Annotated in this window: 49 protein-coding genes and 1 pseudogene (2 of these 50 running past the window's edge); 29 read left to right on the top strand and 21 right to left on the bottom strand. The window is 31.9% G+C overall.

The window, feature by feature from the left end; genetic code table 11:
• The 6 genes from L2Z92_RS18585 to L2Z92_RS18610 all read right to left on the bottom strand — a co-directional run.
• Window positions 1-488: the 5' end (the start) of an ATP-binding protein gene (locus tag L2Z92_RS18585; protein ID WP_236456182.1), read on the bottom strand. It extends 2,209 nt beyond the left edge of the window; 488 of the gene's 2,697 nt are visible here — the first part of the coding sequence; its start codon is at window positions 486-488; its stop codon lies off the left edge, out of view.
• The gene (locus L2Z92_RS18590) at window positions 481-675 is read right to left on the bottom strand and encodes a hypothetical protein (RefSeq protein ID WP_236456183.1); all 195 of its coding nucleotides are present in this window, start codon (window positions 673-675) and stop codon (window positions 481-483) included. Before L2Z92_RS18590 ends, L2Z92_RS18585 begins: the two co-directional genes overlap by 8 nt.
• Before the next feature lie 245 nt (window positions 676-920).
• Window positions 921-2,675 carry a sodium:solute symporter family protein gene (locus L2Z92_RS18595; RefSeq protein WP_236456184.1) on the bottom strand — a complete coding sequence of 585 codons (1,755 nt, stop codon included), beginning with the start codon at window positions 2,673-2,675 and terminating at the stop codon, window positions 921-923.
• 26 nt (window positions 2,676-2,701) lie between these two features.
• Complete coding sequence (locus tag L2Z92_RS18600) at window positions 2,702-2,959, bottom strand: DUF4212 domain-containing protein (protein ID WP_236456185.1); 258 nt, start codon at window positions 2,957-2,959, stop codon at window positions 2,702-2,704.
• Between the two features lie 22 nt (window positions 2,960-2,981).
• Window positions 2,982-4,217 carry a hypothetical protein gene (locus L2Z92_RS18605; RefSeq protein WP_236456186.1) on the bottom strand — a complete coding sequence of 412 codons (1,236 nt, stop codon included), beginning with the start codon at window positions 4,215-4,217 and terminating at the stop codon, window positions 2,982-2,984.
• A 100-nt stretch (window positions 4,218-4,317) separates the two neighbouring features.
• Window positions 4,318-4,737 (bottom strand): IS1/IS1595 family N-terminal zinc-binding domain-containing protein, encoded by a 420-nt coding sequence (locus L2Z92_RS18610; protein WP_236456188.1) that lies wholly within the window; start codon window positions 4,735-4,737, stop codon window positions 4,318-4,320.
• 970 nt (window positions 4,738-5,707) lie between these two features.
• Here L2Z92_RS18610 and L2Z92_RS18615 point away from each other — a divergent pair.
• From L2Z92_RS18615 to L2Z92_RS18625, 3 genes are all read left to right on the top strand, one after another.
• Window positions 5,708-8,398 (top strand): T9SS type A sorting domain-containing protein, encoded by a 2,691-nt coding sequence (locus tag L2Z92_RS18615; RefSeq protein WP_236456189.1) that lies wholly within the window; start codon window positions 5,708-5,710, stop codon window positions 8,396-8,398.
• A 187-nt stretch (window positions 8,399-8,585) separates the two neighbouring features.
• Window positions 8,586-9,467 (top strand): DnaJ C-terminal domain-containing protein, encoded by an 882-nt coding sequence (locus tag L2Z92_RS18620; protein ID WP_236456190.1) that lies wholly within the window; start codon window positions 8,586-8,588, stop codon window positions 9,465-9,467.
• A 6-nt stretch (window positions 9,468-9,473) separates the two neighbouring features.
• Window positions 9,474-9,764 (top strand): chaperone modulator CbpM, encoded by a 291-nt coding sequence (locus tag L2Z92_RS18625; RefSeq protein WP_236456191.1) that lies wholly within the window; start codon window positions 9,474-9,476, stop codon window positions 9,762-9,764.
• Between the two features lie 1,454 nt (window positions 9,765-11,218).
• Here L2Z92_RS18625 and L2Z92_RS18630 read toward each other — a convergent pair.
• The gene (locus L2Z92_RS18630) at window positions 11,219-11,860 is read right to left on the bottom strand and encodes a DUF6266 family protein (RefSeq protein ID WP_236456192.1); all 642 of its coding nucleotides are present in this window, start codon (window positions 11,858-11,860) and stop codon (window positions 11,219-11,221) included.
• Window positions 11,861-12,304: 444 nt separating this feature from the next.
• Here L2Z92_RS18630 and L2Z92_RS18635 point away from each other — a divergent pair, with 444 nt between their 5' ends.
• The 12 genes from L2Z92_RS18635 (at window position 12,305) to L2Z92_RS18690 (ending at window position 27,872) form a co-directional block, all read left to right on the top strand.
• Complete coding sequence (locus L2Z92_RS18635) at window positions 12,305-12,487, top strand: hypothetical protein (protein WP_236456193.1); 183 nt, start codon at window positions 12,305-12,307, stop codon at window positions 12,485-12,487.
• A 152-nt stretch (window positions 12,488-12,639) separates the two neighbouring features.
• Window positions 12,640-13,500, top strand: coding sequence for a hypothetical protein (locus tag L2Z92_RS18640; protein ID WP_236456194.1), 861 nt, complete (start codon window positions 12,640-12,642; stop codon window positions 13,498-13,500).
• A 429-nt stretch (window positions 13,501-13,929) separates the two neighbouring features.
• Window positions 13,930-16,305 (top strand): EcoAI/FtnUII family type I restriction enzme subunit R, encoded by a 2,376-nt coding sequence (gene hsdR, locus L2Z92_RS18645; protein WP_379678297.1) that lies wholly within the window; start codon window positions 13,930-13,932, stop codon window positions 16,303-16,305.
• Window positions 16,305-17,144, top strand: a complete 840-nt coding sequence (locus L2Z92_RS18650; protein WP_236456196.1) for an HNH endonuclease — start codon at window positions 16,305-16,307, stop codon at window positions 17,142-17,144. Before hsdR ends, L2Z92_RS18650 begins: the two co-directional genes overlap by 1 nt.
• A complete protein-coding gene (locus tag L2Z92_RS18655; RefSeq protein ID WP_236456198.1) occupies window positions 17,137-18,567 on the top strand; it encodes a class I SAM-dependent DNA methyltransferase in 1,431 nt (476 codons plus the stop codon). The genes L2Z92_RS18650 and L2Z92_RS18655 overlap by 8 nt, the downstream gene beginning before the upstream one ends.
• 1 nt (window position 18,568) lies before the next feature.
• Window positions 18,569-20,281, top strand: a complete 1,713-nt coding sequence (locus tag L2Z92_RS18660; protein ID WP_236456200.1) for a restriction endonuclease subunit S — start codon at window positions 18,569-18,571, stop codon at window positions 20,279-20,281.
• A gap of 15 nt (window positions 20,282-20,296) precedes the next feature.
• Window positions 20,297-20,539 carry a hypothetical protein gene (locus tag L2Z92_RS18665; protein WP_236456202.1) on the top strand — a complete coding sequence of 81 codons (243 nt, stop codon included), beginning with the start codon at window positions 20,297-20,299 and terminating at the stop codon, window positions 20,537-20,539.
• Window positions 20,540-20,556: 17 nt separating this feature from the next.
• Window positions 20,557-22,425 carry an AAA family ATPase gene (locus tag L2Z92_RS18670; RefSeq protein ID WP_236456204.1) on the top strand — a complete coding sequence of 623 codons (1,869 nt, stop codon included), beginning with the start codon at window positions 20,557-20,559 and terminating at the stop codon, window positions 22,423-22,425.
• 49 nt (window positions 22,426-22,474) lie between these two features.
• Window positions 22,475-23,446 (top strand): hypothetical protein, encoded by a 972-nt coding sequence (locus L2Z92_RS18675; RefSeq protein WP_236456206.1) that lies wholly within the window; start codon window positions 22,475-22,477, stop codon window positions 23,444-23,446.
• Window positions 23,443-24,066 (top strand): hypothetical protein, encoded by a 624-nt coding sequence (locus L2Z92_RS18680; protein WP_236456208.1) that lies wholly within the window; start codon window positions 23,443-23,445, stop codon window positions 24,064-24,066. Before L2Z92_RS18675 ends, L2Z92_RS18680 begins: the two co-directional genes overlap by 4 nt.
• 178 nt (window positions 24,067-24,244) lie before the next feature.
• Window positions 24,245-27,391, top strand: coding sequence for a P-loop NTPase fold protein (locus L2Z92_RS18685; RefSeq protein ID WP_236456210.1), 3,147 nt, complete (start codon window positions 24,245-24,247; stop codon window positions 27,389-27,391).
• 133 nt (window positions 27,392-27,524) lie between these two features.
• Window positions 27,525-27,872: a hypothetical protein gene (locus L2Z92_RS18690; RefSeq protein ID WP_236456212.1), complete on the top strand. Its 348-nt coding sequence runs from the start codon at window positions 27,525-27,527 to the stop codon at window positions 27,870-27,872.
• Window positions 27,873-29,001: 1,129 nt separating this feature from the next.
• Here the strand turns inward: L2Z92_RS18690 and L2Z92_RS18695 are convergent.
• Window positions 29,002-29,256 carry a helix-turn-helix domain-containing protein gene (locus tag L2Z92_RS18695; RefSeq protein ID WP_236456213.1) on the bottom strand — a complete coding sequence of 85 codons (255 nt, stop codon included), beginning with the start codon at window positions 29,254-29,256 and terminating at the stop codon, window positions 29,002-29,004.
• A gap of 316 nt (window positions 29,257-29,572) precedes the next feature.
• On the opposite strand from L2Z92_RS18695, the gene L2Z92_RS18700 reads away from it, so the two are divergent.
• The 13 genes from L2Z92_RS18700 (at window position 29,573) to L2Z92_RS18760 (ending at window position 42,472) form a co-directional block, all read left to right on the top strand.
• Entirely contained in the window at window positions 29,573-30,178 is a 606-nt protein-coding gene (locus L2Z92_RS18700; RefSeq protein ID WP_236456214.1) for a flavin reductase family protein, read from the top strand.
• Window positions 30,179-30,182: 4 nt separating this feature from the next.
• Window positions 30,183-32,474, top strand: coding sequence for an oxidoreductase (locus L2Z92_RS18705; protein WP_236456215.1), 2,292 nt, complete (start codon window positions 30,183-30,185; stop codon window positions 32,472-32,474).
• Window positions 32,475-32,564: 90 nt separating this feature from the next.
• Window positions 32,565-32,918, top strand: a complete 354-nt coding sequence (locus tag L2Z92_RS18710) for a four helix bundle protein (protein ID WP_236456216.1) — start codon at window positions 32,565-32,567, stop codon at window positions 32,916-32,918.
• A 77-nt stretch (window positions 32,919-32,995) separates the two neighbouring features.
• Window positions 32,996-34,573 carry an AMP-binding protein gene (locus tag L2Z92_RS18715; protein WP_236456217.1) on the top strand — a complete coding sequence of 526 codons (1,578 nt, stop codon included), beginning with the start codon at window positions 32,996-32,998 and terminating at the stop codon, window positions 34,571-34,573.
• Window positions 34,574-34,587: 14 nt separating this feature from the next.
• A complete protein-coding gene (locus L2Z92_RS18720; RefSeq protein ID WP_236456218.1) occupies window positions 34,588-35,148 on the top strand; it encodes a hypothetical protein in 561 nt (186 codons plus the stop codon).
• A gap of 59 nt (window positions 35,149-35,207) precedes the next feature.
• On the top strand, window positions 35,208-36,788 hold the full coding sequence (locus tag L2Z92_RS18725) for an FMN-binding glutamate synthase family protein (protein ID WP_236456219.1): 1,581 nt from the start codon (window positions 35,208-35,210) through the stop codon (window positions 36,786-36,788).
• A 9-nt stretch (window positions 36,789-36,797) separates the two neighbouring features.
• Complete coding sequence (locus L2Z92_RS18730) at window positions 36,798-37,232, top strand: acyl-CoA thioesterase (protein ID WP_236456220.1); 435 nt, start codon at window positions 36,798-36,800, stop codon at window positions 37,230-37,232.
• A 55-nt stretch (window positions 37,233-37,287) separates the two neighbouring features.
• A complete protein-coding gene (locus L2Z92_RS18735; protein WP_236456222.1) occupies window positions 37,288-38,268 on the top strand; it encodes a carbon-nitrogen hydrolase family protein in 981 nt (326 codons plus the stop codon).
• 60 nt (window positions 38,269-38,328) lie between these two features.
• Window positions 38,329-38,946, top strand: coding sequence for a hypothetical protein (locus L2Z92_RS18740; protein WP_236456224.1), 618 nt, complete (start codon window positions 38,329-38,331; stop codon window positions 38,944-38,946).
• A gap of 10 nt (window positions 38,947-38,956) precedes the next feature.
• The gene (locus L2Z92_RS18745; protein ID WP_236456225.1) at window positions 38,957-40,069 is read left to right on the top strand and encodes a cupin domain-containing protein; all 1,113 of its coding nucleotides are present in this window, start codon (window positions 38,957-38,959) and stop codon (window positions 40,067-40,069) included.
• 97 nt (window positions 40,070-40,166) lie between these two features.
• Window positions 40,167-41,075 (top strand): fumarylacetoacetate hydrolase family protein, encoded by a 909-nt coding sequence (locus tag L2Z92_RS18750; protein ID WP_236456227.1) that lies wholly within the window; start codon window positions 40,167-40,169, stop codon window positions 41,073-41,075.
• Window positions 41,076-41,084: 9 nt separating this feature from the next.
• Window positions 41,085-41,720: a class I SAM-dependent methyltransferase gene (locus L2Z92_RS18755; protein ID WP_236456229.1), complete on the top strand. Its 636-nt coding sequence runs from the start codon at window positions 41,085-41,087 to the stop codon at window positions 41,718-41,720.
• Between the two features lie 2 nt (window positions 41,721-41,722).
• On the top strand, window positions 41,723-42,472 hold the full coding sequence (locus L2Z92_RS18760; protein WP_319800384.1) for a maleate cis-trans isomerase family protein: 750 nt from the start codon (window positions 41,723-41,725) through the stop codon (window positions 42,470-42,472).
• An 86-nt stretch (window positions 42,473-42,558) separates the two neighbouring features.
• Here the strand turns inward: L2Z92_RS18760 and L2Z92_RS18765 are convergent, their stop codons facing one another.
• The 11 genes from L2Z92_RS18765 to L2Z92_RS18815 all read right to left on the bottom strand — a co-directional run bounded on the left by L2Z92_RS18765 (window position 42,559) and on the right by L2Z92_RS18815 (window position 54,653).
• On the bottom strand, window positions 42,559-44,166 hold the full coding sequence (locus tag L2Z92_RS18765) for a T9SS type A sorting domain-containing protein (RefSeq protein ID WP_236456230.1): 1,608 nt from the start codon (window positions 44,164-44,166) through the stop codon (window positions 42,559-42,561).
• 321 nt (window positions 44,167-44,487) lie between these two features.
• Window positions 44,488-45,108 carry a matrixin family metalloprotease gene (locus L2Z92_RS18770; RefSeq protein WP_236456231.1) on the bottom strand — a complete coding sequence of 207 codons (621 nt, stop codon included), beginning with the start codon at window positions 45,106-45,108 and terminating at the stop codon, window positions 44,488-44,490.
• Window positions 45,109-45,155: 47 nt separating this feature from the next.
• Window positions 45,156-46,370, bottom strand: a complete 1,215-nt coding sequence (locus L2Z92_RS18775; protein WP_236456232.1) for a sensor histidine kinase — start codon at window positions 46,368-46,370, stop codon at window positions 45,156-45,158.
• A gap of 425 nt (window positions 46,371-46,795) precedes the next feature.
• Window positions 46,796-48,943, bottom strand: a complete 2,148-nt coding sequence (locus tag L2Z92_RS18780; protein WP_236456233.1) for a S46 family peptidase — start codon at window positions 48,941-48,943, stop codon at window positions 46,796-46,798.
• 192 nt (window positions 48,944-49,135) lie between these two features.
• Window positions 49,136-50,302: a hypothetical protein gene (locus tag L2Z92_RS18785; RefSeq protein WP_236456234.1), complete on the bottom strand. Its 1,167-nt coding sequence runs from the start codon at window positions 50,300-50,302 to the stop codon at window positions 49,136-49,138.
• Window positions 50,303-50,425: 123 nt separating this feature from the next.
• Window positions 50,426-51,043: a hypothetical protein gene (locus L2Z92_RS18790; protein WP_236456235.1), complete on the bottom strand. Its 618-nt coding sequence runs from the start codon at window positions 51,041-51,043 to the stop codon at window positions 50,426-50,428.
• A gap of 50 nt (window positions 51,044-51,093) precedes the next feature.
• Window positions 51,094-51,750 carry a hypothetical protein gene (locus tag L2Z92_RS18795; protein WP_236456236.1) on the bottom strand — a complete coding sequence of 219 codons (657 nt, stop codon included), beginning with the start codon at window positions 51,748-51,750 and terminating at the stop codon, window positions 51,094-51,096.
• A gap of 334 nt (window positions 51,751-52,084) precedes the next feature.
• Window positions 52,085-52,825 carry a 4'-phosphopantetheinyl transferase family protein gene (locus L2Z92_RS18800; protein ID WP_236456238.1) on the bottom strand — a complete coding sequence of 247 codons (741 nt, stop codon included), beginning with the start codon at window positions 52,823-52,825 and terminating at the stop codon, window positions 52,085-52,087.
• Window positions 52,826-52,864: 39 nt separating this feature from the next.
• A complete protein-coding gene (locus L2Z92_RS18805) occupies window positions 52,865-53,857 on the bottom strand; it encodes a fumarylacetoacetate hydrolase family protein (protein ID WP_236456239.1) in 993 nt (330 codons plus the stop codon).
• 17 nt (window positions 53,858-53,874) lie between these two features.
• Window positions 53,875-54,150 (bottom strand): hypothetical protein, encoded by a 276-nt coding sequence (locus L2Z92_RS18810; RefSeq protein ID WP_236456240.1) that lies wholly within the window; start codon window positions 54,148-54,150, stop codon window positions 53,875-53,877.
• A complete protein-coding gene (locus L2Z92_RS18815; RefSeq protein WP_236456241.1) occupies window positions 54,150-54,653 on the bottom strand; it encodes an endonuclease V in 504 nt (167 codons plus the stop codon). The genes L2Z92_RS18810 and L2Z92_RS18815 overlap by 1 nt, the downstream gene beginning before the upstream one ends.
• Window positions 54,654-54,895: 242 nt before the next feature.
• Between L2Z92_RS18815 and L2Z92_RS18820 the strand changes: the two are divergent.
• A pseudogene (locus L2Z92_RS18820) lies at window positions 54,896-55,071 on the top strand (transposase); the annotation flags it as partial.
• A gap of 118 nt (window positions 55,072-55,189) precedes the next feature.
• On the opposite strand, the gene L2Z92_RS18825 reads toward L2Z92_RS18820, so the two are convergent.
• On the bottom strand, window positions 55,190-56,065 hold the full coding sequence (locus tag L2Z92_RS18825) for a PorP/SprF family type IX secretion system membrane protein (protein WP_236456242.1): 876 nt from the start codon (window positions 56,063-56,065) through the stop codon (window positions 55,190-55,192).
• A gap of 18 nt (window positions 56,066-56,083) precedes the next feature.
• Window positions 56,084-57,671, bottom strand: the 3' end of a protein-coding gene (locus tag L2Z92_RS21420; RefSeq protein WP_319800385.1) for an HYR domain-containing protein. 2,117 nt of this gene lie beyond the right edge of the window; the window shows 1,588 of its 3,705 coding nt (coding positions 2,118-3,705); its start codon lies beyond the right edge, outside the window; the stop codon is at window positions 56,084-56,086.

A 57,671-nucleotide genomic window follows, 5' to 3' on the forward strand; every position in this document is an offset into this window, starting at 1 on the left:
GCAACTGCAACATAGGTCGTCGTATCGAAGAAAATTAATGAATTTTCTGTGGTTTTTGTAACTACATGAAATGTTTCTGATATGGCTTTCAATTGCAAGGCGATATAAGGCAGAATGGCTGCCAAACAAATAAGCGTTACTATTGCTCCTAAAAATCGGCTATTACCATAACGTAAAGAAATAAAATCGGCTATACTAGACACATTATTCAATCTAGAAATACGAATGATTTTCCTTAGGATAATAATCCAAGCAGGAATTATAATGATAGGACCAATATAAATAGTCAAATAATTCAACCCAGAGTTCGCTGCAACACCTATACTCCCATAATACGTCCATGCAGTGCAATAGACCGCCAATGAAAAAGAATACACATACGGATTATTCGCCCATTTTAAATTCTCTTTTTTTTCTGCCCAATGAGCAATGAAAAACAAGAACGTTAAATAGAGTAATAAAATTATAATTAAAAATATACTACTCATAATATCGATTGACAATTATAATGGATACTAATATTGAAAATGCCCAAATTGAAAACACATAGATATAGAGTATTGGAATTCCTAATAGGGCTTCACTCTTATCGAATAAAAGTAACAACGGAAGGTTTAACGCAAGGAAAAGAAATACAGTTAAAACCACTAATTTCTGTTGGTGTCTTTTTTTCATGTTCTTTGTTTGTCTGCTAAAAATACAATTTATCTTTTTAACCTAAAAAAAATCGCTGTATTATATCTACAGCGATTTTAGTGCTACTAATTAAAACTCGAATTAAGAATGTGAGAAGAAAACTTCTCGATACGCTTCGCACTCGAAGAAACGTGTATCAAGAACCCTTTTTGATGAAGTTTCAAGCACTTCAACTTTCACTTTTTTCAACTTTTTACTTTTTACTTTTTACTTTTTACTTTTTACTAATGATCCACTGCTTCACCCGCTCCCGAAGGAATTCGAATGTTCTCTACAATTTCTTGCACATCTGCTGGTGGTGGTGGTGTAAAACTATTCACTACAAAAGCAACTATAAAATTCACAATCATAGCAATCGTTCCAAAACCTTCTGGAGAAATTCCGAACCACCAACCGTCTTTTAAACCAGCAACCGCTTCTTTTCCTCCATCAAAAATTCCAAATTTAAATTTCAACATATAGAAAAGCATCAATAGCATACCTACAACCATACCTGCAATAGCACCTTCTTTATTCATCTTCTTATGAAAGATTCCCAAAATAATAGCAGGAAAGAAAGATGCAGCAGCCAATCCGAATGCCAATGCTACAACGGCAGCAACAAAACCAGGTGGATTGATCCCGAAGTATCCCGCAATAACTACTGCAACAGTAGCCGCTCCACGAGCTGCCCACAATTCGTTTTTCTCCGATATGTTTGGATTGATCATTTTCTTAATTAAATCGTGAGAAACAGAAGAAGAAATTACCAATAATAACCCCGCTGCTGTAGACAAAGCTGCTGCTAATGCTCCCGCTGCTACCAAAGCAATTACCCAGTTTGGTAATTTTGCAATCTCCGGATTCGCCAATACCATAATATCATTATCAATTGTCAATTCATTTCCTTTTAAACCTTTGGCTGTGGCTTGATCTAAAAAGGCTTGATCTTTTGATTTGTCATTATAATATTGAATTTTACCATCCTTATTTTTGTCTTCATATTTCAATAAACCTGTTTTTTCCCAATTGGAAAACCACTGTGGCATATCGGCATAGTTTTTATCATTTACGGTATCTATCAAATTCACTTTAGCAAATACAGAAATTGCAGGTGCAGTAGTATATAAAATAGCAATTAACAACAAAGCCCATCCTGCCGATTTACGAGCATCTTTTACTTTCTTCACTGTAAAGAAACGCACAATAACGTGTGGCAAACCAGCGGTTCCTACCATTAAGGCTAAAGTAATTGCAAAAACATCGATCATTGATTTAGATCCCGAAGTATATTCTGCAAAACCCAATTCAGTAGATAATCCATTCAATTTATCCAACAAATACATGTCCGATCCAGCCACTGTGCCTCCCATACCCAATTGCGGAATAGGATTCCCTGTCATTTGAATAGAAATGAATATAGCAGGTACCATAAACGCAAAGATCAATACACAATATTGTGCTACTTGCGTATAGGTAATCCCTTTCATTCCCCCTAATACGGCATAAAACAAAACGATAATCATTCCAATCACAACACCCGTTTCTATCTCTACTTCTAAGAATCGAGAGAACACAACACCTACTCCACGCATTTGTCCGGCTACATAGGTAAAAGAAACAATTAGCGCACAAAATACAGCTACCGAACGTGCCGTTTTAGAATAGTAACGTTCCCCTATAAAATCGGGTACAGTAAACTTTCCAAATTTTCTTAAATACGGTGCTAATAATAGTGCTAATAATACATAACCTCCTGTCCATCCCATTAAATAGACCGCTCCATCATATCCTGCAAAGGAAATAATTCCTGCCATAGAGATAAACGATGCTGCCGACATCCAATCGGCTGCTGTTGCCATACCATTTGCTAATGGAGAAACACCACCACCAGCAACATAAAATTCTTTTGTTGATCCTGCTCTAGACCAAATTGCAATTCCGATATATAAAGCAAATGTAACGCCTACAATAATATAGGTCCAATTTTGTACATCCATGATTTTTATTTTTTTATTATTACTAATTAATCGTCATAACCGTATTTCTTGTCTAGTTTGTTCATTAATCGAACATAAACAAAAATCAGTATTACAAACACATATATCGATCCTTGTTGGGCAAACCAAAATCCTAACGGAAACCCACCAATTTTAATCGCATTCAAAGCATCTTTAAACAGTATTCCTGCCCCATAGGAAACAGCAAACCAAATACTTAATAGTATTAGAAGGTAACGAAGATTCTCCTTCCAATAGGCGGTTGCCTTTTTTTGATCTCTCATAATTTATTGTTTTAGTTGTTTTTTATAGGTATATCATTGCCTGAAGCGTAATGGTGTTTACCGCATCATTCTGTGCATATTTTAATGTTTGATATTCTAGTGTTATTTTAGAATTATGACCGCTGAAGTATAGATTAGTACCTATACCCAATTGTGAAGCAGTATCATTTATAGCATCTATCTTTCTACTATCATACGATAGGTATGGCTGAAACTTTGTCTTTGTTGCTACAGGTAGAACATAGCCCAAGTGCGCATGAAGCATAGACCCCGTTTCATAGGTAGTGCCTAATCTAAAATCTTTACCATAGTCGGTATTTTGATACAAAGCATAAGCTGTTAAAGCTCCTCCATTATTCCCAATTGGAGCATCATAGAAAGCATCTACTGCAAAAATACTTACATCCTCTCCAGATAAATTGCCTGTTGCATCTGCAATTACCGATCCTTTAGGGTGCATAAAAAAACCAGCACCAACATTTAATACTTTTTTAGTCCCCACATAGGAACCTACTTTATAAGGCAAGAAATTACTCTCTGCGTCAAAGAACGCATAATCAAAATAGCCCGAATAAGCTTTACCTGCTGCTTTAGAACCTAACAAACGACGTCCTGTATAGGTTGCCGCACCACCATTTAAAGGCACAGTAGTAGCTTGGAGATTATTAGTTTCTGCTTCATTCACAGCTACTCTATATTGCAATTTACCAAATGATCCTTTCAAGTATATACCTAAATGTCTTGCAAATTGATCGGACAGTCCAAGTGTTGCCCAAGACTGTCTTTGGTTATCGAGTGTCATGATGTTTAAGGTGCTCTGATTGTTCAAACGAGAAATTCCATTCCAGTAATGCAAACCACCTCCAACAGCATGCTTTTCTCCTAAACTATATTGCGCCCATACATCATGAAAAAACAATTGAGAAGCATCGCCTGTACCAGTAGGACTCATCGTATCGGCATTCAAACTATTCAGTCCAAAATGAGTTAGTATTAAAAAGTCTTTATTAATTTGTGCATACATCAAAACACGAGCTCTACGCAAACTAAAGCTTAAGTCCGCTTGTTCGTTTCCGTTACTATCTAAAGGTCTATCGGAATTGTGTTGTGCCCAAAATTGTGCCCAAGAAATGATTCTAAAATAGCTAGAACCGTCTTCATTAATGTTTACTTTTAAACCACTTCCATAATCGGGTGAACCTTGCGAAAAAGCAAAACTAGATATTAAAAGTCCTGCTAAAATCAATACTCTTTTCATAGGTATAAAATTTAATTGTATCACGTTATTTGTTGTATCAAATTTTATAAATAAATCTAGGACTGTAAAAAAGTATATATATAATTGTAAAGTACTATAGCTAATCCTTAAAACGTTCCCATTTAATAAGCATAAACTTATCGCCCAGTTCAGTAATAATCATTCCTGCACCAGACAATTGTTCTTTATTTTTTAGGTATTCCACCAATTCGGCGTGCTTGAATACCTTATAGCTAGGATGATAACTTGGATGTGGTGGTTTTTTAATTTTATACTCTTTCACCCAATTACTAATAGAGACATGAGAAACGCCAATAATGCGTTCTATTTCTCTATAGCTCAAGCCTTCTAAATAGAGCTGTAAAGCTTTTGTAACATAATAATCGTCTATCTTTTTACCTATTTTATTTACCGTAAAATAATAGGTACACGATTTGCACAAATACCGTTGTCTTTCTTTAATAATTCCGCTTTTCACAATAGTATTTCCACCACACTTTGGGCAAGTAATAACGTCCATATATATATATTTTGCATAAATATATTAAATTAGCAACTATATATAAATGAATTTGACATTTTTTTAATTAAAAAAATACACATATTATAAATTTATCGTATTATTATTGATTAATTTTTAATTAAAAAGACTTTAGTCAAAAATACACAATCCAATTATTAAACTACAGATTACAATCATTTCCACCTATTTTAAGATAACATAGAAACTAAACTTCTCGATACGCTTCGCATTCAAAGAGACGTGCATCGAGAACCTTTTTTGATGACGATTTTCTTGTTCTCAATACGATTTCCTATCGAAAATCACTAGAACTGACGAAAAACCTCATCAAAACTATTGCCATTAAAACTGTTCTCTCTTCTTTTCTTTCCTCTTTAACCAACCACTAAAAACATGAAGAAGCTGTATTGCCACAAGGGTATACAACTTCTTCAATAACCAAACAAAAAATCAAATCGATTCAAAAAAATCAAAAAAGTACCGATTTGTTTTTACTATTATTTTACAACTTGTTTGTATTTTTATTAATTGTTTGCATAATTTAACAACCTATTTGTACCAACAAAACTAAACTTATAAACAACAACAAATTGATAGTATATTATTCATTTTCTGTACTATTTTACCCTTTTTTACTATAAATACTATGGTTATAAAAAAAGCTATGAATGAATACCTAAACAAAAAATGCCATTCATCTGTATTTATTTTCTTAAATAAACACACTATATTATTTACAACTTGTTTGCAATTAAACATTATACACGAGTTGCCAATTGCTCCTCATTATACACAGTAACAAATAATACATGAATTGCCATACCTTCTTTACTAGAAAACAAAAGAAAACTAGAAAATAATACTAAACTTCTTCTGTTTTTTACTATTTTTATCCTTTATTCACATATAAAACAAGTACTTACACTATCAATAAACATTATTAATAAACAATAAACATTACAAAAACATGAAAAAAAGAGTACTATTCGCACTGTTTGTTTTATTTACTTCCTTGTCTATAAAAGCACAATGTGGAGCTGCTGCAAACATAACGGTCACTAATATCGTTAACAATTCAATGACAGTTAGTTGGACAGATCCGGCTAGCAATGCCGTTAGTTGGTCTATTGGTGTTTTTTATGATGGTGTTTTAGCAACTACTATCAGCGTTCAATCGAGTCCTTATGTAATTACAGGTTTACCTTGTAACAAAAACATTACAAACATTACTGTAAACAAAGACTGTGGTCCAGGCAATGGAGGCTCTTCTGCTTCTACTACTGTTGGCTATGTGACCAATTGTAATTTTGGTAGTCCAGAGAACATAGCAATATGTAGCGATACGCCAACGGTTTGTTTCGATTTAACGTCAAATAATGCTACTATTCTAGGAAACTATGCTCCGTCTAATTATACTATTAATTACTTTTCAACACAAACAGACGCTTTAGATAATATCAATCCTGTTGCTAGTCCTTATTGTGTCGATCAAAACACGGTTTTATTTTCTAGAATTACAGACAATTCAGATCCAACAATTTATCAAATCAATTCATTTACTCTTTTACCATCAACCTACATAAATATGAATGCTTTAAGCCATCTTGTACAATGTGATGATGATAATGATGGTAGCATTACGTATGATTTAACAACTTCTCAAGCGCTTATTGCTACAACAAATACGCTAACTTATTATCTTAGTTTTCAAGATGCTACAAACGAAGTGAATAGTATTTCTAATCCAGCTACTTTTGCACAAACAAATAGTGGTGCTTCTTTAGTTTATATTAGAGAATCTATTGTTAATGATTGCGATAAGATATACAGGCGCAATCTTATTTTTATAGCCAATTGTAATTCTGCATCCGTTTGTGACAATGCCAATTCTTTGTGCGGTTCATTAGACACTCCTTTTAATAACACAACAGGAGTACAATCAATAGGAAATCATGGTTGTTTAACCACGACACCTAATCCTACTTGGTTTTATTTCCCTGTAAGTCAATCGGGTACACTTAATTTCGAAATAAAACAAGGAGATAATGCTCCAGACTACAACAATCAAGATGTCGATTATATTGTATACGGACCTTTTACCAATCAATCAGAGGGTTGCACACTGTATAACGATACAAATATAGTAGCTTGTAGTTATTCTACTGCTTCTACCGAATATCCAATTATTCCAAATGCGCTAGCTGGTGAATATTATCTATTAATGGTTACTAATTTCTCTAACGATGTTGGATTTATTTCTATCGATTTATTACCAACTTCTACAGGAATTATAGATTGTACAGGACTTTCTTTTGTTTCCTTTTTAGACACCAATTCGAATGGTGTTCAAGACATAGGAGAAGTTAACTTTCCTTTAGGGAATTTTGATTATGAAAAAAACAACGATGGTACAATTCATACTATATTTGCTCCAAATGGCACGTTTAACATTTATGATAATGATATAGCAAATGCCTATGATGTTAATTTTACTATTCTGTCAAATTATGCGAGTTATTATAATGTAACAATAGCACCCTATACAGGACTGAACCCAACTTCGGGAATGATGACTTATTACTTCCCTGTTACACCCCTTCAAAACTATGAAGATGTTAGCGTTGTTGTTATTCCAACCAACCAACCAAGACCTGGTTTTAATTATACCAATAAAGTTGTCTACACGAATTTAGGAAACCAGACGGTTAGTGCAGGAACAATAACATTTAATACTCCAAGTGCTGTAACCATAAACAACACCAATCCTGCTACTGTACCAAATGCAAATGGATTTACATATGATTATACCAATTTATTACCTTTCGAGATTCGATCTATCGATGTAGCAATGGATGTGCCAACGGTACCAACCGTAAATGGAGGCGATTATCTAACGAGTACTGCCGCTATTTTACCAATTGTTAATGATGTTGCACCAAGCAATAACGACCATACCCTAACAGAACTTGTTGTTAATGCCTATGACCCGAACGACAAAACAGAATCGCATGGGCCAGAAATTTTACAGTCTAGTTTTACAGCAGAAGATTATTTAATATATACCATTCGTTTTGAAAACACAGGTAATGCAGCAGCTATTAATGTGAGCATTGAAGATGTATTAAATAGCCAACTCGACACCAATACTTTAGAAATGGTGAGTGCAAGTCATGCTTATGAAATGGATCGAATAGAAAAAACGATTACATGGAAATTTAACGGTATCATGTTGCCAGTTTCTCAAGCCAACAGCACTGTTGGTAAAGGATATGTAACTTTCAAAATTAAACCTTTAGCGGGTTATGCAGTGGGCGATATAATCCCTAACACAGCAGCTATCTATTTTGATTTTAACCCTGCAATTGTTACCAACACTTTCACAACTGAATTTGTATCTACCCTATCAAACGGCAGTTTTAATACCGAAAACATACACATTTATCCAAACCCTACTCAGGGAATACTAACAGTTAATTCTGGAAACAATGCCATACAATCCATCGTTTTATACGATATGCTTGGCAATCGATTATTCACAGAACTACCTTTACAAACTGAAACAAGTTTAGACATTAGCAACCTACAAACAGGGATCTATATTCTTGAACTTAGGTCGAATGATAACGAAAGACTAATTCAGAAGATTATTAAAAAATAATTAACCAAAATCAGAAACCCTATAAGGATTATTAGTTGCGACTAATAATCCTTATTTTTTTTATACTACAAGCCTTTATCAAAAGTTTAATACAAATCATGATATATATCATAGCTTTATTCGTCTATTTCTTTGTAAATTTACTTGTGGAATAAAACAAACTTATTTTATAAAATTAAATAACCCAATGGAATTTATTGATTACTACAAAATTCTTGAGATTGATAAAAGTGCAACAGCAGATGCTATCAAAAAAGCCTATCGAAAACTAGCGCGTAAATGGCATCCCGATGTGAACCCTAATGATGCTGCAGCAAAAGTAAAGTTTCAACAACTCAACGAAGCCAATGAGGTTTTAAGCCATCCTGAAAAAAGAAAAAAATACGATAAATACGGTAAAGATTGGGAACGCGGAGAAGAATATGAACAACAACGTCAGTATTCGAATAGCGGAAACCAACAAAATGCAGGTAATTTTAATGAGGGCGATTTCTCCGATTTCTTCTCTTCGATGTTCGGACAACAAAGAGGTGGAGGCAATAGGCGTAGTAATGCCAAATTTAGAGGACAGGATTTTAACGCTCAATTGCAAATAGACATTAAAGAAGCCGCTAAAACGCATAAAAAAGAACTTACTATTAATGGGAAGAGCCTACGCATTACCATTCCTGCTGGTATTGAAGACGAACAAACCATAAAAATTAACGGCTATGGTGGTGAAGGAGCCAACAAAGGCCCTAATGGCGATTTGTATATTACTTTTTCAATCGTAAACACAACCCCATTTAAACGCGTTGGTAATGATTTGTATGTGAATCATGATTTAGATTTATACACCGCTGTGCTAGGAGGAGAAATAATGCTAACCGCTTTCGATGCTTCCAAACTAAAACTTAAAGTTGCAGCAGGAACGCAAAACGGAACAAAAATACGTTTGAAAGGAAAAGGCTTTCCTGTGTATAAAAAAGAAGACACATTTGGCGATTTATATGTTACCTATACAGTGACTATACCGACTCAACTTTCCGAAAAAGAAAAAGAACTATTTCAGCAGTTAGCCCAAAAATAAACAACTATGGACACACAAGAATTAATAATAATCGAAGTATTCTGCAAAGAATACCAAATAGAAAAGCACCTTGTTGACGATTTAGAAGCATTTGGATTACTACAAACCATACAACACAATCAAGCTACCTACATACACAAAAACCAATTAGTCAACATTGAAAAAATAATACGACTGCACAACGATTTAAACATAAACAAAGAAGGTATAGCAGTCATACTAGACCTACTAGAAAAAGTAAATCAATTGCAAACAGAAGTCAAGCACCTAAACGACCGATTGGGATTGTATGAGTAATACCATGCCTCCTTTGAATGCACTGTTCAGCAACCAGTATAAGAATAAATTATAGCTACAACCCAACCAAAAAAAGAACACCCAATAAGGATTATTAGTTGCCACTAGTAATCCTTATTTTTTTATACTCTTCGTAGCACCACAAATAACATCATTTATCATTTTACCATTAAAAACAAAAGAGCCATCGGCTCGATATATGTGTAAGGCAGGGTTTTAACCCTGTCATTACAACCTACCACAAGAAAAAGAGCCGTAGGTTCGATATATTATAAACACAAACAAAATCCACAAACTTGTCTTCCTGAAAGGATCCCATTTGTTGCGCTACAAACAACATCATTTATTTTTTACCATTAAAAACAACGGATTAAAATCACGTTGCTACAATATGAATCATTTATATATCAACGGATTGAAATCCATTGCTACAAAATGAGTCGTTCCTATGGAACTAGCACGTTTATAAAATCTGCGTAAATCAGCAAAATCTGCGTGCTATTTAACCACAAACCATTCTCAACCATCAAAAAGAGCCATCGGCTCGATATATCTGTAAGGCAGGGTTTCAACCCTGTCATTACAACCTAACACGAAGAAAAAGAGCCGTAGGTTCGGTATATTATAAACACAAACAACATCATTAATAATTAACCATCAACCATTAACAATTACCCCAGTCTAATGAGACCTTTACAAGGTGACAATATTGTGGTTAGAAAATCTGCGTAAATCAGCAAAATCTGCGTGCTATTTAACCACAAACCGTTCTCAATCATCAAAAAGAGCCATCGGCTCGATATATGTGTAAGGCAGGGTTTCAACCCTGTCATTACAACCTAACACGAAGAAAAAGAGCCGTAGGTTCGATATATTATAAACACAAACAAAATCCACAAACTTGTCATCCTGAAAGGATCCCATTTGTTGCGCTACAAACAACATCATTTATTATTTACCATTAAAAAACAACGGATTAAAATCACGTTGCTACAATATGAATCGTTCCTATGGAACTAGCACGTTTATAAAATCTGCGTAAATCAGCAAAATCTGCGTGCATTTAACCACAATTAATAATTAACCATCAATAATTAAAAATCACCCCAAACTAATGAGACCTTTACAAGGTGACAATATTGTGGTTAGAAAATCTGTGAAAATCTGCAAAATCTGCGTGCTATTTAACCACAAAACATTCTCAATCATCAAAAAGAGCCATCGGCTCGATATATGTGTAAGGCAGGGTTTCAACCCTGCCATTACAACCTAACACAAGAAAAAAGAGCCGTAGGTTCGATATTTTATAAACACAAACAACATCATTAATAATTAATAATTAACAATCAATCATTAACAATCAAACCATTAATAATCAATAAAAAAAGACACAAAGCCAAAGCCTTGTGCCTTTCCGTTCCCATGATTAACAATCAAACCTAAAAAACGAAACATTAACCCACAACTACATTACCCAAATAAGTACTCGTAGCATATCGTTTCTCATCTGCCGAAGCAAAAGTAGCCCATACCTCTACTGTCGATCCCGATAAAGTAACCGGTAATAAAAGTCCACCCGTTGTAGCACTTCTTTCAGCCACAGCCAACGAATAAATCCAGTTCTTAGTAGCAGCATCATATACCCCAACAACCAACCTGTCTGTAGCTAACGCCTCTCCTTGACCTGTATTATTATTCCAAGTAAAATCGATCGTATTTGCCGTGTTAGAAACAATAGCACCCCCTTCAATACCAACCAAATAGCCTTTCGCAATTTGCACCTTGTTGTAGGCAAAAGTAAAGTCAGGGTCTGTAAACACTATTGCTTCCTTCATGTGATAGGACATTGCCCGATTTACTCGCGATTTCTCACCCTGATTGGCTCCATAATACCGACTTAAAATAGGATAAATTGGCCCTAGAAAAGCAATTACAGACGAAAACTTTAACCGATGCTGCGCTTGTAATGGTGTTGCAGCTTTGTTACTCCTTCTTGGTAAACTACGCATTACTTCTTTACCTCTCCAGTTAGCACCAACTACTGGCCCAACTTTTCCCGAAAATGCACCCATGATGCCCTTGTTATACGTTCCCATACTTCAAATAATTAAATATTAAACATTCTTTTTTTAGTGCTCAATAACTTGCGATTGTTAATTAGCATAATGACAACTTTTAACTAACAAATCTCTCACTACTAACCACTTACTACTCACTACCAACAACTTTGCCAAAAGCATTAAAAATGACTCAGCTGAACGGTTGTGACTGGTTCTGACTTGGTTTGACTGGTTTTGACGTATACTGATGTATAAGACCCCCTTTAAAGCTGTTAAATAAGGGTTTTGTTCGGAGATTGTTCGGAAGCGCTGCGGGCGAGTAGCACTAAACAGGCACTTTTTCGCTACAACGCCCGAACGAAACTGCTACTTGACTGCTACTAAACCTAAAAAAATTACGAATTAGGAATTAGAGATTGAGAATTACGGATTAGTAAAAATTATGAATTAGAAATTATGAATTAGGGATTAGTAAAAATTATGAATTATGAATTAGGGATTACGGATTACGGATTACGGATTGGGGATTGGGGATTCAGAATTATGAATTATGGGTTAGGGATTGGGGGGTTAGGGGTTAGTGAAAATTTGGAAAAAACAATAGCACCTAATTATTTTTTTGGTACAAAATTTGATAATTTGTTTCTAACTAAAGAGCTATAATAACCCGATGTATTGTAATTGTTTTTTTAACGAACTTATTTCTTGTTTTCGACGTACTGTTCTTCGAGTACTCAGATAGCTATCGGTAGGTGTCGAGAAGTTGTGTTTCATTATATAAAAACAGTCAAACAAAGAAAATTAAATGGTGTGCCATGAGAAAAAAAATACTTTTATTTATCCTATTGCTATCCGTAAAAATCGATGCGCAGGAAATAAAAAATTATCCAAGACAATTTGTTTTTAGCAGTTGCGATTCTGTTTCTGTAGCCATAAAAGAGCTAAATAAATGCACCAATGATAAATTTATAAAATACTTCAGAAAAAAATACGACTGGTTCAAAATTATTGGAATTGCCCCTTATACCATAAGATTTTATCTTTTTTATGAAATTGACACAAAAGGGAATATTCGTTTTACAACAGTAAAAAACAGACAGCATCCCTATGACTCCATAACGAATAGATTGGCTTTACAATTAAGCAAAGGAGTTGCAACCGATTTAAATGAGTCCCAAAGTATAAAACCTGCATTAAACGAAGAAGGAAAACCTGTTCGCTATAGAAATTCTATATACTGTAGTTTCTTGGGAGGTAATTATCTAGAAGATGAATTAAAAAATAAAATTCCCGAATTAGAAAAAAAATTCACCTACAAAGCCATTTATGCACACCCGCATGAAAAGGATTATTTACTATATTATCAAGCAACACAATCCAAAGAAATTGCAGTTTATAAATTAAATGCTACAACTAAAAAAGAAGTTTTTATAGCAAAATATAAAGACATACAAGAAGCCAATCAAAAATATTATTACCTCAGAAATCTAAAGATAAGATCTGACTATCCATTAAGCTTTCTTTTTAAAAATGATGAATTAATAGAAATACGAAAAACAGACAACACCTATAAAACCTATTATTGTAATGAAAAAGAGAAAATAAAATCAGAAGAATTCGAAAATATTTTATCATTATACTATTCAATATATCAACCAGTCCTTTTAAAGAATTAGGTTGCCAAACATAAATTTATTTTTCTCCTTACAGCTATTCGAATAGTTCCTTTTCTTTTACAGTAAATTCAAATCATAACTGGTACAAGTCCACAAAATGAGCTATTTATTTAAATAAAAACGGAACACCAAACACTTTTAACTTCCCCTTTCGACTTTTAACTTTTAACTTTCGATTATAAAAAAAACACTCAATTACGTTTTCCCGCAAGGATGCTATTTTTTGCTGTACTACCTTTGGCTTGTGATACAAAACAACCGCTTAAACTTTAACAATTACTACAGAAAAAGTGTATTCTTGTTTTTAGGAATTGGTTTACATTGCAATTACAAGAAATCGCATTAAAAACAGGTAGAAATACCTGAACCCCTCTTGCCGAAATGGTTTATTTTTGGTAGGTTTGGTAAATACTAAAATCATTGTGAATGATTAATAAGAAAACATTGTCTGAAAGAGATATCTGTTCTAAGTACATAAACCCTAGTCTTGAAAAAGCGGGTTGGGATATGAAACGACAAGTACGTGAAGAAGTGTCTTTTACAGATGGACGCATTATTGTTCAAGGAAAATTATATACTAGAGGTCAAAGTAAAAGAGCTGATTATATTCTTTATTATAAATCAAATATACCTATTGCAATAATTGAAGCTAAAGACAATAAAAAGCCAGTAGGGTCTGGCATGCAACAAGCTTTAGAATATTCAGAGATTTTGCAAATTCCATTTGTTTTTACTTCCAATGGTGATTCTTTTGTTTTTCATGATAAAACAAATACATCAAATAATTTAGAAACCGAATTATCATTAGATGCTTTTCCTTCTCCTGAAACTTTATGGAACAAATATTTAAAACACAATAACCTTGAAGAACCCAAAGCTAAAGAAATAGTTGAAAAAGATTATTTTGTAGATGTTAGTGGAATGAATCCAAGGTATTATCAACAAAATGCAGTAAATAGAACAATTGAAGCAGTAGCAAAGGGACAAAATAAGATAATTTTGGTAATGGCTACTGGTACTGGTAAAACCTACACTGCTTTTAATATCATTTGGAGGTTGTGGAAATCTGGTGTTAAGAAAAGAATATTATTTCTTGCCGATAGAAATGCCTTATTAACACAAACTAAAAATGGTGACTTCTCCCCTTTTGGGAACGATATTATGCACATTATTAAAAATAGAAAGATTGATAAATCGTATCAAATCTACTATGCTTTATACCAAGGTTTAACAAGTACTGACGAAGAAAAAAATGCTTACAAAGAGTTCAGCAAAGATTTCTTTGATTTAGTTGTGATTGATGAGTGTCATAGAGGAAGTGCTGCTGAAGCTTCTGCTTGGAGAGATGTTTTAACTTATTTTGATTCAGCAACTCAAATTGGATTAACGGCTACACCAAAAGAAACAAAAGATGTTTCTAATATAGACTATTTTGGAGAGCCTGTTTATACTTACTCTCTAAAGCAAGGTATTGATGATGGTTTTTTAGCACCTTATAAAGTTATTAGAATAACTACTAATGTAGATGAAGGATGGAGACCTACAAAAGGCATGTTAGACAAATATGGTCATGAAATAAAAGACCGTATTTATAATTTAAAAGACTATGATAGAACGTTAGTTATTGATGGACGCACAGAACTTGTTGCTAAAAAAATAACCGAATATTTAAAAGCTACAGATCGATTTGCCAAAACGATTGTATTTTGTACGGATATCGACCATGCGAATAGAATGCGTCAAGCACTAATAAATGAAAATGCCGATTTAGTTGCAAAACATTGGAATTATTGTGTAAAAATAACAGGTGATGATGAAGTGGGCAAACAAGAGTTAGATAATTTTACCGATGTTGAAGAACAATTTCCTGTCATTGCTACTACTTCTAAAATGTTGACTACTGGTATAGATACTAAAATGGTTAAATTGATTGTTTTGGAATCTAACATACAGTCGGTTACTGAATTTAAACAAATTATTGGTAGAGGCACAAGAATACGGGAAGCGGAAGGAAAAGTTTATTTTACCATTATGGACTTTAGAAAAGCAACGAACATTTTTGCACGACCTGATTTTGATGGTGACCCAGTTCAAATATACGAACCTGGACCAAATGATCCCGTTGTACCACCAGAAAACCCTGATACCACTAAAGATCCTATTATTGATGGAGAGGATTGGTTACCCGATGATTTTAAGCCGAATCCTCCCGATATTGATATTGATGGAGACGAAGGGAAAGTGAAGAAATATTATGTGAATGAAGTACCTGTTGCTGTTGTAAATGAACGTATTCAATACTATGGAAAAGACGGGAAATTAATAACAGAATCCTTAAAAGATTATTCGAAGAAAAATTTAGAAAAAGAATTCTGTTCTCTTGATGATTTTATTCAAAAATGGAATGATGCTGAAAAGAAAGAGGAATTAATCAAAGAATTGGCAGAACATGGTGTTTTGCTAGAAGCACTGCGTGAAGAAGTAGGACAAGACATGGATGATTTTGATTTGATTTGTCACATTGCTTTTGACCAACCTGCATTGACTCGTAAAGAAAGAGCGAACAAAGTGCGTAAACGCAATTACTTTGGGAAATATAGCGAAACCGCTCAAAAAGTATTGAATAGTTTGTTAGATAAATACGAACAAGAAGGTATTTCTTCCATAGAGCAAGGTTCTATTCTTAAAGTGAAACCTTTAAATGAAATGGGGTCTCCCGTTGAAATAGTTAGAGCTTTTGGAAAAAATAAAGATTTTGAACAAGCAGTTAAAGAATTAGAAAACGAAATATACAATATAGCATAATGTTTAGTCATAAAGATATTCAATGGGTTCGTAATGTAAAACACGCAAATGGAGAAGACTGGGCTTACTTTGGTGATGATAAAGATGATATGATTTTGCATTGGTCATCATCATTTGTTCATAGACCTACACACGCGATGATTCCGCAAAAAGGTGATTTAGTTGTTTTATTTCAAAAAGTTAATACAAATAATCAAGTTTGTTTTACACACTTATTAACACCTTTAGACAATTTGGAACAGGACTTGATAGATTCTAATCCAAAACATCGTTGGGGTAGAAAAATGAAAGTATTAGCGAGAACAAAAGAATTTATAAAACCTTTTAATTTCGACCTAAGAACTGTTAGTCAAGGTCATACCTATTCCATTGAGTTACTAGATAAACAAATTGAAAAAGAAGCCATTCAAAAAACACTTTGGAATGGTTTCAAACCCTTTTTTAATAATGAAGTTTATCAAGAATACTTTAATGAGGTATATGCTAATGTTGTAGACGAAAGTGTGGATGATATAGAAGCTAATGAAGGTGCTTGGAATTATGCCATACACCGTTTTAGAGAAAGAGATAGAAATTTAGTCAATAAAAAGAAAGCGTCTACTAATCCTTTACTATGCGAATGTTGTAATTTTGATTTCTCAAAAACCTATCCTGATTTAGGTAATGGTTTTATCGAATGTCATCATACTATTCCAATTCATCAAGGTGAAAGAATTACAAATATAGACGAACTCGCTTTAGTTTGTTCTAACTGTCATAGCATGTTGCATAGAAAGAATAAAAATAACGAATATTATACTATAGAAGGACTAAAAGAAATTATAAAAAAGAATGAGTAACATTACCACAAACATAAAAAGCATACGCGATATTATGCGTAAAGACACAGGAGTAGATGGAGATGCACAACGCATTTCGCAAATGGTATGGATGCTTTTCATGAAAATATTTGCCGATAAAGAAGAAGAATGGGAAATTACCATAGACAACTATGCTTCTCCCATTCCTGAAAAACTAAAATGGCAAAACTGGGCAGCTGATGATGAAGGATTAACAGGTGATGCTTTAATGGAGTTTGTGAATAATGACTTATTTCCAGCGCTGAAAGAATTAGATATTACCATAAGTCCGCAAGCACATATCATTCGTTCGGTTTTTGATGATACTTATAACTACATGAAAAACGGAACACTGTTTCGTCAAGTAATTAACGTTGTTAATGAAATTGATTTTAATAATACCAACGAACGTCATTTGTTTAATGACATTTATGAAACCATTTTAAAAGAATTACAATCGGCTGGTTCTTCTGGAGAATATTATACTCCTAGAGCGGTTACGCAATTTATGGTAGACATGATTAACCCACAATTGGGTGAAAGTGTTTTAGACCCAGCTTGTGGAACAGGTGGTTTTTTAACCTGTACTATTGACCATTTACGCGAACAAGTAAACACTCCAAAAGACAGAGATATTTTACAAACTTCTATACGAGGTATTGAGAAAAAACCTTTACCCCATTTATTGTGTACGACCAATTTAATGCTACATGGTTTTGATTTGCCAGCTGTGCGAAGAGACAACTTGTTAAGCAAGCCGTATGCCGATTGGGGAGCCAAAGACAAATTAGATATTATACTTACCAATCCTCCTTTTGGTGGTGTGGAAGAAGATGGTACCGAAACCAACTTTCCTCAAAAGTTTAGAACCAAAGAAACTGCCGATTTGTTTATGGCTTTAATTATAAAGTTATTGAAAAATAACGGACGTTGTGCGGTGGTTTTACCGGATGGTACTTTGTTTGGAGAAGGTATGAAAACCAGACTGAAAGAAGAACTATTAGAAAAATGCAACTTACATACGATAGTACGTTTGCCTAATGGTGTTTTTAACCCATACACAGGTATTAAAACAAACTTATTATTTTTTGAAAAAGGAACGGCTACTAAAGAAGTGTGGTATTTTGAACATCCTTATCCTGAGGGTGTGGTGAGCTACAACAAAACCAAACCTATCAATATCAAAGAATTTAATTTAGAAAAAGCATGGTGGAACAACAGAGCAGAAAATAAAAACGCTTGGAAAGTATCTATTGAAGAAATTAAAAAAAGAAACTACAATTTAGATATAAAAAATCCTCACCAAGATGAAGATACTTTAGCTAGCCCTGAAGTATTGCTAGAGAAATTTAAAGCTACTGAACAAAAAATTTCTACCATACAAGACGAAATAATAAAAGTATTAACCGAAGCCTTACAATAAGATGCAACTACTAAAACATTTTGCAAGCTTAACGCTTCACCCAAAAAACGCACAAGAACTCAAAGATTTAATTTTACAATTAGCTGTTCAAGGAAAATTGACTGCGAATTGGAGAAAAGAAAATCCTGACATAGAAAATGCATCAATTCTTTTAGAACGTATACAAGTTAAAAAAGCTAAATTGATTAGAGAAAAGAAAATACCAAAAGAGAAACCATTTCCAAAAATTGATACTATCACGGTGCGTTATACATTGCCAAAAAAATGGATTTGGTGCAATTTGGGAGAATCAATTGTCTTATTTTCAGGTAGAGATTTAACACCTAATGAATATTCAGACAGCGAACTCAAATACCCATATCTTACTGGTGCAAGTCAAATAAAAAAAGACAATATAATACTATCACGTTGGACCAATATACCAAAAGTTATATCCATTTTAGGAGATGTTTTAGTATCAGTTAAAGGTACAATTGGGAAAACCGTAATTAATAAAATTGGGGAAATTCATATTGCTCGACAAATAATGGCATTAAGGACATATGATTGGATTGAAATAAAATTTTTAAAACTATTTGCTGATAGTTATTTATCTCAACTTCAAGATGCTTCGAATGGAATAATACCCGGTATTTCCAGGGAACATTTACTTTATGCAGAATTTCCATTACCTCCAATAGAAGAACAAAAAGAAATTGTTCGAGTAGTTGAAATTCTTTTTAAAGAAATAGAGCAATTAGATCAACTTACAGTTGAGCGAATTGCTTTAAAAAACGATTATGTTTCTTCGGCTTTACAGCAATTAACTACGCAAAACTCTCAAAAAGAATGGCAATCCTTACAACCTCATTTTAAAGATTTCTTTACAGAGAAAAGCACCATAAAAAAATTAAGAGAAACGGTTTTGCAATTAGCCGTTCAAGGAAAATTAACTGCTGATTGGAGAACTAAAAATAAAGATTTTGACCCTGCAAGCGAACTCTTAAAACGCATTCAAAAAGAAAAAGCCCAACTCATCAAGGACAAAAAAGTAAAAAAAGAAAGTCCGTTACCTGCTATTACTAAAGAAGAGATTCCTTATGAATTGCCTGAAGGTTGGGTTTGGTGTAGGTTTGGAGATTTAATAACCTTTTTAAATGGTTATGCTTTTAAAAGTTCTACATATGTACCTACTTCTGATTATCAAATTATCAGACTTGGAAACGTAAAAGATGATAATTTTTTAATAAACACAAAAGAGGCCTATGTTCCAAGTAGTGTCGGAGAAGTAAATTTAGATTATCAAATATTTAAAGATGATATACTTACTACATTAACAGGTACTAAAAACAGAAGAGATTATTGTTTCACATGTTTAGTTAAACCAGAACATTTAGAACAGAAAGTATTATTATTAAATCAAAGAGTTGGTTGTATTAGGGTAATAGATAAAAGTGCTTCAGAGTTAATAAATAAATTCCTTAAATCAGATATAATTTTAAATCAATTATTTGAAACAGAAACAGGAACAGCAAATCAAGGAAATATAGGTTCAACAGCTTTTAAAAACCTAGTATTTCCTCTTCCACCACTAGAAGAACAAAAAGCCATAGTTGAAAAAGTTAATGCTTTAGTTGGTTTATGTGATGCTTTGGAGCAAGAAGTAGCACAAAGTAAAGGGTATAGTGAGCAATTGATGCAGAGTGTTTTGAGGGAGGTTTTTAATAAAAAATAATTAATAAAATAAATAATGGAAAAATTAAATAAGATTTCAACAAAACTTAGACAGTGTTTATCAATGCCACAAAGTAGAGTTTTCCTACTAGCAAATGAAAATCAAGAATTTATATCTGTAGTTTGCTTTTTATTGGTTGGTGATACTTTTAAAAATATAGAAGAGTTAAAAGAGGCAGTAGAAAAATGTGTTAAGGATTTAGATGTTTCTATTAAATTAATAGGTGATAAAGGAGCTATAACTATAACTCCTAATTAATTGATTTTTGATTACCTATGAGACTAAAACACATACATATTAGCGAATATAAAAACTTAAAAGAGTTTACTTTAAATTTTGAGGGAGATAGTTTTTTAGAAGTTTTTGTAGGTAAAAATGGCACCGGTAAATCTAATTTTTTCGAAGCTATACTAGAAATTTTTAAACATTTATCGGAAGAAGATTATGCAATTGCTTTTAATTACGTTATTTCATACGAAATAGAAAATGAAATTATTTTTTTAGAATGGAAAGATGTTAGGTGGTTAAACCAAGAGAAGCAGGAAATTAAACCTGATAAATCAAAACTTCCTGAAAATATTTTAGTCTACTATTCTGGGCACAATAAAACGATTGGAAACTTACTAAAAACTTCAAACCAAAATCATGAAAATCTATTAGATAATAATAGAAAAAATGAAAACTTATTAAGTGAAGTTACAAGAAAGTTTACAGGAATAGATGTTCAATATAAATCTTTATTACTTAGTGTTTTATTATTACAAGAAGATACTAATAAAGCTAAAATTTTCATTAAAGACAAATTAGGTATTTCATCTGTAGGAAATGAAGTTAGATTTGATTTTAAAAGGCCTGATTACGCTAAGGATAAAGGTAAATTTGAGTTTGATGAGTTTGATGAGACTAAAAGGTTCTGGTCACCAGAAGGTTATTTTAAAACACTACTTACTCAAATTTGGGAAGTAGATAAGTATGACTTTAAAGGAACAAGAGATGAAGGAAGGCTAAATGATTATGAATATATTCTTTATAAGTCTTTTAGTAAATTTCAAGAGGCATTTCAAACTTATACACCTTTAGAATTATTTATTGCCTTAGATAATTTAAAAACCATTGGTTATTTAAACGATATTAAAATTAATATTACACTGACTTCAGGAAAAGATATAAATATTAATCAATTTAGTGATGGTCAATTCCAGTCAATTTATATATATGCGTTAACAGAGTTATTTAAAGATAAAAATTGCATCACACTTCTTGATGAACCTGACTCGTTTTTACATCCTGAATGGCAACATAAGTTTTTAAATCAAATTTATGATATTAGTCATGAATCAGCTAAAACTAATCATGTTTTAATGAGTAGTCATAGTGCTGTAACTTTAGTGGGAGATCATGAAAAAAGAGTAAACCTATTCAGAGTTCATGACAACGACTTAAAATGTCATAAAGTTGGAAAAAACTTTGCAGTTAATCAGTTATCCAATAAACTTTTCAGAGTTAACTATGAAAAACAGATTCTGAGCATTATGCATACACATAGTCAAGACAGACCAATCTTGTTTACAGAAGGATTTTCAGACCCTATAGTTTTGTATGAAGCATGGAATAAGTTATATGATACTGATATACCATTTGATATAAGTTTTGGTTTTGGATGTGAATATTTAAGAAAAATATTGACAAGTGATAAATTTCAAACTGAAATGAACGGTAAACCAATTTTTGGATTATTTGATTTTGATGAAGCATATAATCATTGGAACTCATTAACAAGTGAAGGTGAACTATTAGAAGAAGATCCATTCAAAGGAAAATGTAAAAAAGTTGAAAACAAAAACAGTTATGCATTTTTAATTCCTGTTCCAGAAATTGAAGAAATAATTAATCAAGTTATCGATGATAGAGCTTTAAATACAACTTTTAAACATCAATCAAAAGTAGAAATGGAGCATCTATTTTATTCAAAAACTACCTCAGATAAATTTAATATTAAAAACGGTTCAGGTGGTGCTAAAATAATTGAAATAAGTGAAAATGCTAAAATGAATTTTGCACAAGAAATTATACCTCAGCTGGGAAATGAACACTTTGAAATATTTAGACCCATGTTTGAATTTATAATTTCTAAAATTAATTAAAAGCAGTTCTTTAGAGAATCCTTACTAAGCAAATTAAAATATAAAACTTATGAATAATCCAGAAAGTGTAAAATTAGAAGTTTTCACCATAGCATTGAAACCTGCTACAGGTTATGTAAACAACAGTTTTGAAGACTTAATATTAAACACACCAGATGTTATACCTACAAATAACTTATTCAATGAGTTTTATCAAAAGTTCATCAACCATATTGATTTAGCTTACACAGAAGTAAGAACTAAAGCCTTTACTTTAAGTACAAATATTGTTGAGTATGGCTTTGACCCAAATAATGAAATAATATGGGGCATTTTAAAAGGTGGGCCAAAAGGATCGGGAAAAACTAAGTCTCCACTAAATAATAGAACAAATGAAGAAGATTTAGGTGGTAATGTAATTAATGATAAATACTTTTTTTATCTTTATATTCCTTTAAACAGCAATGTTGGCTATTTGTTTTTTCAAATATATGGAGGAGAAAGTATTAGAAAAGAATTTATACAGCATATTAGAGATCTATTTAAGATTCAAGGAAAATATAATAAGCCAGAACCATCTGCGATATTACCAGACAGTATAAGGGACGAATTTAAAAACAATAGTAAAATAGTTGGACTAAGTTATATAACAAATACTCTATCATCTTCAATAACAACAGAAACTGCATTTACTAGTTTGTGCAATGATTACGACATTGAAATATCGATTAAGCCTAAAGGCACAAATAATATTGCACCACAAAAAATTAATGTATTAGACCGTGTAATTTCGTCATTAACTTTTAACAATAACCCTTTATCCACTGCGCGTTCAAAAAAAGTAGCGTTACAAAATTTATCAACTGGTAAAACTTCTAGTTTTGTATTAGACACTAATGATGTTATGCCAAGGATTTATTTACATGGAAAAGTGGCTATTGATGCTAATGGAACACCTGATTTTTTAGAGTTAAAAACTTTTTGTGATGGATTATTAAGAGAGTTAATAGAAGGAGAATATACTAGAATAGCTAGACTATGATAAAAAAAGTTTGGAACATATATGTGAACGCAACTAAAAGTGTTTGTATTAAAGAGGATAACAAAGTCAATTATCTTGAATTGATTTTGATGTATCTTATTATCTTAATTGTTAGTGCTTTTCTAGTATTTTATAAAAGTGAAAAATTTATTGAAGATTCAAAAATTCTTGCAATGCTTTTGTCTTTGTTTTCAGGGCTTATGTATAGCGTATTACTAAAAATACCTGATAAGTTATCAAAACTAGAAACTATAGAAAGAGTAACCGAAGAAAAAAATTCTGAATTAAAGTCAAGAATAGAAGCTAATACACTCAACAATAGAACGTTTAACTATCTTAAAAATTTTTCATTTACCTTATCTTATTCTATTGTTGTAGCAATTTTTTGTATATTTTTTGTAATTGTTAGTTCATTTTTTCCTTCATTATTAAACTTTCATTTATCAACTGTTTCATTTGATTATGTAAATTATGATATTATTTTAACATTTAAGGTTACTCTGACTATTTTATATCGTTTCTTTTTTGTTTTTTTTATGTTTCAGTTTTTATACTTTATAACTAAGTCCGTAATTTATTTAACTGATTTTACATTGTATGAGTTTAATAATTTGAAGTAATAAATGATTTCTAATTAAGCATATTTTCAAAACATTTTAGTGAATTTCAAATGACCACAACAACAAAAATATTTTATAGTTTTTTTTGGAAGAACAAGCTGTCTAAACCTTTCTAAAATCTCAAGAAAATTTCATTTATATATTCCTCTTTTTTATTTTTAATAACACACCCATTTATATGAGAATTGTAGAAAATCTAGTTGAATTAGCAATAGGAAATAGTCCTGAAAATTATGATGTAGCTATAGTTCCTTGGGATGGTAAAGGAAGTTTAAACGAGTTGATTCAAATAGCATTAGACACTTATAAAATTGATTTAGAAACATTAGAGACACTTAATCTAGAAAAGGGGCATGCTATTATTAATGAAAACGGAAAAACGGTTTTATTTATAGTAACTATAAACCAAGGCACTACAACTGAAAGTCTCAAACAAAATCTTAAAGCAGCAATTCCTCTTTATTATGAATATTTACTAAGCAAAAAAATATGGTTGCCTCTATTGAGTACAGGAGTTGATGGTCTTTCTTTTGAAGAGAGTTATGAAGTAACTACCGAAATATTGAATGAACTAAAAAACTACATTAATCAATTTGATTATCAATTTACAGTCTCGTTACCTAATACAAATGAAGGCATGGTTTTATATAAAAAGATAACAAAAAATAATAAACAATTAAGAGAGAGAAAAACATATACTATAAAACCTAGCTTAAACATTATTCAATCAAAATATAAAGTTACATTTTATTTGGTTGGCACCCATTGGGACGATAGTAATCAGGCTGAACGATTTTATGAAGAGCAAATCTGGGAAAATGGTAATGATAATGACAGTTTTTATGAAGTAGTAGACGATGTTAAAGTAGGCGATGTTTTAATTGTAAAATCTGCATTCGTTAAAAATAAAAAAAGCACACTTCGCATCAAAGCTTTTGGTATTGTTACTGAAAATTTTAATACAGGAAGAAAATTAAGCGTAAATTGGATCAATGTTTTAGAAGAAGCCTACGACATTGAGGGTTTAGGCTATTATAGAAATACTATTGCTACCATAAACCAAGATGATTTAATTACTATTCTTACGGGAATGGGAAGCCAAAACTTTGAATCTTTATTTTATGATATTCAATTAAGTAAAAATATAACCACATTACCTGGCATATTAAGTGATTCCGATTCTGGTGAAGATTATTTAGACATTAGTAATGATACCAATGCTTTCGCACGAGTTATTGCCGCAAAGAGTTTTGAACCCCCTTTAGCAATTGCTTTATTAGGGAAATGGGGCTCTGGAAAGAGTTTCTTTATGCGAAAATTGAAAGAAGATGTTCAATTGTTATCCAAAACTAATCCTCCTAAAGGTTTTTGCGAAGGCATTGCACATGTACATTTTAATGCATGGTCTTATATGGATGCCAATCTATGGGCAAGTATTGTTACCCGCATTTTTGGAGCATTAAACGAGTATATCAATAATGATGAATCTTTGACTAAAAAAGAAAAGAAAGCTTTAGAAGAACAGTTATTTTTAAAATTAACTTTATCAAAAGAGGAATTAAACGATTTAAAAAATCAAAAAGCGTCTTTAGATAATAGAATCACTGCTTTAGAAGGTGATAAAAAGACTTTAAAAAAGGAATTACAGGATAGAATCGATAGTATTAAAAAGAAAACGTTATTTGATATTGTTAAAAAAGTTAATGATGCATTTAAAGTTCAAGAGAAAATTGAAAATACGTTAAATAACAACCCAACGTTTGTTAATTCTTTAGAAAAATTTGAAAAGATTGTTCCTAGACAATATTGGGAAAATCCTACTACATTTTATAATGAATTAAAAAGCATCCATACTTTTATAAAAGCTTTTTTTCAAAGAAGTAAATGGAAAACCAATCTTCTATGGGTTTTAGGTATTGCAATTTTAATATTTGTTACTCCTGTTTTTACTTTTCTAATTAACCTTTTATTGAGTTGGCAAGATTTTACAATTTCAAATAAAACGTGGGTTACTATTACAATCATTGGAGGTATAGTAACCAGAACAATTGATACCTACTTAAAGTTAAAAAAACAAATTGCTCCTTTTTGGACTATAAAGGAAGATTATGAAAACAAAAAAGCAAATGCCATTTTTGAATTAGAACAAGAAGAAAAAGCATTACGTTTAGAAATAGAAAATTATAGGGAAGAAATTATTCAAATAGACCAACAAATAAACACCAATAAAGAATTAATTGTTACATTAGAATTCAGAATTAAAAATACCTTATCCACAGAAGCGCTATATACATTTATTGAAAAAAGAGCCAATAGTGAGGATTATAAAAAACATTTAGGAATTATTTCTTTAATAAGGAAAGATTTTGAAATATTAAGTGGTCTATTAACAGGGCATCAATCAGAATTAGTCACAAATGAGGAGTCTACAGAATTTAAAAAATTATTTCATAATAAAAAGCCACTAGAACGCATTATCCTGTATATAGATGATTTAGACCGTTGTCCAGAAGAACGTGTTGTTGAAGTCTTAGAAGCGGTTAATTTGCTAATGGCTTTTCCATTGTTTGTGGTAGTGGTAGGCATTGACCCTAGATGGGTTAAAAATGCGTTAATCAAAAAGCATCATTTGCAATTTACAGGCTATTTAGATAAAGAGGAAAAGAAAACAATTGATGTAATTGAGGCATCTAGTTATTTAGAAAAAATATTTCAAATCCCTTTCCATATAAAAAGCGCACGTACTGAGAATGTGAAAACCATGATTAGAAAATTAGGAAACATACAGCCTCAATTTCAACAATTAAATACTGAAACCACAAACGTTAGTACTTCCAATACAGTAGAAAATAGTAAAACAGATGATGTATTTGACGTGGATACTAATGCACCAATAAAGACAACAAAAATAGATAGAAAAAACACGTTAGAAATACTCCGTTTTACTGAAAAAGAAATAAAATTATTGGAGGATATGTCTGATATAATAGGAAATAGTCCTAGAGCGATAAAACGATTCGTGAATATTTATAGAGTTATTAAGGCTCATGACGATTTTACTTTGCATGGGGAAGATGAAAAAGAATACATAATACTTCTATTTTTATTAGCTTTAGCAGTAGGAAAATACAACCATCATTTAAAGTCCTTTGAAAAACACATTGCTAATCTAGAAAATAAAAAGCATACTTTGAGTAGCCTAAACGATGATCTTAGTATCATTTTTAAAGAAATAGATTCTAATGAAAAATTATTATCTATCACATTTGAAGAGTTTAACCATCATTATCAATTCATCAAACGTTTTACTTTTAAAAACATATAAATAAAAAATAGTAACAAATCAATTAAGCTAACTATCCACACTTTGTTAAAATAAAAAATAAGATTGCTACTTTTGAAAATGTTTTATCTTTATAGTACTCAAAATACCCACCTAAGGTTTTAAAAAATTAGTTATGAAATTAATGTTTACTTTTTTTCTCTTCCTATCGTTATCATCATTCTGCCAAGAAACAATAGCACTAGATAGTATATCAAAATATGAAGGCAAAATTGTTACTATTTGTGAAACTGTACAAAGTACTTTCTTAACCAAATCAAATACTACAATGCTCAACTTTGGTAAACCCTATCCTAATCAAACTTTTGTTGTGATTATTTTTGGAAATGACTTGACTAATTTTAGCTATAAACCCAATGAGTTTCTAAAAGACAAAACTATTTGCATTACAGGAAAAGTAATCATGTATAAAGACACTCCAGAGTTCATAGTAAAACAAGAAAGTGAGATTTTAATCCAGTAAGGATACAAATGGATTTCTGAGAAAGTGAGGGATAATGATGAATTGTTAATTGTTGATGGTAAATTATTAATGATTATTTTGTGGTCAAATAGGGACGCAGATTTTGCAGATTTACGCAGATTTTCTAAACGCAAACTTGTCCCCCTGTAAAGGGTAGCATTAGCTTGATTTTATTGATTTGCGGAGCTACAAATGAGATGCTTACAGCATGACAAGATTGGGGATGATTATTAATTGTTAATTGTTGATGATAAATTATTAATGATTGTTTTGTAGTCAAATAGGCACGCAGATTTTCAAACGTGCGAGTTCCATAGGAACGATTCATATTGTAGCAATGGATTTTAATCCGTTGATATAATGACGACCCATTTTGTAGCAACGTGATTTTAATTCGTTGTTTTTCAATGATTAATTATTAATGGTTGTTTTGTAGTTAAATAGGCACGCAGATTTTGCAGATTTTCAAACGTGCGAGTTCCATAGGAACGATTCATTTTGTAGCAATGGATTTTAATCCGTTGATAAAAAGACGACACAAATTGTAGCAACGTGATTTTAATCCGTTGTTTTTCAATGATTAATTATTAATGATTGTTTTGTGGTCAAATAGGCACGCAGATTTACGCAGATTTTCAAACGTACGAGTTCCATAGGAACGATTCATATTGTAGCAATGGATTTTAATCCGTTGATAAAAAGACGACACAAATTGTAACAACGTGATTTTAATTCGTTGGTATAAAGACGACCCAAATTGTAGCAACGTGATTTTAATCCGTTGTTTATAAAACAATTAATCCTATTTTCAACATAACAATATTGGGGATATCGTTTATAAATAAAACATATCGAACCTACGGCTCTTTTTTCTCGTGGTACGTTATAACAACAGGGTTGAAACCCTGTCCTACAATATTTACCGAGCCGATGGCTCTTTTAGATTGTGGATTGTTGATGGATAATGGTAGATTATTAATTATTGTTTTGTGGTTAAATAGACATAAAAAAGTAAAGCTACAATTATATCAACTTCCTCTATTTTCTCCCCTCTTTGTTCTATGTTCTCTTCTCTATTTTCTTCTTTCTCTTCTCTATTTTCTTCCTTTCTTCTCTATTTTCTCCCCCTCTATTTATCCTCCTGAATTTGCTGTAGCAAGAGTCTGTTAAAATAGGTTTTAGGATAATAATACCTGTTCCCTATTTTTGTAAAAGGAATGGCTTTTGCGGTTCGTAGGCGATACAATTTACTTTCACTAAAATGAAAACGTTGCTTAATATCGGTACTATCTAACCATTCTTCTTCTTGCTCTTCTAGCAAGCTTATAACCAACTCCTGAATGAAGTTTAGTTTATTATTTAAGTCTTTGATTTCCTTTTTCATATGTTTAAAAGTTATTTTTAAGCGGTAATACCATTTATCACTTGAATTTACTGTAATAACATATGGTATCACTATTTACTCATTGTGTTGTTAATGACGATTTTATACGCTTAAACTATTGACTATTAAAACGAATTATTATTTCATATATTTTACTACATATTGTTAAAAATATAATAAAAATAGCACATTTAAAAAATAGACCTAACAAGGAGAAGATTGTATTAAAAAATTATTATTTTTATACTTTATTTATCATAAATAAAAAAAAATAGCAAATATTTTACTTAATTTATAAAAAACAACAAACTAACTCATGCAATTTAATACCGATACTACAGATAATGCTGTAGTGTATAAACTTTTAACAGGAACTGTTATTCCTAGACCAATAGGTTGGATTTCTACTATTGATGAAAATGGAAAAAACAACCTTGCTCCTTTTTCCTTTTTTAATGCTGTTGGTGAAGATCCACCTCATGTAATGTTTTCTACAGTTAGAACAGGAAATAAAAACAAAGACACCCTAAACAACGTACTTGCCAACAAACAATTTGTAGTCAATTTGGTTACAGAAGAAACGGTGGAACAAATGAACATAACTTCGCAAAGTGTCGCTTCTGATGTAGATGAGTTTGAATTGGCAGCCCTTACCCCTATTGATTCTGTTTTTATTAAACCCAAAAGAGTAAAAGAAAGTTATGTGCATTTTGAATGTGAAATGGTGCATCATTATTTCTTAGAAGATCATAAAAATGGGGGGGCTTGCATTGTTATTGGTAAGATTTTAACCATGCATGTAGCAGATGAAATTTTAATGGAAGGCAATAGAATTAATTTAGAAAAATACAAACCTGTTGCCCGTTTGGCGGGTTCTAACTATAGCAAAATTGGTGAAATATTCTCCATTAAAAGAAGTTAAAAGCATGAAGATAACAGTAATTGGTGGTGGTCCTGGTGGCTTATATTTTTCGATATTAACCAAAAAAGCAATGCCTCATTGCGAAATTAATGTGTACGAACGCAATAAACCCGACGATAGTTTTGGTTTTGGTGTCGTATTTTCAGACGAAACTCTAGGTGAGTTTTTAACACGCGATACCCAATCGTACGAATTAATACGTAGCAAATTTGCCTACTGGGACGATATTGTTGTAGCACGAGATGGTGAACGTGTGAGTGTGGCAGGTAATGGTTTTTGTGGCTGTTCTCGAAAAACACTATTGCAATTGTTGCACCAACGCTGTAACGAAGAGGGCGTTAATCTTCATTTTGAAGCCAACGTAGCGGATAGTAGCCAATTTAAAGATAGTGATGTCATTGTTGCTTGCGATGGTATTGGAAGTAGCGTAAGAACAGTATTTGAGGAGGAGTTTGAAACTAAAGTGGAACTAAAGAAAAACAAATTCGTTTGGATGGGTTCTACAAAGCCTCTCGATGCCTTTACCTATTTCTTTCGATCTACACCAAAAGGGGCTTTCGTAGCGCATACCTATCAATACGAAGAAGGAATGAGCACCTGGATTTTTGAATGCAGTCCGCAAACTTGGGAAAACTTCGGTTTTGATACCTATGATGAAGAAGATACTACTCAGAAATTAAAAGAAATATTCAAGGAAGAATTAGACGGTCATGGTTTAATTACAAACAAATCGCAATGGCGACAATTTCCACATGTAACGAATGGCAAATGGCACAAGGACAATATCGTTTTATTAGGCGATGCTAAAGCCACTGCCCACTACTCTATTGGTTCTGGAACAAAATTGGCAATGGAATGTGCCATTGCTCTTTCTGATGCTATTGTAGCCAACCCAAAGAACATTCCTGTAGCTTTTGAGAATTATGAGAAAGCGAGAAGGAATCGTGTAGAAATGATTCAATATGCAGCCAATGTATCGTTAGATTGGTTTGAAAATATGGACCGACACATGCAACATCCGTTTTATCAATTGTCATTCGGTTGCATGACGCGTTCTAAGAAAGTAACTTTCGAAAACTTAAACATAAGAGATACGTCTTATCCTGCTAAAGTACTAAAAGAGTTTAACGAATTGAACGCTGAAAAAGAAAATACACCTGCTGCATTTACTCATTTCAAGCTGCGCGATTTGGTACTTTCAAACAGAATTGTAATGAGTGCCATGGGGCAATATTCGGCTGAAAATGGCTTAGTGAACGATTGGCATTTGATGCACTATGGAAATAGGGCAATTGGTGGTGTTGGTTTGATTATTGCAGAGATGACAGCGGTATCTGAAACAGGAAGAATCACTTCAGGATGCACGGGTATTTACAATGATAATCAAACTGTTGCATGGCAAAAGATAACTCAATTTATTCATACGCATTCTAACGCTAAAATAGGAATTCAATTAGGACATTCTGGCAGAAAAGGGGCTACTAAAAAGCCTTGGGAAACGGAAGATTTACAAGACAAATGGGATTTACTTTCGGCTTCTCCAATAGCTTTTAACGAAACGGCTCCTGTTCCTAAAGAAATGACTTTGGAGGACATGAACACGATTACAAACCAATTTGTACAGGCTACAAAAAATGCAGACAAGGCTGGTTTTGATCTGATTGAATTGCAAGCGCATCATGGCTTTTTATTAGCGTCTTTCTTATCGCCTTTAACTAATATTCGTACAGATGAATTTGGTGGAAGTATTGAAAATCGTTTAAAATTCCCAATGCGTGTTTTTAAAGCGATGCGCAATGTTTTTCCGAAAGAGAAACCAATGTCGGTTAGAATTTCTGCTACAGATTGGGCAGAAAATGGAATTTCAGAAGAAGATGTTTTTGTTATTGCTACTGCTTTTAAAGAAGCTGGAGCCGATATTATTAATGTTTCTACAGGGAATACAGTAGCGCATCAAAAACCGCAAACAGGCAGAATGTGGCAAACACCTTTTTCTGATGCGGTTCGAAATACGGTACACGTGCCAACAATTACAGCAGGTTATATTCAAGATATAGATCAAATAAATACAATTATTCTTAACGGAAGAGCTGATTTGGTTGCTTTAGGTCGCCCATTATTATTAGATCCGAATTTTGTTAGAAACGCACAAGCATACGAAGACTATAGAGCACAAGATATTCCTAAACAATACAGGGCTGGAACTTCTCATTTGTATCCTTTAAAAGGGAGTGAACGCAAAATGGTGGAAGGAATGAAAAGAGCATTGAAACCTGAGAGTCATAAGAAAAAATAATTAGGAATTAGGATTGTGGAAAGAATTACGAATTTGGAATTACGAATTTGGGATTATGAATTATGAATTATGAAAAAAGAATTATGAATTATGAAGAAAGATAATGTTGTTCAAATAAAAAGTTATGCTTTTGCTGTGAGAATTGTAAAAGTATATCAATTTCTATGTGAGCAAAAAAAAGAATTCGTATTAAGTAAGCAATTATTACGTTCAGGAACTTCAATAGGTGCAAATATTGAAGAGGCTATTGGAGGGCAATCTGAAAAGGATTTCTTTGCGAAACTTACAATTTCATATAAAGAAGCTAGAGAAACGCATTATTGGATTCGGCTTTTAAAAGATACTAATTATTTAACTGTAGAACAAGCAGATAACTTATTGAAAGATGCTGATGAATTATTGAGGATTATTGGTTCAATTCAGAAAACAATACGTAATGCGTAATTCATAATTCGTAATTCATAATTCATAATTAAACATAACACTTCGTAATTCATAATTAAAAATTTGTAATTAAAAAGATGATTGATACTTTTACCTATAAACATTTACCAAGTAAGGAATTACAACCCGAATATTTACTAGAATTACCTCAATTTCAGCATGCAGAAATGCTTAATTGTGTGGAGCGTTTGTTGGATTTTCATATTGAAAACGAAAATGGTGATGCGGTTTGTATTCGCACTTTCGAAGAAACATGGTCGTATACTGATTTGTATGAAAAAGCGAATCAAATAGCCCATGTTTTAGTCGATGATTTGGGTTTAGTGAGTGGAAATCGTGTGTTATTGCGTTCGGCAAATAACCCCATGATGGTGGCGTGCTGGTTTGCTATAATCAAAGCAGGCGGAATTGTTGTTGCTACTATGCCATTGCTTCGTTCCAAAGAATTGACGACCATTATCAATTGTGCAGAAATTTCAATTGCGCTTTGTGATAACGATTTAGCAGATGAAATGAATGGGGTTAAATCGGACTTCTTAAAACACAAAAGTTATTACAGAAATAGTGATTTAGAAGAAAAAATGGCTTCAAAGCCAACACATTTTGCAAATTATAATTCAAAATCTAATGATGTTGCATTAATTGGTTTCACATCTGGCACAACGGGAATTCCCAAAATGACGGCTCATTTTCATAGTGACATTTTAAATATTTGTGAAGCTTTCCCTAATTATGCATTGCAACCCACAGCGAAAGATATCTTTACGGGAAGTCCGCCATTAGGTTTTACCTTTGGTTTGGGCGGTTTAGTTTTGTTCCCTATGTATTTTGGTGCTTCTACTTTTCTATTAGAAAAACCAAGTCCCGATTTGCTCTTGCAAGCCATTCAAGATCATAAAATCACCATTTGTTTTACAGCTCCTACAGCATGGCGTGTTTTAACCACCAAATTAAACGAATTTGATGTTTCTAGTTTACGAAAATGTATTTCGGCAGGAGAAAGCCTGCCTGTAATTGTTTGGGAAGATTGGTACAATGCAACAGGGTTGAAAATAATTGATGGCATTGGTGCTACAGAATTGCTTCATATTTTTATAGCTTCTAATGAAGAAAACATGAAGCCTGGAGCAACTGGTTTGCCTATTACAGGTTATCAAGCAAAAATAGTAGATGATAATGGAAATGAAGCACCAATTGGTGAGGCTGGAAAGTTAGCGATTAAAGGAATAACGGGATGCAAGTATTTGAACCGTGAGGTGAAACAAATAGAATACGTGCAAAAGGGATGGAATATTACAGGAGACATTTTTAAACAAGATGAGGATGGTTATTTTTGGTTTGTAGCAAGAGGTGATGATATGATTATTTCTTCGGGGTATAATATTGCTGCAATTGAAGTAGAATCTGTACTTTTAACCCATGAATCTATTTTAGAATGTGCCGTGGTTGGACTTCCAGATGAAAATAGAGGAATGTTAGTTTGTGCAAATATTGTTTTAAAAGACAAATCAAAAGCATCTGACGATTTAAAACTTGAAATTCAAAATTGGTTTAAAGAAACTGCAGCTCCTTATAAATATCCTAGAGTAATTAACTTTTTAGAATGTTTACCAAAAACAGAAACAGGTAAAATTCAAAGATTTAAATTGAAATAAATTAAGATGTACGTATGAAGCCTAAAAACATTTGTAGTATAGGATTGCTTTTTTTTGTGATGAGTTATGTACTTTTTTCGCAAGGTGCGCTCAATCTTCAAAAACCTATAGATTTTGCACATTGGCTCAATTTAATTGGTGCTGTACTTCTTTTTTCGTTCAATTTTGTGTTCCCTAAGAATACACTAAACACCTTAGCGTCGTTTATTACTGCGTTAGGCGTTATTGCTCATATTGGGTTATGCACTATTGATATTATATTTTGGAGTTTTGGAAACAATGAAATTCAAAGTGAAGCACTAAGGGAACATTTAAGCAATACACCTTCTATTTTATATCCTTTTGTAATTGTTGGTCCTTCTCTACTTTTTGTTGGCTTATCCATTCATGCATTGAATTTTATTAAAACAGAACCTATAAAAGTAATTATGGTACTAATTGGATCGATAGTAATTGGTTTGTCCTTTTTCTTATTTAAAAATGGTATTTTTATGCTTTTAGGCTGTATACTCTTTGCTTTAGGATTAGTGCTACTTGTATATAGAAATGAAAAAATTAATGAACAAAAAATATAAAAATTAAACCAACATAAATTTATTATTCTAAATTTATTTTAGAATCTAAAAGTACAACTATGAGAAAAACATTTTTAGTAATAAGTTTTACATTACTCACATTAACAGGTATATTAACATATGTAAATTGGAAATTTAGCTTCCTATTATTCATATTAATTCCATTAATATTAATGGGATTATATGATATGTATTTTGCTGATAGAACCATTAGAAGAAATTTCCCATTATTAGGAAGAATGCGATATCTACTTACTGCTATTGGTCCAGAAATGCGTCAGTATTTTATTGAAACTGATACAGAAGGTAAACCTTTTAATCGTTTACAACGAAATATTGTATATCATCGAAGTAAAAAAGAGAATGACACAATGCCTTTTGGGACTCAACTTGACGTTTATAAAGATGGTTATGAATGGATTAATCATAGTATTCGTTCCATTTCTTTTTCTGATATTGAAAAAAATCCAAAAGTTCAAATTGGGTCTTCTCAATGTAAAAAACCATACGGAGCCAGCTTGTTTAACATTAGTGCAATGAGTTTCGGTTCATTGAGTAAAAATGCCATTTTAGCACTAAATAATGGTGCAAAACAAGGTGGCTTTTTTCACAATACAGGTGAAGGTGGACTTTCTCCCTATCATTTACAAGGGGGTGATGTAGTTTGGAATATTGGTACTGGCTATTTTAGTTGCCGAAATAACGATGGTACTTTTAATGTGGATCAATTTGAAAAAAGAGCTATTCTTGACAATGTAAAAATGATTGAGATTAAATTCTCGCAAGGTGCAAAACCAGGACATGGTGGAATTTTGCCTAAAGAAAAAGTAACCGATGAAATTGCTGCTATTCGATTAGTTGATAAAGGAAATGATATTATCTCTCCTCCTACACATTCGGCTTTTACTACTCCTTTAGAGCTCATGGATTTTGTGCGCCTACTACGTGAGAAATCGGGAGGAAAACCAATTGGAATGAAAATTTGTATTGGTAATAAATCTGAATTTATTTCTATATGTAAAGCTATGATTGAAACAAAGACTTACTTTGATTTTATTACTGTTGATGGTGGTGAAGGTGGAACTGGTGCTGCTCCACAAGAATATTCTGATCATGTAGGAATGCCTTTGCGTGATGCAATTGCTTTTGTTCACGATTGTTTAAAAGGTTTTGGAATTAAAGATCAAATAAAAATAATTGCAAGCGGTAAAGTTATTACTGGTTTTGATATTATTAGATGTTTATCATTAGGAGCTGACCTATGTAATTCGGCACGCGGAATGATGTTCGCATTAGGTTGCATTCAAGCATTAGAATGCCACGCAAACACTTGCCCTACTGGTGTTGCTACACAAAACCCTAATTTAATGAAAGGTTTAATTCCAGAAGATAAGAGCATTCGAGTAGCACGCTTTCAACATGAAACCGTAAAAAGTGCGATGGATTTAATGGCTTCTGCAGGTTTAGCACATCCAGATGATGTAACAAGAGATGCTGTTACAACAAGAACTGATCGAAATAATGTAGAAACATTTGCACAAACTTTCCCTGAATTAGAAAACGGAAGTTTATTAAATGAAGCTACCGTTCCAAAGGCGTTTTTATATTTTTGGAAGAAGGCTACTTCATCAAAATTTTAAATACAAAAAATGAGTAATTACTTTATAAAACAAGAAAAAATACGTTTCCAACATGTTGATTATGCTGGTATTGTATTCTATCCAAGATTTTTAGAAATGCTAAATTGTTTGGTAGAAGATTGGTTTGAAGAGGCTTTAGACCGACCATTTTCTAAAATGCATGAAACCAATGGTATTCCAACAGTGGATTTAAAAGTGCAATTTAAAAAAGCAGCACGTTTAGGAGAAATATTGACTAAAAAACTTTGGGTTAAAAACCTTGGAGGTGCTTCTGTACTTTGTGGATTTCTATTTGAAGATGAAAATGGAAAAACATGCCTTGAAGGTGAAGTTACTTTAGTAAACGTCGCTTTTACGGAAGATAGAAACACTATTAAAGCCGAACCTTTTAATGAGGAAATGAAGAATAAAATAAAAAATTACGAATTACGAATTACGGATTAATTCTAATTTCGTTTTCAAATCATAATTCATAATTATTAATTCATAATTGAGTATAATGGAATTTAAAAAATTTAAAGCAGCAACCGTACAAACGTCGCCCGTTTTTCTAAACGTTGAGAAAACAATAGACAAAGCTATTTCATTTGTAAAAGAAGCCGCTAATAATGGAGCAAGGCTTATCGCTTTTCCAGAAGTTTTTGTAGCTGGCTACCCCTATTGGAACTGGATTATGACACCTGTACAAGGTAGTAAATGGTATGAAGAATTATACAAGGCTTCAGTAGATGTTGCTGGTCCAGATATTAAAAGACTTTGCCAAGCTGCAAAAGACAACGATATTCAAATTGTAATTGGTATTAACGAACGTGGTAAAAGCTACGGTGAAATTTACAATACCAATTTAATTATTGATAATAAAGGAGTTATCATTGGAAAACACAGAAAATTGGTGCCCACTTGGGCTGAAAAGTTAACGTGGTCTTCTGGAGACGGTTCGTCTTTAAAAGTATACGACACAGAAGTGGGACCAATTGGTACTTTAGCTTGTGGCGAAAACACAAATACTTTGGCACGCTATACGTTACTAACGCAAGGTGAGTTGATTCATATTGCTAATTATATTTCGCTTCCTGTTGCTCCAGCGGATTATAATATGGCGGAAGCTATTAAAATTCGTGCTGCTGCACATTCTTTTGAAGGCAAATTATTTACGATAGTTTCTTGTTCTACTATTTCTCAAGAAATTATGGATGCATTGAAACCCGATGTTCCCAATGTGGAGGAATTACTAACACGTAAAAACTCGGCTTTTTCTGGGTTTATTGGTCCAAATGGGGCTGTTATTGGCGAACCTTTAATTGATGATGAAGGAATGATTTATGCAGATATTGATTTAGCAAAATGTATTCAACCGAAACAAATGCATGATATTTTAGGACATTACAATCGTTTTGATATTTTCGATTTACGAGTGAATATTGCTCCTACAAAAAATATTACCTTTATAAATAATCATGAAGAATTTAATAAAAGGTGAATCTTACTTTATCTCCAACAGAGTTTAGAACTCTGTTGGAGATAACACAATAAAAAACAAATGAAAAATCACAAACCAATACCTCTTGAAAAAGGAAATTATTATCACATATATAATCGTGGTAATAATAGTATTGATGTTTTTTACGATAAAGAAAGTTATCTTCATTTTTTACGATTATATGACAAATATATTTCACCTATTGCTGATACTTATGCTTGGTGTTTGTTGAAAAATCATTTCCATTTTTTGGTTTACACAAAATTGGATAACGAGATTGAATATTCAAAGCTAGAATATTCAACTGTTGAATACCCTAAAATTTTAGATCCATCTAAACAATTTGGACACTTTTTCAACGCTTACACACAAGCAATTAATAAAAAATTTAATCGGACAGGTTCATTATTTGAAAGACCATTTGAACGTAAATTAGTAACTTCCGATAAATATTTACAAAATTTAATTTATTACATACATAATAATCCTGTTCATCATGGGTTTACAAAAAACATAAATCTATATCCTTGGTCTTCTTATCAAACAATAATTTCTGACAAACCAACTAAATTAAAAAGAGAAGACGTGATACAGTTTTATCAGAATAAAGAAAATTTTATAGAATATCATAATTCAGAACAAAACTTACAAGAAATCAATACCTTTATTATTGAATAAATACAACAACATGAACGAAAACCAATCAGACGAACAATACGGAAGAGCAAGAGTTCAAACCACACCCGAACTGGAAGCTTATTACAAAGAATTAGAGTCATTAGGAGCTGGTGCGCTTTGGACTGTAGCTAACGACATTGAACCATGGGAACCCAAACCGTCTTCTATTCCAATGCTTTGGAAATATGACGATTTGCGATCTTTAGTTTTAAAATCATCTGAATTAGTTACACCAGAACAAGCTGGTAGACGTGTGGTTTATTTGGTAAACGATAAACGAAAAGATGTTTCTGCTGCTGTTGGTTGGTTGTACACCGGAATTCAAGTGACCCGTCCAGGGGAATTTACTTCGGCACACCGACACAAAGCTTCTGCCCTTCGTTTCATTATGGAAGGTTCTGGTGGATATACTGTTGTAGACGGAAATAAAATAATGCTTGAAGTGAATGATTTTGTGATTACACCCAATTCTACTTGGCACGAACACGGTGTTGAAGAAAGTGGAAAAACATGTATTTGGCAAGATGGTTTAGATATTCCATTGATAAATGCTTTAGAAGCAAATGATTATGCTGTTTTTGATGGCACACAACCATTGGTTAAACCAATTAATTATTCGCCATTATCTTACGGTGGAGCTGGTGTAGTTCCTGCAGATGTGGTTTGGGACAAACCCTACTCGCCTCTTTTTAAATATTCGTGGTCTAAAGTTTATCCAGCATTATTAGAAGCTGCAAAAGTAAATGAAGGTTCTCCTTATGATGGAATAATCATGCAATACTCAAATCCACTTTCTGGCGGACATGTAATGCAAACTATGGGTGCTTCCATTCAATTATTACGTCCTAGCGAACATACAAAAGCACACAAACACACCGGTTCATTTGTGTATCAATGTGCGAAAGGAAAAGGATACTCTATCATTGATGGAAAACGTTTTGATTGGAAAGAAAGAGATATTTTTTGTGTTCCATCTTGGATGAATCACGAACACGTGAACCTATCTGATACGGAAGATGCTGTATTATTTTCATTTAATGATTTACCTGTAATGGAAAAATTAGGTTTATACCAAGAACAAGCTTATATTGAAAATAATGGATATCAAGAAAAAAGAGAATAGAAGAAAGAGGAAAGACTCAAAAAATATAATTTATAACTCTTAACTTTAAAAAACAGTTTGCTACTTTTTTAACTTAGCAACTTTGAAACTTAAAAAAATGAAACTACTTACGTACAAAACAGAAACTTCAGAACCTCGCTTAGGATTTATTCATAACAAACAAGTTATTGACATGGAAGACTTTGGAGATGTATCCAATTTTCCATTACCCAATGATATGTTAGAATTAATTGATATGGGTTTTGATATTATTTCTGAAATAAATGATTTAATTGAAGATACTACAGATAAGCAATTGGCTCAAATTAGCTATGCAATGGAAGACATCACTCTCTTAGCACCTATTCCTTATCCTAGGAAAAACATTATCGGAATTGGATTAAATTATACAGAACATGTTGCTGAAAGTGCTAGAACTTTAGATACTGCTAATAGTTTACCACAACAACCTGTTATTTTCTCGAAACCACCTACAGCAGTTACTGCTACAAACACTGAGATTGTATTAAACAGAAAATTGACCAACCAATTAGATTGGGAAGTAGAATTAGCTGTTGTAATGGGTAAAAAAGGTAAATATGTACCAAAAGCAGAAGCTATGGACTATGTTTTCGGCTATACTGTAATTAATGATGTTTCTGCAAGAGATTGCCGTCGTTCTGGACAATGGATTGTTTCTAAAGGACAAGATACTTTTGCACCAATGGGACCAATTATCATTACGAAAGATGAAATTGAAAATCCACATGACTTAAATTTATCTTTAAAAGTAAATGGTATTGAAAAACAAAACTCAAATACAAAGTTTATGCTATTCAATATTAATGATTTAGTAGAAGACTTAAGTACCGTTTTTACTTTAGAAGCTGGAGATATTATTGCAACAGGAACTCCAGCTGGTGTTGGAGCTGGTAGAGATCCGCAAGAGTGGTTAAAAGATGGTGATGTGGTTGAATGTACGGTTCAAAACATTGGAACAATTGTAAACACAGTTAAGGAAATTTAATATTCAATTTTGGAAGATCGATCAAAAATAGCTGTTTCTCTTTTTAATAAAAATGCAAATTTATATGAAGAAAAATATATGGACATCAGTCTGTATCATAAGTCTTTAGATTTATTTTGTGATACACTAAATAATAAAAATGCTAAATTATTAGAGGTAGCTTGTGGACCAGGAAATATTACCAGCTATTTGATTCGAAATGAGCCCGATTTTAAGATTTTAGGAACCGATTTAGCTCCAAACATGATTGAATTAGCAAAAGTTAATAATCCTACAGCTAACTTTCAATTATTAGATTGTAGAACTATCAGTAGTTTAGGTGCAAAATTTGATGGTATAATTTCTGGTTTTTGTTTACCTTATTTGTCAAAAGAAGAAGCTATTAAATTTATATTTGACTCTGCTACTCAATTAAACGAAAAAGGAGTGCTTTATATAAGTACTATGGAAGATTATAATTCAAAATCGAACTATGTAAAAGGAAGTACTGGAGAGGAATTGTTTATGAATTATCATGAAGCAAGTTATTTAACGAATGCTTTAGAAATAAATAATTTTGAAATCATTAGCATAGATAGAATTGAATACGAAACAATACCAAATGAAAAAACAGTCGATTTAATTATAATCGCGAGAAAAAAGTAAATATGAAAAAATACAGAATAGGCCAAATTGTTCCATCATCTAACGTGACAATGGAAACTGAAATACCAGCAATATTTCGTTCAAGAGAAACAATCTTACCTGAGCGTTTTACATTTCATAGCAGTAGAATGCGCATGAAAAAAGTAACCAAAGAAGAATTAGAAGCAATGGATGCCATGAGTTTAAAATGTGCACAAGAATTATCTGATGCGCATGTAGATGTAATGGGTTATGCTTGTTTGGTAGCGATTATGAGTATGGGTCGTGGTTATCATTGTGTTTCTGAAGTAAATTTACATCAAGAAACGGTTGCAAATGACTTCCCTACTCCTATTGTAACTTCTGCTGGAGCATTAATTAATGGTTTAAAAGTATTAGGGGCTAAGAAAATATCAATTATTACACCCTATATGCGTCCTTTAACCGACATGGTTGTAGATTATATTGAACACCAAGGAATTGAAGTGAAAGAAAGTATTGCACTTGAAATTCCAGATAATTTGGAAGTAGCAGCACAGAATCCTTTAAATTTATTGGAAATATACAAACAATTAGATTTAACTGGAGTTGATGTTTTAGTGGTTTCTGCTTGTGTACAAATGCCATCATTGGAAGCAATCGATCAAATTCAGAAAGAAATTGGAATTCCAGTTACTTCTGCCGCAGTTTGTACAACATACGAAATGATGAAAAAACTAGGAATTGAAGCTAAATCTGCTATTGGTGGTGAATTGCTGAATGGAAAATATTAAACAATTCTTCTTATAAAAAATGCTGCCTAAATAGAAGATATAATCCTTCTTTTTAGGCAGCATTTCTAATTTTATAATAAGGTTTATTATTGTTTAACAAACTTATTACTAGAGATCATTTCTCCGTCTTTATAAATTTTAATAAAGTAGACACCATCATTCAAAGCTGAAATAGTAATGCTTCTGTCTTTAGATGTAATTACTTTTTTTCCTTGTAAATTATATATTACTACAGTATCGAAATTGTTTTTAGATTGAATATTTAAAACTGAAGACGCTGGATTTGGATAAATTACAAACGAATCTTTACCCTCTAAATTATTCGCTTCCGTTTTTCCAAAGCCTAAATCATCTTTAGGATCTAAAATAACTGTGTTTTGATAAATTACATTTGTTGTTTTAGTAGTTGAACATCCTGTATTTATATCTGTAACTACAACAGTATAAGGATAAACACCGTTTTGACTTTTAACAATTCCAATTTGATTGGCTGTACTAATTACTGTACCAGTTGTAGTTGTACCTTCATACCATTTGTAAGTATAACTTCCTGCTGGTAATCCTTTTACTTTTCTTGTTGTAGTTTGCCCTAATTGGTTAATCATATTTACACCAAAATTAAAACTTGGACCACCTTTCACAATAATTCTCATCGTTTTCTCAAGCCAACCATTGGAAACACCTGAGTTAATAGCTAGTTTTACTCTATATTCTACTGTAGTACCTTCTGGAGCGGTAAAATTATGTCCTCCAAGGGTATTATATACTTGAGATAAATTAATTGGTGCATCAGATGGTAATCCAGAAAACCAATTATTTACCCATTGTGAAGTATTTCCATTGGCATCTCTTTTGTGTATTTCGATAAAGTAATTAAAAGGTAAATAAGTATCTACTGTACCTGTAGCATCTAAAATTACTGGCTCTCCACTACAAGTAAAAATACCAATATTAGTATCTGCACTTAACCCATTCAATGCCATACCTACATTACTCGGCCCTACTAGACTTGGATTACCATTACTTTCTATAGTTACATCGTCTAAAAACAAATCCATATTTCGCATTGTCAAATTACTCGTTGGAATATCGATATAGGGAGCAAAAACCAATTGCGTATAATTTTTCGTTGGAACAAATGTAAATGTTACAGTAGACCAAGTGTTAGTAGAAGGTGATGTTATGTTCTTTACCACTTGTATATCTGTATATGGGAAAATTGTATTTACAGAATTATTAAGGTTTTGATCCATTTTTTGTGAGGAACTTAACGAAATATTATGATTAGGTTGCGCATCATTAGTTGCCATAATGTACAAATGATCAAATGCACCTTTTGTTCGCATCTTAAAACTAACAGTGTAAGTTGCCCCTTGTTTCATTGGATAATACATAAAAAAAGTTTGTCCTTCTCTATTCCATTTACCCGTATGAGTTATTTTGTGGTATGCATGTGCAAATCGGTTTCCAGTTGGTGCATTAACTTGTGAAAAACCACTAGGTTCTGATCTTGGTGAACCCGTTATAGTGTACCAACTTGGTCCTAAATTATTTTGTTTAAATCCTTCATAATTAGGTACTGTAGTTGTTTGTGTACCATAAATATCTTCAAATCCTCCATTAATTAATTGATAAGATTGCGCATTTGAAAATAAACCTACAAAAAGTAAACTTGTAATGACTAATTTTTTCATTGTAATATGTTTTATTTATTTATATTACAAAATTGTCTAAAATGCGAGAACTCTAGGATTGTTTTTTGCTGAAAGTAAATGCTTTTTTGCTGAAAGTTTACATTAATACCATTTATCACTTGAATTTACTGGAATAAAACGCCTTTTTTTCCTCGCTATTTCAAAATAAAAATAAAAACGTAACGATGCTATGCTTTGATTTTCTATTTTATATCAAGAAAAAAATCATTATTTTCTTTTACAGTAAATTCAAATCATAACTGGTATAAATATCAAATTTATAAACCAATTTGCATTCTATTTGTTAATTGAAAGAGTTTTCTATTGGATTTTTTGTTTGCATAAACTGCAAAGTGCTAATGAAGCATTATCGATAGTTGCAATACTTTCCACCGCATCGGTCATAACACATTTTTTATTTGGACAATGTGGTAATCCTAAATTATGACCTAACTCATGAATTGTAACTTTTTTTATTCTTAAAAAATATAGGTCTTCGTCTTTATGTTGCAATCGAAAAGAAGAAATAATACAGCTATTTCCAGGACAATATGCTAAGCCCATAATTCCCCAATCTTCATATTTATAGCTTGGTTCTTTCGTTTTTCCTGATTTGTCTTTCTTTGTGGTAGAAATATCTTTATGGGTGAGTCCTAAAATATAATCTATCGTATCCTTTTTTTGTTTTTTCTGAATATTTATAATACTATCAGCTCTATATCGGGCAGATTTCACTTGTATAAAGGCGGATTTAGGTAGGTCTATTTCTGGTAAAATAATTGTTTTAATAGTATAGAAAGAAGCAATGGTTTTGGCTAAACTATCGGTTTTAGCTTTTGGAAAACCTTTATAGGCTTGTATTCCAACTATTGTATCGTTGGTTATTCTTTTTTTCTGACATCCTAATAAAAGGATAAATGCTAAAACAACTATTTTTTTCATACTATATTTAAAAGATAAATATAGGCAAACAACATTAAAAAAACTTTTTATAGTTTTTCTTTCTTGGGTAGTACAAAATGAAAACAAACACCACTTTCTTTATTTTCCCTTTCTTTGAGATATATTACTCCTCCCATTTTATCGACAATAGATTTAATCGTTGCTAAGCCAATTCCAGCATTATTCGTTTTATTTTGATTTAATGTTTCAAAAAGTTCAAACACTTTTTCCCAATATTTTTCAGGAATTCCAGGTCCATTATCTTCATAATTAAAAGAAAAACTTTCAGCATTTTCTTCTAATGAAACTGAAATTTTGCATTCTGTTTTATCGGTATGCTTAACAGAATTAGATAAAAGATTTTGAATAATTTGTATAAATCCTATTTTTGAATGATGAATGGTTTTATTACAATTATTAAGTTCTAAATGAATAGGAATGTCTAAGTTTCCATTATTTAAAACATATTGAATTGTTTCTTCAATATTAAAATCTTCAAAATCTATTTGATTATTGTTTACTTTAGTATATTCTAAAATTCCATTGATAAGAAAATCCATATACTCAATTCGAGAATGAATAAGTTCTAGCCATTTCTCTACATCTGTATCTTTAATTAGGTCTTTGTAGTCTTCTTTTATAAAACCTATTAAAGAACTGACTCCTCGAATGGGGGTTTTTAAATCGTGAGTAAGCCGATGTGCAAAATGATTTAACTGACAGTTCATTCGTGTAACTTCGCTGTTCAGTTCTTCTAAATCCCTATTCTTTTTTCGAAGTTCCAATTGCGACATTACTTGTTTCGCTAAGGCTTGCAAAGTTTCTTTTTGTCCTATTGTCAAATCTTCTCTTGGTTTTGTGTCGATTACACAAAGTGTACCTAGTGAATAACCTTCTTTTGTATTTAAAGGTGCTCCTGCATAGAACATTACATTCGGACTACCTACAGACAATGGATTATCGCGAAAGCGTTCGTCTTTACTAGCGTCGGGAATAATGAATAGTTCATTTGGAGTATTTATAGCATGTGCACAAAAGGCTAAATCTCTAGGTGTTTCGCTTGCATCTAAACCGTGATGCGATTTGAACCATTGTCGATTTGGATCTATTAAACTCACCAAAGCCATTGGAGTTCCACAAATTTCTGCAGCTATTCTTGTTAAAGCATCATATTCTTCTTCAGGTAAAGTATCGAGTATTTTATAACCGTTTAAGGCTTCAGAACGAAGACTTTCATTATTAGGAATTTGGGGTTTTTGCATATCGCTTTCTTTATTTCTTCTTTACGACAGTAGACATAACTTTAACTTAGTCATATTTTAGTTTTGGCCTTCAATTCTTTTTATATTACTGAAAAGGAAGATTTCTGTCACCACTAAAGTTAACTAAATTTTCTTAATATTTTATAAAAATTCGCAAAAATTAAGTCATACTATGCTTTTTCCCAATTCATTATATTTTTTAAAGTTTTTTGCTAACAGAATTATTTTTTATTCTATTTTTTGCTTTTCAATTTGAAATTGAGAGCTTGTATCAATTCCATTTAAAAATATATAGTATACCCTTGTAATTTGAGTTTACTGTTACAAATGGTATAATTTACGTTTTCAATATTTCAAGATCTTATATCAAAAAAAAACGACCTGAATATTCCATTCAAGTCGCTTTCATTTTATTTTGTTTAGAATTACTTCACAATTGTCATTTCATCAACAATGTTTTTCGCTCCTGAGAAGTTCTCAATTACCCATAACACATAACGGATATCTACATTGATTGTTCTTTGTAAATTTTTATCAAAAATAACATCACCAGCCATAGCTTCAATGTTACCATCAAATGCTAAACCGATTAATTCTCCTTTACCATTTAGTACTGGAGAACCAGAGTTTCCTCCTGTAATATCATTATCAGTTAAGAAATTTACGTGTAAAGAACCGTCTTTGTCTGCAAAACGACCAAACTCTTTCTTAGCATTCATTTCTAATACTCTTGTAGGTAAATCAAATTCTAAATCTCCTTTTTTGTATTTTTTAACTTGACCATCTAAGGTTGTGTAGTTATTAATTGCTGCATCATTACGTTTGTCTTCTGGTAAAGCACGAACTTTTCCATAGGTTAAACGTAATGTTGAATTTGCATCTGGATATTTAATCTCTCCAATTTTAGACTCTCTTAAACCTTCTACTAATAAACGGAAAGAAGCTTCAAAATCGTTTTGTGCTTTTAATAATTCATCGCTTTTTACCAAATAATGATTCACTAACTCATTGCTTAATACATACAATGGATCATTCATAAGTAACTCTTCTGTTGGTGCATCTAAAAATGCTTTTACCCTATCAATAGATGTAAAAATACTTGAATCAAAAGTTGCATTTACATAGTTAGTAAAATCGCCATTGTTTTCTTTTGCTAATTTTTCAACTATAGGTGCTAAAACATAACCTGCTTTTTTATTATATAAGTTTAATTGAGCCGCTAAAATATCTTTTTCAGCAGGAATATGTAACTCTTTATGCATAGCAGTTGCCATTTCTAAAATAGCTGGAGCCATTTGTGCTCTCTTTGAAGCATCTGATTTTACGTAGATATCTAATTGTCTTCCTAAACTTCTGCCTACAGTTCCAAAAGCAGAGGTTCTGAACAATTGCACTAAATAATTATCATGTTGTGCTTTCTCATTCGTCATTGCATAATACGCATTAATTGTAGCTACTACATTTCCGTATTTTGCTTTGTTTGCAGATTTGTTTGCCCATTTGTTAAATTTAGCTTCTTGTTCTGCTTTTGTTTTAGCAACACCAAATTTAGATAAGGCATCAATCATTCCTTGACGGTTTTTCCAGTAATTGGCAACACCCGCAAATTTAGACGCATAAATAAGGTTTAACGCATCACTTTTTACCATGTATTTTTTCATGTTGTCCATTCCTGTTTTAGAACCTTCAACCCAAGCTGGATAAGCAAATTTTACATTTTGCTCAATTCCGCCAGCTGGCATCCAACGGTTTGTTCTTCCTGGATATCCTAAAATCATGGCAAAGTCATTTTCTGTAACCCCACCAATATTTACTGGTAAATGATGTTTTGGTTGCAAAGGAACATTACTTGCTGCATAGTCAGCTGGATTACCGTTTGCATCTGCATATACTCTAAACATTGAGAAATCGGCAGTATGACGTGGCCATTCCCAGTTGTCAGTATCACCACCAAATTTACCTAAGCTTTCAGGAGGAGTTCCAACTAAACGAACGTCTTTATAGTCTTGGTACACAAAATAGTAATATTCATTTCCTTGGAAAAAAGGACGAACAGAAACGGTATATTTTCCGCCTTCATTGTTCTCTTTTTCAATTTTTGCAATTTCTTGGTTAATTGCTTTTTCTCTTTCTGCTTCACTCATCTTTGGATTTACAACCGACAAGATTCTTTTTGAACAATCGTCCATACGAACAAAGAAACGTACATATAAGCTAGAAGGTTTTAACTCTTCTGCTCTACTTTTTGCCCAATAACCATCTTTTAGATAGTTTTTTTCTGCTGATGATAATTCTGCAATTGCATCATATCCACAGTGATGGTTTGTTAAAACTAATCCATCTTTTGAGATCATTTCTGCAGTACATCCACCATTAAATTGTATGATTGCATCTTTTAAACTGTGATTATTAATACTGTAGATTTCTTCTGCAGTTAATTGTAAACCCATTTTTTGCATGTCGCGGTGATTTAAACGTTCTAAGAACATTAAAAACCACATGCCTTCATCTGCTTTTACCGAAGAAGGTACAAGCATGCAAATTGTAATAAGTGATAATAAAATTTTTTTCATATTAAAATATTTCTTTAGTTGTGCGAAGATAATTTTTTTAAAAAAGATTAGAACGGTCATCGTAAATAAAAAATGAGATATTAAGATAATATTAACTTAAATAATACTTCCTTTTTACAAATAGTTGCAACTAGCTTTTGCGTTACTATGAAAAATATCATTTTCTTTTTTATCAAGAAATCTTAAACGATTTTACTCATTATCTATTAACTCCCAAATTTTTTCGTTATAATTTTGTTTCGTAATTCCTGTTAGTCTTTCGAGAGTTGCATAATATTTTTCATTTCCTGCTTCGAAAGGACCAACATTTAATAGTTCCCAAACCCCTTCAAATCCTTTTTCTTTTTCTATTTTCTTTACCAACAAAGCGTTCACTATATAATCGGTACTATTATTGAATCCGTTGGTTTTGAAATTCAAACGGGTTTCTTTTACTGCTTTCCAATTGGTTTTTCTATTATTAGCTACTTGTTCTTTAAATGCTTTAAAAATTTCTTGCCAAGACAAGCCCCAACTTCCTCCATAAATATAGGCACAACCTTCATCAACAGGTTTGTTTACTTCGTTTCTTGAAACAACTAAACTCAATCTATCGTGCCATAGATCATGTGGGTCAAAATGGCTAAAAATAGCATTATCATTACCTAAAACAATAATTTTATTATCTTTATCAGTAGCACTCCAAATACTTTCTGCTCTTCCGTTGTAATCTAATTTATACTGTACACCTATTAACTTTTGAAGTGCAATTATATTTTCACAACAATAAAATGATGTGGTCTTATTTTCTATTCTCAATTTCTTATCAAAAAAAGAAGTCAATTTGATATACTCCTTTATTTTACTCTTATTTATAGTGGTTTGATAATGAAATGTAGTATTTTGTATTGTTTCGACTTTCCAATCTTTAGTGTTTTTTAAGAACGGTGAAGAAAACAGAAAAGTATCGTCTCTTTTATGAGCAATTATTTCAAAACTTGCTCTAAGAATAGGTATTTCATTATTTATACCGATATAGGATATTTGTAGGTAATATTCGTCATCGTTCAGTATTACACAATTTGTTAAATAGGGTTTATAAAAAAAATCATCTTTTAACTCCTTACTCTTTTCTATTCCTTTCATTTCATCTAATAGAAGATAAGTAACGACATTTTCAGAATGGAGAATTAATTTATTTTGATCATTGGGTTGTTCTTTTACTATTAAAAACTGATTTAATGAGGCAACCAATTGTGTAACTACCAGGGTGTCTTTTGGCATTCGGATGTTGCCATTGATTTTTATGTTGTGAGTTTGTGCTAAAGCTGAAAAAGAAGCAATAGCAATTGCTAAAGTTAATATCGATTTTAAATTCATTTTGTTGTTTTTTAGTTATTTACAAATCTATATGAATAGCTATACTAAAAAAGTTAATGACTTTTAAATCTTGTTAAGCACTTGTTATTGTTTGGTTTAATAATTCACTTACTATTCCATAAACTAGATTTGTTTAAAAGAGGTTTCGAATATTTCAACTATTTCATTAAATTGATTTACCAATTCTTTTTTGTTTATTTCTAAAGACGGTCTAGTTGATGCTTCAAATTTATCTTTTTCATAAAACCTAGGCCAAAAGATACAATTGTAATAATAATAATCTACAATTTCTTCAAGGGTATTATTTTCAAGATGAATTTGTAGAAAATTGTTATCTTGATCTTGATAGACAAAATTATCAAACAGACTAATGAAATTAATAATTTCTTCAATCACTTCAATTCCAAAATTATCCTTACGAATACACTTTATGGTCTTTTTTACATTGTAATTATTTGTAGCTACAATTGTAAAATCATTAGCTTCTTCTAACCACACATCTAAACCTTCAAATAAAACTAATTCACTATGTAATGATTGTATCTTTTCTTTGAGGTTTTTTAATGAGTTTGTTGTGAAAGTTTTTTCATTTTTATAGGATAATAATCGCTCTGTTCCTTCATTATCTCTATACCATATTAAAAACAATGGACAAATATATGTTTTAGAAATATATTTAATAATCCAAATGGAGTGTTTTTCACATAAGTTTTCTAAAGTGTTTTTATTATCTATATCCATAGTAGTAAATTAAAGCTGTACCTAATTCTAATAATAGAATTACTTAATTTTTATTTCAAAAACACTTCATCAATAAAATCTTGCATTTCTATTGCATTATTATCTTTCTTTAAATCTTTCGCCAAAACTGAAAAAAATAAAGCTACTTCACTTTTAAGTAGATTCAGTTGCATTTCAAATTCATCCTTATTAACATGGAAACAAGCCAATTCCTCTTTATTTGAAATATCTATATTACTCTTTTTTAAAGAATAATATAACTTGATTGTATTATCATTTATCAATTTACCATAAAATGTATTAATCTCCTCTAAATTAGATTCTCCTTTTGTGATTATGGCTTCAACAGCATTAAAATGAGCTAATGAATCATAACATAGTCCAACATCAGTTGATAAAAATGCTTTTAATTCACTATTATGAAACAATCCTATTGCTTGCTCTAGCTGACAACAATTAAAGCTATCTATTGCAATCAAATCTGATAGGTATTTTTTATAAGCTAATAAATCATCTTTAATTTCTGAGAGCCTAACATAATCATAGCCACTTCTATTAAAATAATTTTTAAAATCGTATTTGTCTTTAATTAGTTTCTTTTGAACTTCAAATTTGGAATGATTACTATCAATTTGTTCAGCATTCATTAGCTCTAAAAAATCAATTCTAAAAAGCAAATCTATTTCTATGTTTTTTAAATAGTCCATTAACAATTTATTTTACATCATTAAAAAGCTTTTGTGATTTACTAATGTGATGTTTACAGCATGACAATATGGTGGTTGAAGCTAAAAATAGATATTACATATCCGATCTCATCCAGTTTTAGGGTTTTCAGAATACTTCATATTCGTTTTTAATATTCAAGTCCTAACTTTAAGCATTATTTTGGACAAGTAGATTTTTATTGCACAAAGTATTATGCTTTTATAAGGCTTTAATTTATTCAAACCAATCAGCATAAATCAATATAATTCCTAATTGGAACAACACAAATAGGAATTATGCCTTAGTAATTTTTATCAAAATTCTCGAGTTGGATTAACTATGATAACTAAGAAAAAAACTTGTGAATTCATCATAACTAAAATTAGTCTTCCTAGGTATTGTTATTGAACATATATGATCATTAAAAAAACCAGAAATAATCTTATATTGAGTAAAATTTACAAAACTGCTTTCCCAGATGTTATCTTGTAGTTTTTTTATAGATTGTATTTCCAAAACATCTAACCTTAAAGTTAATCCTGTTTTAATTATTTTAGATAGAGATTCTTTCATAGTCCAAAGAAAAAATGCCCCTTCCTTTTCCAAGTCTATATCTTTAACCATCTGAATTTCTCTTTCTGTCATATACGATTTTATTATAGATATCTTATCAAAATCAATTTTTTCAATATCTATACCAATAGGATATTCTTCATAATATGCTAAAGAAACTCCAATGTTATCTGAGTGACTGTAATTAACCTGAATGTTTTTTGAATTTCCTTTTACTACTGGAAATCCAAAAACTCCATTTACAATTGATATATTTTGCGGATTAATATCATTATCCAACTGTTCAATAGCAATTTTAGAACTTAACCTACCTAACAAGTAACTTAGCCGTCTTAAAGGATATTTAAAACCAATATACCTGTTTCTTTCGTCTTCACTTAATAGATAGGTTAACTCCAATAATTCTAAAATATCACCTCCAATAAAACAATAACCTACTTCATAGGAAATAGTTTCGTCTTCCCTGAATAAATTTAGAGTTCCTTTCTGGATTGATAACATTTATTGAATATCAAAAAATTATATAAATTAGTCAAAAAGCTATTGTACAGGAGTGTACTTTGTGATTTTTTGATTTATTTTTCCAAATATAGATTTACCCGCTGTATCTTTCATTTCTATTTCTACAACATCACCAAACTTTAAAAAAGGCGTTGTAATTTCTCCTTTATTAATCATTTCCAAACATCTAATTTCAGCAATACAACTTGATCCATCGATGCCTCCCTTATTTGCAACTGTACCAGAACCAATTATAGTTCCAGCCATCAAAGAACGAGTTTTAGCAGCATGTGCTATCAATTGTCCAAAATCAAAATTCATATCAATCCCTGCGTTAGGTGAACCAATTTTAATTCCATTGATAGAAGAATATAAAGGCAAATGTAACTTACCTCCATCCCAATTATTACCTAATTCATCAGGTGTAACAACAACTGGTGAAAAACTAGTCCAAGGCTTAGATTGATAAAAACCAAATTGTTTCTTTAATTCCTCAGGGATTAAATTTCTTAGAGAAACATCATTCACAATACCGATCAACTTAATATGTTTTTTTGCTTGTTCAGCATTAACTCCTGGTGGCACATCGTCTGTTATAACTACAACTTCTGCTTCCAAGTCAATCCCCCAATCTTCAGTCTCTACTTTAATATCATCATTAGCCCCAATAAATGCATCCGAAGCCCCCATATACATTAATGGATCTGTCCAAAATGATTCTGGTAACTCTGCATTTCTTGCTTTTCTAACCAACTCTACATGTGTTACATAAGCACTTCCGTCTGCCCAATGATAAGCTCTAGGAATTGGAGCCATAATTTTCGCTTCTGTAAAATCAAATATTCCTTCTATTTTTTCTTCTTCCAATTTTTCTGCAACTTCTCTCAAAAGACTTTCACTTTTTTCCCAATTATCCATTGCTTGTTGCATTGTTATTGCAATTGATGGAACTTTAACCGCTTTTGTTAAGTTTTTATTAACTACAACTAATTGTCCGTCCCTTGTTCCGTTGTCTATTGTTCCTAATTTCATGTCTTTTTTTTGTAAATTTATAATTTTTTTTTCGATATCCAAACTGCAATATCGTCCATAATAATGGTACTTTCCTCTCCTTGCTTACTTCCCCACAAAGCAGCAACCTCATCAAAAACTGGAGCTTGAAAAGGATAATTGAGTTTCTCTTTTTCATATTCGTCCTTAAGAAGTTCGATGACTTCCTTTTCTTCTTCTTTTGAAATGTCCAACTTCTTATCATAGATAATCGCATGTTCAATGGAACGCAAATGATAAATCGTATATAAAAAGGGTATTTTTTTGTCAGTCATTATTCCTCCTTCGTTATCTGATCCATTAACTTCAACAAATAAGGCAAACGATAGTCACCAAACATGTTTTTAATATAATTAGCCGCTACTTCTTTCTCCAAACCTATAGCCGACACAAACAACGGATTTTTACTCTCTCCTCGTAAAATTTCAACTACGGTTTCTTTATTGCTTTGAAAGGATGTCTTTGCCATTCCAATAATGGGAAACTTTTTATCCAAAGCTTCATACAAATGACCTCCTAAACCATATTTCCCTTCATTATCTACATATATGTGTCCATCAATGATAATTGCTTCCAAGTCTTCTAATGCAACTTCTTCCAAAGCATTCATAATACAAGGCAATTCTCTTTTGTAGAACGAACCCGGTTCATACTCCATCACGTCTTTTGTAATATGAGTCACTACATTACAAGGGGTTTCACTTTGCCAATTTTCAAAAAATAGCAAAACGGTTTTGGCATAATCGGTTTTATAATGGACATCTATGGTTAAAATCATATTGGATAAGGTTAAAAAACAAATATAAATATTTGATTCATTTATTAAACTATTCACTGCTAATAATACTACAATTAAAAAACCTTTACCAAAGAAAATCTAATAAAAGACAACTTCGGTAAAGGCACATTAAGAGTATTTTTGTTATAGTTATAGTAATGCTAATCACTAATTATGTTAGTACCTTTTTTCTGTTTTGGTTTACTTCTTCTTTTTTGCATTTAATCTTGCAACTGTTCGAAAAGTATTTGCTTCTTAAAACATTTTACACCGTTTCCGATGTTGATGTAGTAGAACGTTCTCTTTACGATATGTCTTTAAATATGTAATGGATATGAATCCAGAAGACAATGTTAATAATCCTAGTTCTTTGACAAAATTTAGAAAACTACGTTTGAAAAACACTCACTTAATGAATTACCCTGAGGCAGAGCCTAGAGGTATCAAGCAGAAAAAACATTTTTAGATTGATGAAAACCTAAGGTTTTCAAACTTTCCACTTTTACCCCGAGGCAAGCCTCGAGGAATTCTTTTGATTAAAATTCAAAACTCAATCCAAATTCATGTGTGCCATTTTCATAATTATTAATGTCTGTAGTATTAGACTCATAAGCATAGCCTAATTTGAGTCGGTCTTTAATGGTAATATAAAGAAATCCGCCAATGGCTCTCTCTACTCTATAGTTTACACCAACATCAAATTTCTTAAAGAATTCAAAGGTACCTGTAGCATCTGTAATTATTTCTTCTTCTGATAAGCGAACCAAAGTAGAAGGTATAAAGTTAATGCTATTGGATAATTTTAGATAATAACCTCCACTTACATATAGTTGGGCTTTATTATTAGCTTGAGTAGCTACTCCATTTTTATCTGCTACACGATCGGTTTCAAATAGTCTAGGAACGGACAACGAGGCGTAGTAGTTTTCATTTTTCAAATAAAATCCTACACCCACATTAGGGTTAAAATAATTAGTGTCTTGAGAAAGAAAAGGATCAGCTGGTAAATCTAATTTTCCAAAATCAATGCTAACAAACGAACCTCCAGCTTGAACTCCAAATAATAAATCGGTTGCTTTTGCAACTTGAATTTTATAAGAAAAACTGGCAAACAAAGAGGTGTTTTGCTCAATAAAAACCTTATCAGCTATCACTATAGCTCCAATATTCATCTTATCTTTTATGGGAATTCCTAAACTAACACTTTGGGTTTCTGGTGCATAATCAACACCCAAAAACTGACTTCTAAAATTCGTTTTAATAGTTACTCTTTCCTCTGCACCAAAAGCTGCAGGATTGAAAAAATTAGTGTTGTAGCGATACAAAGAGTAACTAGGTTCTACTTGTGCTATTGCATTTAATGCATTGATTAAAAGGAATAGTATCGAAAAAAATATTTTATATAGTTTCATGTTATCTTTTATAAACAATTAGTAATTAATGTATAACCATCCTTTAATAAATAAAGAACCCTCTCCAAAAACATTAATGACAAAATAGTAGGAACCAATAGGTACTAATTCTCCTGAGCCATTTCTATTTCCTTTCCAGTCGTTTTGATAGTTCGTAGTATTATAAACTTTGATACCATTTCTATCAAAGACTTCGATTGTAGCTTTTGGGAAATTCGTTATATTTTCAATCACCCATGTATCATTTTCACCATCACCATTTGGAGATATTCCCAAAATAGGGGTAATATCAGGGTTTAGTTCGTTATCACAAGAATCTGCAATAGCATCTAAATCTATATCAAGACCAGTAAAAGAAACATAGGCATCAGCAGTATTTGCATTACCATTACTATCTGTTACGGTTAAAGTTACCACTTGCACCTCATCTAGTCTAGGACAAGTGAAACTAGTTAGATTTAAAGACATACTAGCTACTCCACAAGCATCATAACTGCCATTATCAATCATTTCAGGAGTAATCATAGCTATCCCCGAATTATCTAATGCTACACTAATATCTTGCGTAATCACTATTGGACCAGTAGTATCTTCTACTGTTACTAATGCTGTTGCACTAGCTGTATTTCCACTTATATCTGTTACGGTAAGCGTAACCAAAATAGGTGTACCTATATTGGTACAATCAAAAGAGGTACTATCTAAAGTCATAGAAGCAATGGTACAATTATCAAAACTACCATTGTCGATCATAGTGGGTGTAATTGTAGTAAAACCTGTAGCATCAAGAGTAGCTGTTATATCTTGAGTTTGTACTATTGGCAATTCAGTATCTACAACGGTAACTACTTGTGTACAACTCGCTGTATTTCCAGCACTATCTGTTGCTGTCCAAGTTACTGTGGTATCTCCTATTGAAAAAGCGGTTGGTCCATCATTGCTTACTGTTGGTACTCCACAATTATCAGTAGCTGTAGCTAAACCTATAGAAGCGGTTGAAGTACATTGCCCAAGACCTGTATTGATGGTAATCGCTGTTGGACAAGTTATCACTGGATTTTCATTATCAATAACAGTAACAAGCCGTGTACAAGTAGTTGTGTTTCCTGCACTATCTGTTGCTGTCCAAGTTACTGTGGTATCTCCTATTGAAAAAGCGGTTGGTGCATCATTAGTAACTGTTGGTACTCCACAATTATCAGTGGCTGTAGCTAAACCTATGGAAGCGGTAGATGTACATTGTCCTAAATCTGTATTGATTGTAATTGCTGTTGGACATGTTATCACTGGATTTTCTGCATCTACAACGGTAACTATTTGTGTACAACTTGCTGTATTTCCAACACTATCTGTTGCTGTCCATGTTACTGTAGTGTCTCCTATTGGAAAAACGGTTGGTGCATCATTACTTATTGTTGGTACTCCACAATTATCAGTGGCTGTAGCTACTCCTATGGAAGCCGTTGATGTACATTGTCCTAAATCTGTATTGAGTGTAATTGATGTTGGACATGTTATCACTGGATTTTCTGCATCTACAACGGTGACTATTTGTGTACAACTTGCTGTATTTCCAGCACTATCTGTTGCTGTCCATGTTACTGTA

Origin of the sequence: Flavobacterium jumunjinense (assembly GCF_021650975.2) — a bacterium.
In the GTDB taxonomy this organism is placed as follows: Bacteria; Bacteroidota; Bacteroidia; order Flavobacteriales; family Flavobacteriaceae; genus Flavobacterium; species Flavobacterium jumunjinense.

Coding starts and splice junctions, on each gene's coding strand:
- L2Z92_RS18790 (WP_236456235.1), bottom strand. CDS start 51,043: ATGGATATAGATAATAAAAACACTTTAGAAAACTTATGTGAAAAACAC.
- L2Z92_RS18610 (WP_236456188.1), bottom strand. CDS start 4,737: ATGGACGTTATTACTTGCCCAAAGTGTGGTGGAAATACTATTGTGAAA.
- L2Z92_RS18695 (WP_236456213.1), bottom strand. CDS start 29,256: ATGAAAAAGGAAATCAAAGACTTAAATAATAAACTAAACTTCATTCAG.
- L2Z92_RS18750 (WP_236456227.1), top strand. CDS start 40,167: ATGAAACTACTTACGTACAAAACAGAAACTTCAGAACCTCGCTTAGGA.
- L2Z92_RS18605 (WP_236456186.1), bottom strand. CDS start 4,217: ATGAAAAGAGTATTGATTTTAGCAGGACTTTTAATATCTAGTTTTGCT.
- L2Z92_RS18615 (WP_236456189.1), top strand. CDS start 5,708: ATGAAAAAAAGAGTACTATTCGCACTGTTTGTTTTATTTACTTCCTTG.
- L2Z92_RS18745 (WP_236456225.1), top strand. CDS start 38,957: ATGAACGAAAACCAATCAGACGAACAATACGGAAGAGCAAGAGTTCAA.
- L2Z92_RS18730 (WP_236456220.1), top strand. CDS start 36,798: ATGAGTAATTACTTTATAAAACAAGAAAAAATACGTTTCCAACATGTT.
- L2Z92_RS18785 (WP_236456234.1), bottom strand. CDS start 50,302: ATGAATTTAAAATCGATATTAACTTTAGCAATTGCTATTGCTTCTTTT.
- L2Z92_RS18795 (WP_236456236.1), bottom strand. CDS start 51,750: ATGGACTATTTAAAAAACATAGAAATAGATTTGCTTTTTAGAATTGAT.
- L2Z92_RS18775 (WP_236456232.1), bottom strand. CDS start 46,370: ATGCAAAAACCCCAAATTCCTAATAATGAAAGTCTTCGTTCTGAAGCC.
- L2Z92_RS18660 (WP_236456200.1), top strand. CDS start 18,569: ATGCAACTACTAAAACATTTTGCAAGCTTAACGCTTCACCCAAAAAAC.
- L2Z92_RS18715 (WP_236456217.1), top strand. CDS start 32,996: ATGATTGATACTTTTACCTATAAACATTTACCAAGTAAGGAATTACAA.
- L2Z92_RS18705 (WP_236456215.1), top strand. CDS start 30,183: ATGAAGATAACAGTAATTGGTGGTGGTCCTGGTGGCTTATATTTTTCG.
- L2Z92_RS18780 (WP_236456233.1), bottom strand. CDS start 48,943: ATGAAAAAAATTTTATTATCACTTATTACAATTTGCATGCTTGTACCT.
- L2Z92_RS18700 (WP_236456214.1), top strand. CDS start 29,573: ATGCAATTTAATACCGATACTACAGATAATGCTGTAGTGTATAAACTT.
- L2Z92_RS18625 (WP_236456191.1), top strand. CDS start 9,474: ATGGACACACAAGAATTAATAATAATCGAAGTATTCTGCAAAGAATAC.
- L2Z92_RS18770 (WP_236456231.1), bottom strand. CDS start 45,108: ATGAAAAAAATAGTTGTTTTAGCATTTATCCTTTTATTAGGATGTCAG.
- L2Z92_RS18665 (WP_236456202.1), top strand. CDS start 20,297: ATGGAAAAATTAAATAAGATTTCAACAAAACTTAGACAGTGTTTATCA.
- L2Z92_RS18740 (WP_236456224.1), top strand. CDS start 38,329: ATGAAAAATCACAAACCAATACCTCTTGAAAAAGGAAATTATTATCAC.
- L2Z92_RS18810 (WP_236456240.1), bottom strand. CDS start 54,150: ATGACTGACAAAAAAATACCCTTTTTATATACGATTTATCATTTGCGT.
- L2Z92_RS18600 (WP_236456185.1), bottom strand. CDS start 2,959: ATGAGAGATCAAAAAAAGGCAACCGCCTATTGGAAGGAGAATCTTCGT.
- L2Z92_RS18675 (WP_236456206.1), top strand. CDS start 22,475: ATGAATAATCCAGAAAGTGTAAAATTAGAAGTTTTCACCATAGCATTG.
- L2Z92_RS18685 (WP_236456210.1), top strand. CDS start 24,245: ATGAGAATTGTAGAAAATCTAGTTGAATTAGCAATAGGAAATAGTCCT.
- L2Z92_RS18635 (WP_236456193.1), top strand. CDS start 12,305: ATGAATTATGAATTAGGGATTACGGATTACGGATTACGGATTGGGGAT.
- L2Z92_RS18815 (WP_236456241.1), bottom strand. CDS start 54,653: ATGATTTTAACCATAGATGTCCATTATAAAACCGATTATGCCAAAACC.
- L2Z92_RS18735 (WP_236456222.1), top strand. CDS start 37,288: ATGGAATTTAAAAAATTTAAAGCAGCAACCGTACAAACGTCGCCCGTT.
- L2Z92_RS18595 (WP_236456184.1), bottom strand. CDS start 2,675: ATGGATGTACAAAATTGGACCTATATTATTGTAGGCGTTACATTTGCT.
- L2Z92_RS18650 (WP_236456196.1), top strand. CDS start 16,305: ATGTTTAGTCATAAAGATATTCAATGGGTTCGTAATGTAAAACACGCA.
- L2Z92_RS18690 (WP_236456212.1), top strand. CDS start 27,525: ATGAAATTAATGTTTACTTTTTTTCTCTTCCTATCGTTATCATCATTC.
- L2Z92_RS18640 (WP_236456194.1), top strand. CDS start 12,640: ATGAGAAAAAAAATACTTTTATTTATCCTATTGCTATCCGTAAAAATC.
- L2Z92_RS18670 (WP_236456204.1), top strand. CDS start 20,557: ATGAGACTAAAACACATACATATTAGCGAATATAAAAACTTAAAAGAG.
- L2Z92_RS18630 (WP_236456192.1), bottom strand. CDS start 11,860: ATGGGAACGTATAACAAGGGCATCATGGGTGCATTTTCGGGAAAAGTT.
- L2Z92_RS18655 (WP_236456198.1), top strand. CDS start 17,137: ATGAGTAACATTACCACAAACATAAAAAGCATACGCGATATTATGCGT.
- L2Z92_RS18825 (WP_236456242.1), bottom strand. CDS start 56,065: ATGAAACTATATAAAATATTTTTTTCGATACTATTCCTTTTAATCAAT.
- L2Z92_RS18710 (WP_236456216.1), top strand. CDS start 32,565: ATGAAGAAAGATAATGTTGTTCAAATAAAAAGTTATGCTTTTGCTGTG.
- L2Z92_RS18765 (WP_236456230.1), bottom strand. CDS start 44,166: ATGAAAAAATTAGTCATTACAAGTTTACTTTTTGTAGGTTTATTTTCA.
- L2Z92_RS18680 (WP_236456208.1), top strand. CDS start 23,443: ATGATAAAAAAAGTTTGGAACATATATGTGAACGCAACTAAAAGTGTT.
- L2Z92_RS18725 (WP_236456219.1), top strand. CDS start 35,208: ATGAGAAAAACATTTTTAGTAATAAGTTTTACATTACTCACATTAACA.
- L2Z92_RS18805 (WP_236456239.1), bottom strand. CDS start 53,857: ATGAAATTAGGAACAATAGACAACGGAACAAGGGACGGACAATTAGTT.
- L2Z92_RS18590 (WP_236456183.1), bottom strand. CDS start 675: ATGAAAAAAAGACACCAACAGAAATTAGTGGTTTTAACTGTATTTCTT.
- L2Z92_RS18800 (WP_236456238.1), bottom strand. CDS start 52,825: ATGTTATCAATCCAGAAAGGAACTCTAAATTTATTCAGGGAAGACGAA.
- L2Z92_RS18720 (WP_236456218.1), top strand. CDS start 34,588: ATGAAGCCTAAAAACATTTGTAGTATAGGATTGCTTTTTTTTGTGATG.
- L2Z92_RS18760 (WP_319800384.1), top strand. CDS start 41,723: ATGAAAAAATACAGAATAGGCCAAATTGTTCCATCATCTAACGTGACA.
- L2Z92_RS18620 (WP_236456190.1), top strand. CDS start 8,586: ATGGAATTTATTGATTACTACAAAATTCTTGAGATTGATAAAAGTGCA.